Raw genomic sequence first — 57,671 nt, forward strand, 5'->3', positions numbered from 1 at the left:
GCCTGAGCGTCGCTCTCTGTTCAGCGTCGGGCCGGTGACTCTGGACCTGCTCAACACGAAGATCTCTGCGGTTGTACGCCTGGAGGCCTCGAAGGACAGCGCCGAAGTCGAGCAAAGCGGCACTGCGACGCTGTTGACCGACTTCGATGCAGTGGTGGCCGGTACATCCATGGTCACGCTGAGCCAAGTGGCCGTGCGTTTCGACAAGAGCAGCGGCCTCAAGGTCGATTTCGACCCGCGCCAGATCCGTCTCAATCCAAGCTTCCAGTTCATTCAGAACACCTTCCAGTCGATCTTTGGCGACGAGATCGGCGGGCTCAAGATCATCAAGGACAACGGCATTCCCGTCGGAGTGGAACACCTGTTCGCGCTGCCCCCGATGGGCATGATGTTCGGCACAAGCGGGGTGCAGAACATCCAGATCAGCAACGCTTTCCGCCTGCTGGCGTTTCCCGATTTTCTCATCAGCAACAGCTTCGCCCTGGCCCGCGCCGACCTGCCGTTCCTGTTCTCGGTATTCATCATCGGCGGCAGCGGCTGGCTCACCGTCGACCTGAACTACCGGCCGTTCAAGAACGAGCTGGCGGTAGTGGTGGACGCGGCGGCTGGCGGCTCGGGCTCGCTGGGGTTTTCCTTCTGCGGTGTGTCGGGGACGGTTTCGATTTCGCTCAACGTCGCGCTGACCTATCGCAAGTTGATCGGCCAGCCCGGCGGCGGGCTGACCGTATCGATGGTGGTGGTCATCGTCGGCGTGGTCGATGTACTTCGTATCGCCAGCGCCTACCTATCGGTGACCCTGCGCCTGAGTTACCAAGACAACGGCGATATCGATGCTACCGGGTCCTTCAGGGTGAGCATTCGGATTTCGCGATTCTTCACCGTGAGCGCTGGAGGGCAGGTGCGCTATCGCATGACCGGAGGGCGCAGGGAGGTTACGAGCAACAGTGAAAGCCAGGTGCGTTCCGAGAGCCTTGAGAAGGCCCGAAAACTGATTGATGGACAGGGGAGGCTGAAAGGATGAAGCGGACCATCATCTGCATGACCGAGGAAGAGCTCAAGGGATTCCAGGACGAACTACAACGCGGGTTTTCAGTTCGGCTCGCTTTTAAGGCCGAGACAGAGGAAGGAGAAACGGAGGAACAGGCCCGACAGGCGTACCAGGCGTTCTTCGATATGCTGAAGGGCGGAGGCTTGAAGTTTCGTGCCTATACCGTCGTTAACGGCCAGCCTCCCCAGGCGATTGCGGACCTTCAGCCATCCGGCGTGACCACGGCTCTTCTTGATGATTTCAGGCGCTGGTTCGAGAGCCACGCCCAAGCCGCAGCCAACCTCAATGCGCCAGGCTTTTGGGCCCTGCGCAATCTGTATCTCAATGGCATCGATAACACCGCGAGTCTCGATGCCCATGCCGTGCTGGTGGGCGCATCCAGTTGGGTTGCTCCGGTCCCGCAGTGCCTGGGGCTCGCGTACGTCCTGCACATCGACTACGCAGGTAGTGAGGATGTGGTATTCCAGCCCCTTATCGATGACGCTCTTTCACCTGGGGACACCGAAGGTCGGCTCGAGGCGGATGATGTGGAGTTTGCCTATGCATCGGGAATAGCGGATTTCTGTAGTTCTAACCGCGCTATACGCCCGGCGATGGGTGACATGCTGATCGATCCGGAGACGGGTTTCGTTAACTTCGGAAAAGATGACTCTGAACAGGCTGCGTATCGAACGCTGACAAGGATCGAGCAGCGGGCGGGCTCGCTATTCACCGGTTTTTTTGCGGTCAGTGAGGTGCAGTGGAAGGATCAACCCTCGCTGGTGCAAAGGGTGCGTCGCGAGTCCTGGCGTGCCCTGGCCACACTGGCCACCAGTCTGGACACCCTGCTGCTGGCGCTGATGATGCCTCACGTTGGCCAAGTGGCGGACAGTCCACGGGAGGGGGGCTTACTCGGGCCTTTGCTTGATGTGCTGATCGAGCGCCTGAAAAAGGACGGCATGCCCGCCGACACCCCTCGCTCTGTGCTGCGCAAGGCCATCCGAGGAGGAATTCAGCAAAACCTGATATCGGTGGACATGAAAGCCTATATCGATGTGTTGCTGGACATCTGCCGGCCGCAAGGCGGACAGGGGACATCATCGTTTGCCGCTACTGACTCGATGCTGTATCGATTACTGCAGGCCTGCGTCCAACCGGCTGCGCAGAAATGGAAAGAACTGGAGGCACTCCCGCTTGAGAAGCTCAGCGCCGAATTGGCACCCCTGCAGGATGCGGTTCTCAGTGAAAACGGTTTCGAATCGACGGTGCTGCGCCTGTTGCACCAGATTCGCAAGACAGTTTCCGATAGTCTCAAGCAGTACGTCGATGGTGACCCGGAAAAGGCCCTGAAGGTTTACGATCAGGCAGTGCTGGATTTCGAAGGACTGCTGAACACAGGACTCAACGGCGCCGATGCCGCCCGTCAATCGGTAGGCAAGCTGATCTGTGACACGGTGCTGCATCAGTCGAAAGCGACTACCCAGACGCTGGAAAAAGCAGCCGAAGGGCTTGAGTTCTGGAATTGGCGGCTGGGCGGCCGTGGAACCGGGCCGAAGCCGGACGCCACACAATCAATGCTCGATTGTCTGGCGTTCATCCCCGCTCCCGAAGATTTTTTCACAGACCTCCCCAAGGGCCAGCCCACGGAACTTCCGGCAGATAAGGAGGCATTGGCGGCCCTGGCGTTGGTCAGCGAACATATGCAGAGGACCGTGCAGCGAGAACTGTTCGTTCCGGCCAGTACCCGCTTTTCCCCTGACCTCGCTCCCGGTCCCCTGGCGATTCCGCTCACCGTTGACCCGGTGGTCGACGACTTGGAGCAGGACGAATTCTCCGCCGCCTTTTCCGGGATGGCGCTGGCCCTGCGACGAACTATTGATGGCCAGACTTATACGCCGTGGGCTTACGCCAACCTCGCCGATTTCCATCATCCGGCCAGCCCGTCACCCGCCGCACTGGCCGAAGCGATTACCGTACAGCCGGTCCCTACAACCATCAATGATGGCCGTCGATCCTTGTTCCTGCACTATGACGGACTCCCACTGGCCTGCAGCGCTTTTGACGAAAGCCTGCCGGGTGCCGGCTTCGATCCCCTGGGCAAGGCGTTTTTTGGTACGGACTATCCGGCGACACTGCTAAATGGCTTCCAGCCTTTGCCAACGCTCGCCTACGGTGCGCGGTATGAGGTCTGCGCCCATGTCGTCGGGCGTAGTGGAAGCTTGCCGAGGGGCATGCAGGGTAGCGCCCCCTGGTTGCCCGCAGCGAAGATCGAGGTCGACGGTAAACCGAAACTGAGCCTGACGTATTCGCGCCGCACTGCGATTGGTCGCACGACCATCAACGACAGTGAAACTGTCCAACGCCTCGGCGTGATCCCAGCAGGCCTGCAACCCTTGTCGGCGGACTATCCACGACTGGGCCTGCACAGCGATGCAAGTCTGCCGCTGGATCTGTTCCGCCAGGTGGATGGCAGCGGTGCGTTGCATTTCGATGCGGTTCAACCGTCCAGAGAAATTTATCTGGAAGATTTCCGCTACTCGGGGCCGGACGGCGGCAAGTTGACGCTGAGTATTTACCATGGGGCCACCCTCCAAACAGTTCCGGCAGTGCCGGTCTCGGGTACATCAGCGAAGAAGGCACTGTCGATTGTGCTGGCGGGCAACACGTTCCAAATCGATTTCGAAGGTGAAAAAATCAGCATCGCGAAGGAGCCCGGAGTCGACTCGTTGTCGTTGCGCCTGGGTTTGACCTCACCAGGCTTGGCAACCGTCAGTTTCGCCGATCCTGCCGCGTCAGCAGAGCGAGCCACGGGGCAGGGACCCAACGTGGAGAACTTGCTCCTACTGGGGGCGTCATTCACGGGGCTCGCAGGCGGTGGATGGAGGGCTCCTTTTGGCAATCGCGCCGCCCTCAAGGTGAACTTCCCACGGGTGCCCTACAGCGACTTCGTACGCTGGATCGCCAATCCGGATCTTCGCTATAAAGTGTTCAAAGGCCTGAAGGACGATCACCAGATCAAACTCTTCCTGTATCTGCTCGAAGCCGCCAACATCGACCGTTCGCGCGATCTGGAGCTTGGCAAATTACTGGACGCACTGCTCGATCCCGCAGTAAGCAGTCTGCGCCTGGACGTGGTGGTACTGGATGGGCTGATGGATTCCACTGAACGACTGAGTCAGCGGCCGGAGCTCAAACCCCAGGCGGTCTATCAGATGGAAATTCCATCACTGGGCGAGATCCTCGCGAGTCTTGGAACCGGCCTGGGCACGCTACTCGATAAGGGTCGCATCAAAGATATCCTGAAACAGGTGAACGAGAAATGCCAGCACTCCCTGAACGTCACCAGCTTCGCCATGAACGCCGGCCAGGCACTTTCATTTGACGGTAAATCATTGCAGATCCCCGCTGGCACTTGTGTCCAGTTGCTCGCGAGACCACAAGTCGAATCCGGACTGTTCAGCGCGAAGTTGGGAGTGCTCGACAGCCGCCTGGAGACATTGGCCATAGGCAGGAATGGCAACCTCGTGGTATTCGATGGCGCAAGAGTACTGATCGAAAGCATGCAGGCGTTGTCGGCGCCCCTTGAAGAATGGAAAAAACTGGCCCGCTCCGATATCCACTATGAGGCAGCCGGTACCGCACGCAGCTATGTGCTCAAGGCCGATCCCTCCTACGCCAGGGCATGGCAATGGCGGCAACTGGGCGCGATCACCATTCTGACCCAACGCTGGCGCTTCGACGGTCGGCCGATCTACGCCTGGATCAATCCCAAGGAGAACGACTTCAGGGTCGAAAAGCCCGGGCGTGCTTCGCGTTTGCTCACCGGCAACAGTCAGTTGGCCAATTTCGAGATACAAGCCTTCGCCGGGCGCGACAGGGATGGTCAGTCGTCCACGATCAACCTGCTGCCCGCGCCGGCCAGCACCATTTTGCACACTGTTCATTGGGATAAGCCCTCGGCTACCGTGTTCCGCCATCGTATTACCTTGCATTCTCGCTACACCGCCGCGTTGCTGCGCGAGACCGACGGGCAGTGCCAGGCGTGGTCCGACGACTTCGAAGGAGCCTGGCTGCGTGTGGCGATGCTTGCCGAATCGACTCGCATCGAGCTGACCCGGCCGCAGTTGCGCGCCATGATTCCACTGACGCAGTCGCCAGAAGAGGGCGAGGGACGAACGCCGCCGCTGATGGCCATTCTGCAAGAGAGGCCCTTCACCCATGGCGGACTGGCGGATCGCGTGGTCGCGGAGGTTCGCTCAGGTGTCGGGTATGCCATGTCCGCCGGAGCCAACGGGGTTGTCCACGCTGCTGACGTACGAAAGGAAATCGGCCGCGATCCACGCCTTGCTTACGAAGCCTACGACGAAGCCATGGGGAAGAGCGCGATGCTCTCCGTCGAGGGGCCGATCGGCCTTACCTTTGAGTCCGATGCGGTCTCGGCGCCGGCATTCCCGAATACCGCACTGGTGCTCGACCCGGTGAGCCTCGAGGTCAACACCCACGGCGTACCGACCATGCAGTCACTGGAACTGGAGGAACATTTCCTCAGCGTCGGCTTGCGGCGCTACCTGCACCCGCACTGGCTGGTCAATGGCATCGACTGGCTGAACCCGCCGGACCTGACCCGCAACTGCTGGATTCAACTGCCGGGCATGCAAGGCACACTCTTTCTTGACGTAGAGGGAGGCGCCATGGACCTTGTAGAAGTTGGCCTGTCCGCAACACCATGGGAGGTGACCATGGATTGGCGGATATTGGACATAACGGCGAACGGTGACCAGCGCATGTCATTGCTCCGCGTGCCCACGACCAACGGCATCACCGACTGGCAATGCGCTCTGCTGCATGCGCCAATGAACGAACGGCGAGCATTGCTTTCCGTCTTCCTGGTGCCACCGACGGCCGAGAAACGGGGCGCCGGCAATGCCCCGAAGTTGCTGGCAAGTATCGAATGGACATTGCCATCCGGTCATGGCTTTGCCGACGTGAAGGTCGTTGCGCAGGACGAACTCAAGTGGACGTGCGAAATCAGCCTCAGCCAGAGCACGTCGATGCACTGGGCAAGAACCAACCGCAACTTCGCCACCGTTTTCGTTGCAGATGGCAGCCCACTGGAAATGGGCAAGGCCTGGCAGGTCAAGGATTTGCGGGCGCGCCTGGAGAATGGCGAACTGAAGTTCACCGCCAGAGATTCTGTCGGTGAGCGCTTCTGGCTCAGGCCCGCACAAGGGATGCAGCCGTTCCCGACCCACACCCAGCGTCATCTTGCCTTGTTATTCAGTGAGGTGCGTTCAGGCCTAGGTCGGCCGCTGGAGCGGCCGACGGCACTGTACATGCTTGGCTCGAACAGCCTCCAAGGGATTTCTGGCGTCGTGCCTGACGTCAAAAACGGGCGGGTGCGGGTGGTCGAATTCGAGACCCCGGCCATCATTATTGGCCGTGGTGCCGTGAGCATACCGGATCAATACAAGTTCGGTTATCTGGACCTGGTCGCACCGGGTATCGCAGTACCGCCGGCGTCCGGGGCACGAACGCTGCTGTCCCTGAATATGCGGCTGGTCGCAAATCTGGAGGCGCGCTCCAGAGTGGTGGAGCTTCGCCTGGGCCTGCGTCCCGAGAGCACGAAGACCAGCGAGGTCGGTGTTTTGGAGTTGAAGAGCACCTCCGTCAGCGAGTGGGCTACGTTCGGCGTGGATCTCAGTGTCGATGGTACCGGAAAGGTCAAGGTCTTGGCAGCGTGGGCCGTCGACCGCGACGGTATGCGGCAGGCGGTGGACGCTCAGTGGCTCGGAATCCCATGGAACACCGACGCGATGCAGGGGCTGGTCATGACCGTCGAGCCGGCGAAATTCAAGGACGGGCTGGACCGTGAGCTCTGGCTAGAGGTCGCGATGCTCGCCACCTCGCTGACCGAAGGCAACAGCGCTCGCCACGGTTTCAATAGCACCCTGGATCTGGACTGGTTCTTCGGGGCCGACCCGCTGTCGCCCGACACCGCCGCAAGCGAAGACGCGCTGCGTGGATTGCATGAGGTTCAAGCAAGGATCATCTCGGTATCACCACTGATTTCCATGAACGGTTGAGGTGGGGCAAAGGGACATGCAGGTCGCGGGCGCATTGACCTGCGGCTCATCGAAAGAGGAGGGCGATTGCGATGATGAAAAAGCTGTGGGGACTCATGGGCGCACTGCTAGCGCTGAATCTGTTTGCCGCCGGCGCGGCGGCCACGGAAACGCCGCAACTGGCGACAAAATGCATAGTGGTAAGAGATTCAGGGCTTTTTGAAAGCAGATTGGCCGACAAAAAGAACGCGACACTCAAGACAGGCGAGAGCAACCGCGACCCGGCTTGTGCCACCCTGGGTAGCGACGCTCGTCCGTTGGTCGGCACCGGCGACTTGGTCATTGCCGTGGACAAGGCGGCGTTCACTGCCTTGCAGACGTCGCAGGAAGCCTTGAACGGGGCATTCGTGCTGTATCTCAATGGCGTGCCCTTGCCCGACGATGCCGTGCTGATCGCCTCAGAAACGGTGGATCAATATGTCCAGCTCAGGTTCCGGATCCGCCAGGGGCCGGAAACCCAACGCCTGTGGTCCATGCTGTATGCCGACGGGGCCCTGTTTGCCCCGACGGACCTGTATGCGGCACTCGGATGGCAGTCCAGCAACGATGCCGCGCTGGCGATGATTCCATCACGTGGCCAGGCCACATCAGTGAGCATCACCACCGGAGCCAGGCTGGCGCTTGCGCTTTTGCTGGTCGTGCTGGCCATCGCCGCCATCGTATATGTCGGAAGGGCGACGGACACCCTGCGTGACGAGCCGGACTCGACGATCCCACCGTGGTGGAAGGAAGCACGCAAGCTCCGGACCAGGCTGGCGCAGTTTCCGGACGATACGACTCGGAACCAGTACCTCAAGGAATACCCCGGCTACGACGGAACCGATGTCCTGCGCTACGACGACCTGGCCAGCAAGGCACTTGCTGGGGAGCCGGTCGAGGCGGCGGACGTCGATGCCACATGCTTTGGCCTGGCGCTGCGCAAGCCCGACTGGAAACCCGTGCGCGCGTCCTTCAGCCTTAGCCGCACTCAGATGGCACTGTGGTTCACTTTCGCCGTTGCCACCGGGCTGTTCCTGTGGCTGTTGTATGGGGACCTGCGTCGGATAGATGGATCGCTGCTGGTCCTGCTCGGCATCAGTATCGGCACGGCGGGCCTGTCCTGGATCACTGACCGCAATGCCCCGAGCGGCCGCAGCTACGTGCCAAGTCGTGGGTTCTGGTACGACCTTCTAACCGGCTTCGACGAGCGCAAGCAACTGCATCGCTACCAGGCGGTGGTGGTGAATATCCTGCTGCTGGTGGTGGGAATCTTCCATGTACAGCAGCAGTTGAGCTATCCGGTGTTCGATCCGACCTGGTTGATTTTTCTGGGGATCAGCGGGACGGCTTATGGGGTGGGCAAGCAGGTGCTGGAGAGCAGGTGAGGGGTTTAGGTGCTTCCCTGAGATGTATCCGCGAAGCAGTATCATTCCATCACCACCAGCATTTCTGGTAGGGGCATCCTTCTCAAATCATCCAAAGCATGCCTTCAGATATGCCCCGAGTGTGGGAATCCTCTGGAGGTGGGTAGATCTCCATGGTCTATGAAAAGGCATAAATGATCGCCTAAACAGCCTGCCCGACGAAAGCTAAAGACTCTCAGGGTAGCCGAAAAACATTTTGACTGGGCTCTAAGACGGTTATTTCAGGCCGATAAAAAAGAGTTGTGCCCCAAGCTGTGCTCCACTTGCACCGGCTGTGCTAGCGATCGTGAATGGCGATTCCTGACAGCTGTCGTGGTGGTGCACTCTGGACGTCAGAGTAGCTCCATGGCGGGATAGTCAGAAGCAGGGCGAGGCCGTGTCTTAAGGGGGCCGCTTGTCTCAGCGGTAGCTATATCCACCCTGACTGTGTGGTAACTACCCCGAGTACTTCGAATAGGAGGAGAGATGGACTTAGTCCTACGGATCCAGCAGCTGAAGCGCGGATCATTGATAAACATTCGTCGATGGCTGGCTTGAACTTGCCGTTCCAGCGACGACGGCGCCGCCCTTGACAGTGATAGTGGCGAAATGCAATTTTTCGGGTCGGGTTGGATCCAGCCAGCTTCAAGGGCGGATACAAAGGAATTGTCCGTTTTAGAGGTGTCCGGGTGTGTTGCTAAATGCTTTTCTGACCGAGTACGACGAAAGCCTCGGTAATGAACTGAATATCGATCCCTTGGGGTTGCAGGTGATCTGGTCTGGATTCGGCCAGCAGATTTTCCAGAACCGAATCAGCTCCATTTCCAACGATATCCGTAATTTCACCCTGAACCTGTTCAATCACTTCTTGATCAAGAGCCTAGTCGAGGACGACTCAATTGCGCTAGGCAGCGGATTGAAGAGGGTCTACGATGGCAAACACGATCTCAGGTTCAAACATGCCTGTTTGGTGTACCTGGAAAATCTCTACGTCTACAGCGTCATCGCCCATGAAAATACCGCGGGTCTGGAAAGCACCGGCGTGCTGGGGATCAGCAAGGCGCGAAGAGGGTGGTTCGACAGTACAGGGAACCCTTCGCTCACCTTCAGCCATGTCCCGGAAGCGCAGGTACTGGCTCGGCAAACCCTGCTAGGCGTAAGCGGCCGCTACAAGACGCCGTTGGTAGAAATGGGCTTCTTCGACCGTCACTATCGCTACAACCTGCCCACGGCGACGGTACTGTGGAAAGACGCAGACGCGTTGATCAGCATCACCCCGACGCTTTCCCGCCTCTACAACCTCCTGCGTCCTCACCTGCAAGACCTGCTGGCAAACAGTCGCAGCCAGCCGAAGATAAACTTCCAGGACATACCGGCAACGCTTCCCGAGGCTCTGGTCGAGGCCTTTCCGTCATCGGCGGCGGTAGGTGCCAGAACATGCGGTTTCTGGTTGTCCACCACGGACCTGGATCGGGGTGCCCCGGGAGCCTTGTATAACGTGTTGTCTTCGCCCAAGCACGGCGACGGGGCGGTTGCGAATGTCTTTGAGGAGGCGATGAAGCAGCCGCTGCCGAAAGACGCACAGCGAAAACTCGTGCACGTGCGCTTGCTGGAACCGCTCCTCAGCGAGCTGGACCTGTTGTTCCACCTGATGCTGGCCGAGAAATCCCAGCCCGTCAAAACGGTCTGGCAGCGCTGGAAAGCCCTGGGGCGTAATGCCTCGACCCTGGCCGCCTGTGCGGCTGCCATCAAAGCCGACAGCTCCATGACGACGGTGCTTTCCACTACTGGGCAAGCACGCCTCCAGGGTTTGTTGAACGTGGCAGGCCAAGGCGACGCCGATGCACAGATGGACGCATTGTTGAGCTATCACGCGTTTATCATGGAAAACCGCGGCCAGTCGCCGTGGGTGACCCGAGCCGATAGCAAGCAGCTAAAGATCCATGTGCGGCCCCGCAGTGAGCCGACCCTTGCCGAGCGTCCGTTGGGTGGCTGGGTGCACCAGTACTACATTCCCCAGTTTCGGCACTTTCTTGCGGGCTTGCATGGGGTGGCCGCATGAAGCTGATCGGAGCCTTCAAGCAGCAACTGAAGGAAATGGGCGAGCTCAAACGGGTCTGGCTGACCACGTTCAACCTCAACCTCGGTTTTGTCGAATCCCACCTGCTTCCGGCAGTGCTGAACATGGACCCGCCGCGCAACCGCATGGACTTCGAAGGCTTTCAGGCACACCTAGTGGAGAAAGATATCGACTTCCGGGTGTTCTGCGACAAGCGGATGCTGGGCGCCGACCAGTACAAGCGCACGGCCATCAACGTTCATTGTGTGTCTGCTCGCGCTCTGAATTCTTACCATGGTTTTACCGATCAGACGTTGTTTCACCCCAAGCTCATCTTTCTGGAGAGCAAGAATGGGGAGATGGTGTTGGGGGCGGGCAGCGCGAACCTGACTGTCGGCGGCTGGGGACGCAATCAGGAGGTGTTCACCTTCCAGCGCGTCTGCAGTAACGACCAATATAGGCAGATTCAGAAGTTCTTCGATGCCTTGGCCGAGCCTCTGGAACTGGAGCTCCGCTGGCGCACCCGGCCTCGCCTGGCCGAAGGGCCTGATTGGCAATTTGTGCACAGTTTCGACAAACGCACCTTCCTTGAGCATCTCATGGCACAGGACCGCATCACCTCACTGCAGATTTGGTCCCCCTACCTGGCGGCCGACGTGCCCAACTTGCTAGAGCGGCTCCAGGAGCAATCAGGTAATCCTGATTTGAAGGTGGCTCTGGTCGCGGACCGCTTAGAGGGGCGGTACTTCCGGACGCCTTGGAGTGAGGCGTTGGCGGCCTGCATAGAGACGGAAACGCTGGCGTTCCACAAAAACCCGTCTCCGCCTGATCTGCTCACCGAAATCACCCATGCCAAGGCCTGGCTGTGTCGCGCCCCCCAGGGGAGCTGCCTGGCAATCGGCTCATGGAATTTCACCCATGCCGGTACCAGCAGTTTCGAGCAGCGCAATATCGAAGCCGGTATCGTGCTGAACTTCAAGCGTGATGCAGACATGCTGGGAGCGCGCATTGACGTCACCGAAGCCGATTTTGCCAGCGAGCAGTTGTTGTCCGACGATCGTCTGGATGTGCCGGAAGAGCTGCCTTTCGACCTGCAGGTGCTCTATGACTGGAAGCGTGCCTGTTTTTCAGTATCAGGCAACTGGTGGGTAGGCAAACCCCGTGATGGTTATTGGCTGAAGTTACCGGGTGTGAGCGAACCGATTCCGCTGCAGTGGCGCACACGGCGCCATGAGGGTATGTGGTTGCTGATACCGATCAAGCAGGTGACACCCGATAACGAAGCCATGCTCGCCGACCATAGCTACGGCATTCTTCTGCGCAAGAACAGCCCTGCGGTGTTCAGGGGCATCATTGTTGAGAGCGGTCAGTCTTTCCGACGCGCACAAAGTTTCGAGTTACTGAAGGACCTGCTCGACAGTCTGTTGGCCGGAGTCGATCCGAACAGCGACACCAACACGGTGTTGCGCTCTTGCCTGCGCAATGGTGCCGGGCCGGATGAGGACCTGACAGCGCCCTCAACCGTTATCGAACAGGACGCGTTGTCTTACTTCCGGTTGTTCCACGCAGTCGAACAGTATCGCGAGCGTTTGCGTGCAGCTTCCGATACGGTCCAGCTCGAGTTGTGGGTATTCGGTCATCCGGGCTGTCTCCAGGAACTGGCGGCCAAGGCACGACAGCAGATTAACGGCAGCCCGCCCAGCGTGTTCAACTGGTTCCTCGCCCAGGAGGTCAATTCTCTTCACCAACTGGCAGCCGGGCTGTACCGCAAGGCCGGCCACCGTACGGCGGGAGACGAGTTGTGGTCGACACTACAGGTGCCGACGCCACGCTTGCCGAAGGAACTGCAAAGGAAGCTGGCTTATGTTCGCCGTGTTCAGAAGGAATGTGGTTATGCGTGACACTGGTTGGGGTGGGTTGAAGCCGGAACAGGTCGCGAACTGGATCAACTTCGACGCTGGCAATGAGGCGTGGCAATACTCGCCTAACGACATCTCCATGCCCACCCGGCAAATCGAGGGTGTTGCTGGCTTGTGGAACAAGTTGTCCATGCACAATGTGGCATTGCTGGCCGACGAGGTCGGCATGGGCAAGACGTTCCAGGCATTGGGCGTCATCGCGTTGCTGTGGAAGCTGAAGCCCGACGCCAAGGTGCTGGTCATGGCACCCCGGGAAGACATATGCCACCAGTGGGCGCGTGAGTATGCCGCGTTCCTGCGCGACCACTACAAGGGCGGTACGCACCTTACCTGCGACGGGCCTGAAAAAAGCCCGCTGCACGAGGCGCAGATTCACAAGCGGCTCCATGATCTGAGTGATGCAGTGGCGCAGGGTAGCGGGCAGTTTTACTTCACCACTATCCATTCGCTCAGCAACTTGGTTGAGCGGGAGGATAAGCAATCGGGTGATGTGTCCGTCAAAGCCCAAGAAGAGGCTGGCAGGATTCACCGTGCGCTCAAGTCATCGTTGGGGAACAAGGGCTTTGACCTGGTCGTGGTGGATGAAGCTCATTATTTCCGTAACGCCGATGGCAGCTCTCAACGCGCCAAGGCCGCACGGAAGTTCTTCGGGGAAGTAGGCGGCCGGCTCGGGCAGAAAGTCTTGTTGCTTACCGCCACGCCTAGCCATTCTTCGCTCCGGGATATAGCCTCCATTCTCGGGTATTTCATCGACCCGTCTGCTGACGGGCCACAACCTGCTCCGGATGAGTTGCTCGCCAAGTATGCATTGCGCCGTTTGCGCCTTATGCAGGGCGCTGAGGGTTACCGCAACAAATACAACTACCGCCATGAAAAGACGCTGCCGGCCAGTTTTCTGGACAATCCTGAGGCCGAGATGTTTTTTGCGTTGTACCAGAAGAAGCTGGTGCAGCAACTAGGCCAGAGGGGTAGCGGCCGCAGATTCCTGTACGGCTACCTCGAAGGGTTCGAATCCGTTGGCACGCAGCCGGGTACCGCAGCCAGCGCGACCGCATCACTGGAACAGGAACACTCTGCACAGGCATTTTCCGGTGCCCCGGATACCGGGATTCTGACTCAGCTCACTCAATTGCACCGTGAGTATTTCAAGAGCCATCCCGATCATCCCAAGTACGACACGCTGATGATCGAGTGCCAGCCTGAGGATGTCTTCGACACTCGTATGCCGTTGCATGAGCACAAGCACCTGGTATTTGTGAGGCGGATTGCTTCGGTGCGGGAGATAACCCAGCGCATGAACGCAGCCAGTGACCTGATGTTGGCGCGGCGTATCGTCCAGGCCTGGCACCCGGGAGATCCGAAGAAGTTGGTGGAGGGGTGGCGGAAGAAGAATTGGTCGCGAGCCTTCTTCATTCGATATGTCTCCCAGCAGGTGGCTGAAGAATCGGGCTACCATGATTTTCTTCAAGATGAAGATCTGACTGAGGTCCGTGATGGCTTGGGTGGCGATGAAAAGCTGGCCTCGCACATTGCTGACTTGTTCGTGGTCAAGAAACAGAGCAAAGACCGGACCACGGACTGCTCGAATTTCAGCTTGCGCTTGCGAAAGCCGGAGAGCCTGTTTTCGTTGTTGCTGGAGCCTGCAAGTGACTACCGCTGCGGCGGATATACCGGATATGACCGCAAGCGCGTGGGCGAGCGGGATCGGGACGATTACGGGGGCGCAGCGCTGCGGGCTCGTCTTGCGCTTCACGAGGAGCGCACGCGGGGAGCGGGTGAACAGTACGAAAAAACGATGCCGACTTTGTGGGGCTTGATGTATGAAGGATTGCCCGAAACTACACGCCAGCGGCTGGAAACGTGGCTGGGTCTTGGGCCGCAGGGCCGAGCTATCGCCGAGAATTTTGGCAATTATGTGAAGGTCGGTTTCCTGTTTGCCAGCCCGGTCATCATTGAACTCTACAGTTGGTTCACCGAGTTTCGTCGTAAGGATAAGGGGGGCGATGTTCAAAGTCGTTACCTGGAATTCATCAAGTCGCTGAGACCACGCCTGCACGATTCGCTGCTTCGGCAGTACTTCATTGCAGCGCTGGATTCCTTCGAGCAGATCTGTGGAAAGATCACCGCCCACGGGCTATCTGACTGGAAGAAGGACTGGCGCATCCTGACCAGCCTGCAAAGCCCTGCGTGGTACGCCAGTAGTCATTCCGGCGATCGCCGACGGTTGATTCTCGGTTTCAACAGCCCGTTTTACCCCAACGTGCTGGTGGCAACTTCGGTCTTCCAGGAGGGGGTGAACCTGCACCTTCAATGCAGCAAGGTGCACCATTACGGAATTGCCTGGACACCCGGTGATAACGAACAGCGTGTAGGGCGTGTGGACAGGCTGTTCGGTCGGGTGAACCGGCAATTGCAAGAGAAGGGCGAGGCTGAGCTCGCGATCCACTATCCCTATCTCGCCCGGTCGTTCGATCAGGAGCAATTGGCTTCATTTGTACTTCTCAAACATGCGGTTGAGGCGCGCATGGATGCCTGTCGACATACGTCGTTCAATGATGAAATCGACCTGCGCCATGTCGCGGATGACTGGGAGCGATACCTGCGAAAGCCAGTGAAGGGGATGAATTCGACGGACCCGTTTCCTGCGCGTTTCGGAACTGGGTCAGTTCCATTGGAGGCCTATGATCCGAGTGTGTGAGATTCTGCAAAGTAAATGCTGCCCCAGGCCCTGACTGGCGACTTCTGGGGGGGGCTGGCTTGCCCGCGACCACAGGGTCTTGCTGAACATCGGGTCAGGTTTGGTTTTCTGTTGGAATCTACCAGGCCACCTTGATCATTTCGAATTCGTTCGTGGCATAGTGTCGTTTTGAAATCAAGGTCGAGTCAGTGAGTTTCAAACAGAAGCGAGACGCCTATGCATATCCAATGGTCGGCCTCTGTGGCACGTTAGCGTTGCATCGTGAGGTGGCGTTCAATACGTCTTCGAAACTCGAAGCGCATCACGCCGGGTTGATGTGCTCGACTGTGGATGACGAGGTGTTGCTTGGGTATCTGAGTACCCTTTACTGGGGGCATTACGCAGGTGCTGCTGGGCGCACGACCGCCAATCGTGCGTTATCCAGGGTACAGTTGGCGTTGGTAGGGTCCAGCTTCGTGCGCAATGAAAAAGTCTGTCAGAGACCCGGTATCAATCACTTTGGTCGTGGCAAGGCTGTTGCCTTGATCAGAGATGCCAAGCGCCTTCTCGACGACCATCAGTATGGTGAAGCAGTGAAGCTACTTTGTGCTTTGCCACAATTGGGCTTTGCGTTTGCATCCAAAGTCGCCGCTTTCCTTGCCCCCGATACTTGTGGGGTCATTGATTCTGTTATCGCAGAAAAACATCCGAACTTCGGATTCAAATTGCGCGGAGGATATGTGAGCGATGTAAAAGAAAACGTTGCACGCTACCAAGCCTATTGCCAGGCACTTTGCATCGAGGCAGAAAAGCAGAACCAACTGGGCGAAAGCGCTTACTGGAAGGAGCGTAACGGCGAGTTGCGCGCTTGGCGTGCTGTCGATATCGAGCGTGCGTTGTATAGCCTGTGAAAAGTGGTGAGTGACCACAGCCCTTGTGGGAACAGCCAACCCCTGCAAGCCTGCAGTCACAGGCAACCCTGGCTACTTTGCCTGCCCGCGGTGGTTGAATCAATTGCACTAGACCTCTCTGCGCCCGGCATGACCCCTGTGCTTGCGATCGAGCATGCTCTCGAAGCACATCTGCATGAGCGATTCGCAGGAGCTTTCTCGGACATCCTGGTTAAGCCGTTTTGGGTCAAATTCCACAGGATGTACTTCAAGCGACGGTACGCTTCGCTGTCAGTCTTTGAACTGAGGTGATCTGGTAGCATTCAACGGCGGTAGGGAACTGTCGCGGGTGATTTTTCGAGAAGAAGATTGTTGAGCCTCAGGCTGGGGGCATCCTTTTCAAACCATCCCAAGATGTGCCCCCAATTTAGCAAACCACTGGAAGTGAGTGGAGCTCTATGGTTTGTGGAAAGGCAGAAATGATCAGCCGAACAGCCTGCCAGACGAAACCTAAAGACTCTCAGGGTCGCCGAAGAACATTTTGACTAGGCTCTAGGGCGGTAGTTGCAGCCTGAAAAAATCGAAGTGTGCCCCCAGTTTTGCCCCCATTTGTACCGGATGTGGGAGCGATCGCGATTGGCGATTTTTGGTACGGACCAGGGTGGTCGTCGATGGTTCTTAGTGTATGGCAGTCTCGGCGTGTATGGGTGAGAGCTGGATGATTGGTTACTCAAGGCGGGGGATGGCGGCTGGCAGGGCTACACCGCGCCAGAGCTTCGCTGGTAGCATGTGGCCAGTAGCTAGGCAAGGCTAATCCTCATCCACCACTCGGGTATCCGTAATGGCCGTTGAAGCAGGGAAGTACGCAGACGTCTATCGCAGTTGGCAGCAGCATCTGTTCAATTTCAATCTAGCCGTTCGGGATACCCAGACGCCGGGTTTGCGCAAGCCGCAACTGGCCGCGCTGTACGCCGCCCTGGGGCATCTGGTGATGGCACCCGCCACGACCGCCACGATCGTCATGCCGACCGGTACCGGGAAAACCGACACCATGCTCGGGCTGCTGGTCGCCGGGCGGTTGCCCAGGACCCTGGTTCTGGTGCCTTCCGACCCGTTGCGTTCGCAGCTGGTTGAGAAATGCCTTGAGCTGAAGAAGCTACGGGAGATTGGTGCCGTTTCGGTCACCGCACTCAACCCAGTGGTGCAGGCGATCGGTTCAGGCCTTTCGGCTGACGGGGTCCAACAGCTAGCCGAGGCCAACGTCATCGTTGCCACGCCGCAAGCGCTGCAACGCTTCGACCAGCCGGCCTTGGAGGCCTTGGCCGCGTCGTGCAGCCACCTGATCATTGATGAGGCGCACCACGTGGCCGCCCTGACCTGGGACCGGGTGAAAACCGCGTTCAAGGATAAGCCCTGTCTCCAGTTCACGGCCACGCCGTTCCGTGAGGACAACCAGCCGCTGGATGGCAAGATCATCTACAACTACCCGCTGAAGGATGCCCAGATCGATGGCTACTTCAAGGCGATCGAGTTCCATCCGGTGCGCGAGTACAACTTGGAACTGGCTGACCAGGTGGTGGCTGACAAGGCAGTCGAGCTGTTGCGAAACGACCGCGCGCAAGGATTCAACCACCTGCTGATGGTGCGCGCACGGTCACAGAAACGTGCCGCCGCACTGTTTGAATTGTACAAACAGCATGAGGATCTTTCGCCCATTCTCATCCACAGCAAGGTACCGAATCGGGCCAAACTACTGGGTGAAATCGTCGAAAAGAAATACAAGATCATTGTCTGTGTGGACATGCTGGGGGAAGGCTTCGACTTGCCGGAGCTGAAGATTGCGGCGATCCACGACCAGCACCGCAGTCCCGCCGTCACCCTGCAGTTTATCGGTCGCCTGACACGAGTCGATGATACGCTCGGTGACGCCAAGTTCGTCTCGAACATCGCCAACCAGAAAGTCGACTACCAGATGGCGGTGCTGTACAAGGAAAGTGCCGACTGGAGTGCGGTGATCCGCGATGTCAGCCAGGACAAGATCGCCCGCGAGATCGAAAAAGAAACGTTCACCGAACAGTTTCCTGAGGATGCCGATGCCGAGGACATTTTCGGCTTGAACCCTAACCCCAAGATCAGTGCGATCGCCTACCACTTGGAGCGTGACGACTGGCGACCCGAGAAGGCCAAGCACTTCTCGCAAAAGAAAGAGCCGCTGCAGCTCCTGTCCATCAACGACGAGGCCGACACCATCGTCATGGTAACGCGGCGCGAAACGCCTGTCGGCTGGGCGCAAACGTCGACAATTGTGGACACCAACTGGATCCTCTACCTGGCCTACTACCATGCGCCCGACAAGACGCTGTTCGTCCACTCTTCCGGGGATGAATCGCAAACCAACCGGTTCCTGAGCCTGATCGCCAAGGATGCCCGACGCATCAGCGGCGAGCCGACCTTCCGCACCTTGCACGGCATCAAACTTATGAAGCTGCAGAACGTGGGCCTGTCGCGCATGCGCAAGGATCTGCGCTTCACCATGCATGTCGGGCGCGACATCAATACCGTCATCAGTGAAATCGAGAACGGCACGGCGAGGAAGTCCAACATTTTCGCAACCGGCTACGAGGATGGCCAGCGCACCACCGTTGGCTGTTCGCACAAGGGCAAGATCTGGGAGATGAACGCGTCAAGCATCAACGACTGGATCGAGTGGTGCAAGCGTGCCTCGCAGAAGCTCAACGACGCGACGATCAACCACTCTGACGTTTTAAAGGATGTGATTCGCTCGGAAAAGATCGAGCGGGCGTGGCCCGAGGGCCTGTTCTATTCCGATTGGCCTGCGTCGATCCTGATCGAAAATGAGCAGAAGATCTCGCTGGCGTACCTGGCGGAGGTGTTCAACTTGCTGGATGTCGAACTGGGCAAGCCTCGGCGAATCGATGCACTGACGCTGGAGGTGCCCATCAGCGCAACGGCAGTCGATGGCACGGAGCGCCAACTGCCTGATATCACGATCCGGCTGTTGGATGACGGCTACAAATTTTCCTGCCCGGGGGTCAAGATCGTCTTCGCTGAAGAGGGCTCGTTCGAGCAGTATCTGGATACTAACCCGTTGGTGTTGCTGGCCGTCGACGGTTCGATGGTCGAAGGCAATTACCGCTACTTCTCCCCCAACAGTTTGGACCTGAAGCTGCCGGTCGCCCTGATTGAAGCCTGGGATTGGGGCACGACTCAGATCCACAGCGAGTCGATGCGGGCGGACCGCAGCCCGGATACCGTTCAAGGATTCACCTATAGCCGAATCGAGGACGATTACACGTTCATTTTCAACGATGATGGCGCCGGTGAGATCGCCGATCTGGTGGCGATCAAGTAAAGCAAGGACGCCATCTTTGTCGACCTGTATCACTGCAAGTATTGCCCTCAGCAAGATGGCGAGGCGCGGCCGGGCGCGCGCGTTTCCGACGTCTACGAGGTCTGCGGCCAGGCATCACGCTCGGTGAAGTGGTTGCACACGGAAGAAAAGTTCTTCAATCGATTGTTGCACCGCTACCAGCAGTCGTTGCCCAAAGGCTTCGACAGGATCCTCAAGGGGGAACCCATGGATCTGGAGCTACTGCGCAACAAGTGCCATGACCATGAAGTGGTGTTCCGGTTTGTGATTGTTCAACCGGCCATTTCGGCAGCTAAAATATCGTCTGATCAGCTTGCAGTGCTCGGTACTAGTTACTCGTACATAAAAAGTGTGTCTGGCTCGGATGTGAAAGTGATTACGAGTGCTTAAATTGACTGGCTAAATTAGTGCGCTGTCTTTTTTTTGCGGTGGATATTTATTAAGGAAGGGCTTAGATTAATATGGAATCCCAGCCATGGTTGAAAGCAATGCAAAATGGCGAGTTGGGCGAGGCTAGGGCGAGGGCGTTTTTACTAGATCGCTTTTGGGTGCTTGAGCGGTCCGTCGATATTGAAGGGGCAGATTTAATAATCCAGCGCCGTCTTATGGGTCGAAGTTTGTTTGACAGGAGGGCGCCGGCGCTTGGGGTTGTTCAAGTTAAATTTTTTGCGCATTCCAGTACCACCCATTACGTCAGTCAGGCTTACGTAGTAGGGGAGGATAATAAACCGCGATTAGAATTTTTCCTCCTCTGTATGTCAGGTGATGAAGATTCACCGGCCGTTCATCTTGTGACAGGGGTGGAGATCTTTGAGTCATTCGATTTGGTAGATGTCAATGGTGCTCTTAAGTATCGAGTATCATACAGGTATCTAAAGTCCAGAAAGGACTTGTTGGTTGCTAACAAAAGATTGGCTTTGAATCGAATGGAATCTATCTTGCAGCAAGTCGACTTTGACAGGAATCGCCAATTTGTTTCTTGGGCGCTCCCGCCAGTTGTTGAGGTTTCAAATGCAATAGTGCCTGTTTTTTTAGAGCCAATTGACAGTTGGTGGGGTGATATACCTTCAGGGTTCAGAGAGTTAAAAGGCAAGGCTTGTTCTGCGCTGGGTATTATCGAGGAAGTGCATGGGAAGTTTGTCCAAATTATGGTCGAAGGTGATCCTCTAATCGCTGAAAAGATTGTAAGGGACATAGAATTTGAGTGTGGTGGCTATGGACGAGGCTGGGCCATTCCACTTCCGGACGATTTGTGTTCGGATGATTTCTTCCAGGCGTGTAGAATTCATCGGGTCATGGTGGATGCACTTCGCCGTGATGGGCTGCTCGACTCGTTTGTTGGATTTCGGGCAAGGCTGAAAAGGATATTTGTTGAGTTTCTTGAAGGGAAGATTCCTTTGGGGCCTAATGTGGTTTGTGTTATAGATATCAACTATTCGCTGGTTAACTTTGGGGTCAACTCGTGCAGAGAGAGATTGGAAGACGTTTGTGAATATTTTGGTCTTGCTTTAGAGTTGAATAAATATGGACATGTGCCGATATCAGGGAATAGGTACTCTGGCATCGATAAATTAACAGATAGTCGTGTGCAAATGTACATAGTGGCGGGACGATACAGTCTTTCTGATGTCGAGGGCCAGGATCTTTATGAGAAGTATAGCAATGCGGAGTTTAGTATCTATACTGAGTGTATGGATGGCTTGTTTGCTTTAAAGTATGGCGATCCGTACTCTCTTGCGTGTTGATGATTCTAGTTTTTAACGAAAATTCAATAAGTCATTGAGCCCGATTTATCGTGCTGGCGATGTAGTACTAGGTTTTGTACGAAAAGTATGGTCATCGAAAATTGTGGGGGCGTGCTTGCCCCGCGATCTGCCGCAGCGCGGCAGCAAAGCCTGAATTTGCGGCATGTTTGACACTGTTTGATATCGGGTAAAGGAGCGCTTCGCACCCCATCGCGGGGCAAGCTGCTCCCACAAAACTTTTCTAACAGAGCTTAGGTCAATTGCACAGCGTTCGACGGCGAGCAGCGAGTGATTGTTCAAAAAGAGGATTGTTGATCGTTAGGCTGGTGGCATCTTTCTCAGAACATCCAATACATGCCCTTGGATATGACCCCGAATGTGCAATCCTCTGGAATTAAATGGATCTCCATGGTCTATGAGAAGACAGAAATAATCAGATGAACAGCCTGCCCGACGATGCCCAAAGACTCTCAGGGGCGCCGAAGAACATTTTGACATGGCCCTAGGACGGTGGTTTAAGACCATAAAAACTAATAATGCCCTCAGTTTTGCTCCCAGATACACAGGGTACGAGAGCCCTCGCAACCGGCGACTTCTCACGGACTCCAGTATGGCAGTTGATGGCTTTCGGTATAATCCCTCATTGGATCTGGAGGTAGGGTGCAGGGCTCATCAAGGACAAGCTAATCCGCTCTCGTAGCAATCGCCCAATGCAGCTGTTCAGGGTATATGTTGGCCTTGGGCAAACGATGCCGGTACGGGGAGAGACAGGGTGGCTGCTCACCACCGAAACGTCAGTGGCGGCGAAAGTAGGAACATGCCGTTTAGATTTCCAGGCTTGGCTGTTTGATCAATAAGGGCTTAAACCTCTGCTTCCCAGGGGCGACGCACGAATCGGACATAGACGCCCAGGGCGTCAACTGGTGATGAGTATTTCCTTACCCCGACGTCGGAGCTGATTAGAAGGATCGGTGCACTCGGTTTCGCGGGGACCTCAGTGACCAACCAAGGGGCGAGGCTTTGCACAGGCCGGTGTAGGAATGCTGTTTCGCGCCGTAGCCCCAGTGCCTCACGTACGTTCTCCTTCGAGGAACTGCGCACGTCTTTGCAACTGATCCCCGCAAAGACCTGCAAGTGAGACGGACGCTCTCCCGCGCCAGGTTCAAGTACACAGACGTCAAGCTCGTGTCGGGCCTGGCGGGGGGCGTTTCCCGGATATCCGCCGTTATGCGCCCAGCTCAGCGACTCAAACTCGACCGATGTCCAAGCTTCCCCTACTGGTCGGCCAGCGGCATCGAGCAGATCAAAGTGTGAGAATCTCTGGCGATCAGCTAGAGCTGGTTTACTCGCCACAATCACCTCAGACGCTTTACCTCCTTTGGAAGGTGGCCGATGAATGATTGACCCTTTAGGGTGTGCACGCCGAAATACCCTCAGCAAGCGAGCTAGAACCAGCATTTCGTACAGCTTATCGCGGGTCATCGCTTGTAGTTGCAGAGGGGGAGGCGCTTTCGCGGCAATATCGAAGAGCGCGCCCACAGCTTTGACCAAGTCAGGTGCTGCCGGTTGGTTCTTCTTATTTTTCTTGGTGCTTGCCGCCAGGGGTGATGGAGTCGTACTCATAAATCCTCGTTGGTCTCTCGTGGGAGAAATTTGAGCAACGCTTCCCGTAACGCAATTTGCTGCTTCGTCGGGCGCCGTCCAAGGTTATGTCGTAGGTTGGTTTTTCGGTTGCCGACGCGCATATGCATTGACTCGACCTGCTGGTCGCGTGCGAGCAACTCGTTGAGTTCGCGGCGAACTGCCTGTTCGGTTCCGCTGTTCACCGGAAAAGCGAGCACCATCAGTAACGACAGGGCCTCTTCAAATCGCTCTTTGGTCTCGCTGCGCCTTGCGGCTTCCGCGTAGCCGCTGCTTGACCTATTACGCTGTGGCTCCTCTCCAAGGGGCTCATCAGGCTCGACTGGCGCGCTGAGCCTCGCCAGCTCCATGAACTGGTGCACCAATGGTCCCTCATACGTGCAAGCTCGTCGATGTATCTCGCGAAGTGCCTGTTCCAGGTCGTCCTCACCTCGTAATGTGATCTGCATGTTTCCTCCATGATTGTTTCAGTGTCGTGGGTCAGACAGCTATGCCGTATTTTTTCAGAGACGACTGTGCGACCTTGACTCATCCACTGATGTCTCGAACTTCTGTCCTGCTGGCTCGGCAACCAGGTTTAACGCAGTATCGAGTCAGACTTAGTCTCTGAAGCAGCGCTGCTGAGCAGCCAAATCAGCGCAGGGGATTGCTTGACGTGTTCTGCCATGGTTGTCATTGCAACCTTGAGAGGCGGAATAGTCGACACCACGACATCGTAATTCTCGGCAGGCTGTAAACGAACGCCAATGATGACACTTTTGTCTTCTTGTTCGCGGGCGTAAGCAATAAAGCCATTCTCCAACGGATGCACATATTCTCCAGTCCGCACGTCGGGATAGTTTGGGGCCTTGTGGAAATCACTTCGTAGTGCAATGACTTTGGTCACGGCCTTGAAGGCCGGGCTGAAGTTGTCGGTAAGGTAGTCGTAGCTCATGGTAAATAGCACGCTAATGATAAGAGCCCCTGCACCATGGAACATGATCATACTGCGCGATTGCTTGAATTTAGCCTGAAAGCCGAGGAGCGCGGCCAAGCGGGTCATATGTTGCCAGGCTGCTTCGAATGGCAGGCTAATCATCGCGATGACCATGATCAGCATTGCTGTCAGACCAAGGAGTATTGCCACCACAAGCAGCCACGATGGAATGTAAAACAGCAACGCGAGAAAGCCGACTGTCAGATCAAAACTTTGAGGGGGCAGCCCTAACGTCTCGGCAACCGCGAAACGCGCGCATGCTGTGGATATCAGCAGTGCAAGCAGATGCATAATGATGATGGGCGTTTTGGCGAATGGCTTATCCCATGCTGTATGGAGCCAGCGGGCGAAAGGGATGCACCAGGCAATGAATCCGCAGATTATCAATGCAGCCGCGACCGTCGTCCCGATGGTAAGCGCGGATATGCCCGTATATTGGGAAGCTGCAATCGTGATGAGGTACGTAACTACCGAGGCGAGATAGAACCGTTGGGATACGGAATATTGCTGGAATTTGGCGAGCAGTTTTGCTTTCAGAGCTATCATTTTTCATCCTTGAACTTCTTTTCAGTGCTTCTAAATCCATGCGGATAGCAATGCTTGGCCGCCTTGATGTACGTCTTGTTCTGCCAGTTGAGGTGGATGACCTCGTGGCGGCCCATCAAACCCCCACGAGTTCAGCTTATTTATGTGGGCACGAATGACGAATCAATCGGCTGGCAGACAATTCGCCACATCCCGCGCACGCCGTCTTCGACCCAAGTGCCTTCCAGCACATTCGAGCCTTCGAAGCGGTGCAGCGTTGCTCTGCCGTCGAAGCCTTCTGCTTGCAGTTCGTAATGCCCCAGGCCTTTTGCCTGGCCTCGGTATTGCCAGGTCTGCCCCGCGTCGTCATAGGAGACGGTGATAAACTCGATGTCGATCGTAACCTTGCAGGGTTGATCAAACGACGCGGCACTGCTGGGGCGGAAGGTGTCCATTTTGGCGTACATGTTGGCGTCCTTGTAAAGATATCAGGAGCTGTTCAGGGCAGCAGCCAAGTGCTGTTTGGGGTGGTGGACCGGATGCCGACTGCCTGGCACTGCTCCAGAATCGGCAGAATGTAAGTGATATTGGTACGGCCCGGCTTGCCTTCTGCTCTGTAACGAGCCGCCTGGCAAAGTGGGCCGGCTTTTTCGTACGTATGGTTGGAGTTGATTTCCACCGCTTGTGCTTGGCCGAAATGACTGTTATCGGCGAGGTAGTCCAACGTTTGCTGGAAAGCTGCTCGAGTCAGCGCCAACTGCGAGTCTTCCGATCCGGTCTCAATCACAACGCGATTTGCATCAACGGTCGTGATTCGGAAACGGGCGCTACGCGACGGTGTTTGCAGTTCCTTGCCTTGCAGGCGGCTGATCAATGCCCAGAGAGTGTTGTCGACTTGAATGATGTGCTGCATGGGATAATTTCCTTCGTTACTGAACGGACGCTAGCTTTAACCTGAAGCGATTTATGGAATCTTGATACTCAACGCATTCAGCGATGGCGTATCCATCCGGCCATTCACAGTCAGCCCACTGTCCATTTGAAAGGCCATCAACGCACCACGTGTTGCTTTGCCCATCACCCCATCAATGGAGCCTTGGTAATACTGGCGCACCATCAGCGCGGTCTGCACACGGGTGACCAGGTTGCTTTTCTGCTCATTGGTCGCGCGGCTCTTAGAAGTGCTCGAACTTGTCCCGCTGGTAGTGCCAGACGACTGATAAAGGCTGTTGCTGCTTGGAGGGCTGCTCGAAGGACTCGGCGCGCTGTAGCCTCGGGTACTAGTAGCGGGTGGGCTGTAGTAGCGAGGTGCGCTATAGCCACCCGAGCCGCTGTAGTGAGAACTGTGCGAGCTGTGGGACCGGTGAGAACTGTGCGAGCGATGCGCCGCATAGATGTTGACGGTGTTTGGCGCATTGAGCGTATCGGCAAATACCGGGGGCTGTAGCTTGTCGTTGGGTTGCCAGTTCGCATCGGCGAGTGGCAGATGGCCCGCCTGTGCCAGGGTGGTACCTGCTATTGGCAGCAGGCTGATCCCACTGATCAGGACTTTCCAGCGGTCGAGCAATTTCACTACGCACTCCTTGCATAGGCGCTAAAGGCCTCGGTCGATAGTAGTTGTACGCCGCGGCTCTGCCAGCGGTCGGTGTGGGATCTGAAGAAGCCAGAGCAATGTTTGACGGCAGCGCATTGCTGGCAGGTATCGATGAACAGGTTCTTCCAGTCCGAGATGCTCTGGCGGGCGAAACGCGAGAGGTGGGCCGGGATCAGGCACAGGGGCAAGTTGTAGATCGAAACCGGCATTCCGCGGTTGAACAGGAAATACACGGCCTGGCTCAACGACTCCTGATAGTCCAGCGGGTCAATCCACAGTTCTTCGTAGTTCTTCCTGGCCAGGCCCGTACTTTCGATACCCATCAGCGCAACATGCCGCACGAAGGGCAAGTTCCTGAACACGTAGTAGGCGAGCTCGGGCAAGCGTGGCGTGGTCAGGCGATTGAGCACCACGCGTATCTCGATGATCTGGTTGGCCCGCGCCAGGTTGTAAAGACCTTGCAGGGTTTCGCTGAACGCGCCTGGAGCCTGCACCACATGGTCATGGTCTTCGGCATTGTCGGCATACAGCGGGATGCCCCAGCTCAACTGAGGGTGGCCGATGGCAGAGAGTGCTGCGATCCAGCTCGGGTCTTGGAACAGACGCCCGTTGCTGAGCACATGAATGGATTTCTGCGGCAAAACGGCTTTGCACTTGGCCAGGATTTCGAGCAGGCCGCCGCGATAAAGCGTTGGTTCTCCGCCGCTGATTCCCAGATTTTCCTCGCCCGGGTCCATCAGGTCGATCAGCCGTAGGTTCTCCTCGATGTGCCAACGGTCATCGATATCTTTGGGCGGCTGCGAGCACATCAGGCAGAGGCTGTTGCAACGATCGGTCATGAACAGCAGGTTGCTGTCTGAGCCTCGTCGATAGAGCACTCGCACCAACGCGTTGCCTGGTGTGATGGCAATGACATCGCCGGGCTGCACGACATTCGCATCTTTGGGGGTGTGCAGGTGTGGCCGCGCGCTGTCGAAGTCGCCGATCAATGGCTCTGGGATCAGGAATCCACCCACTGGTAATGAGAGCAGATGCGGGCTCCGTAGGCGTTCATCGTTTGGCAGCCAAAGCAGCAGGTCACCGAACTCAGCGCTTCCGGCACAAACAGCCAGGCCTTGTCCGATGAACTCATCCAGAGTGATGACCTTGAGCAGTTTCGGCTCATTCAGGTGATGGATTTCGAAGTGGGTATCTTTGCGCAGCATCGCCATCAGCCCCTGTAACCCGGAAACCGGACATCGTTGTAAGAGCGCCTGTTCAACCAAGACAGCAGTACCCTCTGTACGTTGTCGTCGCCATCGCAAAGCAGGCCGAAAAGATGCTTCAGCAGCCCCATGTTCTTCTTGCAGAAGCTGCTGAACACTCGGTGTCCGATCGGGTCAGCTTGGCGGGCATAGTGTTCGACGGGGTCAGCACCACAGTACGGGACAAGTGCGCAATCGGAGCAGCCCGGCAGCGCCTCTGCTACACCACTGGCGAGCAACGCATTCATAACGGGCGATGTGAGTAATTCAGACAAGGGTTGCCGCACGGTGCCAAGTTTCAAGCCGTCTTCACCCATCTCCAACAACATTCGGGCTTCGTCCGAGGGATAGACGTAACCGTCATAGTTATAAACCAGCGCCGCAGTGCCTGCGCCAGCAGGGGAACGCAGGTCTACATAGCCGGAGGAGAAGGGTGTCAGGATATTCTTCAGCAACAGGCTCGTATAACTCTCTGAGAGGTATACGCCCTGCTGGTTGATATGCAGCAAATAGGCCAGTGCCTTCTTGTAGAAGGCCAGGTATCGCTCAATAGGGTAATCAAGTCGATGGGCACTCTTGGTGGCAAACCCATAAGGGCTCAGAGGCCGAAGCGAGATGCTGGAGAAGCCCTGACTTACATACTCATCGATGATCGCTTCAGGCTGTTCGAGGCTTCTTGAAGTCAGCGTGGTCAACGCGGAAACTGCATCATGGCCAAGGCGCTCACGGACCCATTGGATGCCTTTTACTGTGCGTTCGTAGGAGTCTCGTGACGGTGTAGGGCGGTTGGCATTGTGCAAGGGCGCTGGCCCATCGAGCGAGGTCGAAAACTGGATGCGATTTTGTTCTGCAAAGTCGAGTATTTCCTCCGTCAGGTGGTGCAGCGTGGTGGTGATGACGAACTGGATATCCCGTTGTTCGACCACGTTCCGTTCAGCGACCCATTCGACAATCTGGCGGACGCGCTCGAAAGCCAGAAGCGGCTCGCCACCCTGAAACTCCACAGTGAGGGCGGGAGCGTTCGATTCGAACAGGCGATCGACCGCCGCCAGTGCATCCGCTTCCGAAAGGTCGTGGTCGGATCCTCCCAGAGGGGCCCGCGACACCTGGCAGTACTGGCAGGTGTGGTTGCAACGCAATGTCACTACGAACAAGTGCAGTGCAGGGCCCTGGAAGAGGAAGTCCTTGCGACTGCGATACTGCGCGGCCATTTCCGGGAACGGGTCGTGGCGGCCTGGTTCGTAGATGAAGTGGCGGGCCAGCAGGTCCTTGTAAAAAGGTGTGCTTGCTTGAACGTCGAAGTAACTGAGGGCTCGTAATTGCGCGTCGTTCACGTACATGTACTCACCGGTATCGGAGGTGAGCAGGATGTCACGGTCACGTCCCGTGTTCATGCGCATGAATCGAAAAGGCAGCAAGTGGTAGTGCTTGGCGTCTGTCGCTATCAGTGTCACTGCGAAACCCCACATCCAGCGAGCGCAGCTCGGGCCAGGATTTCACGTAACCCTGCTGTTTCGCGGTTGATATGGTCGCGTAGGGCGAAGTCGTTCAGATGCTGAAGGATCAGCGAGTGAGCCTGTTCCAGGGAAAGCGTAGGCCTCGCTTCAGCGGGGTGGGCCGTGAGGCTTATCTGATTGGTTTCAATACCGACCTGGATCGCGACAGTGTCGGCCAGGGAATAAGCGGCGCGTTGCACCACGCTCAGCGGGTAGGCTGAGCTGTCGAGTTTCAGCGTGACTGGCCATGTCATCGGAACCGCGCCTTCAAATCCGTTGGAAACGTGTGGATTTTGCAGGTTGCCGAGGCATTATGCCATCATAATTTTTTAAATTTGCACGCATTTGTCCAGCGTGGTGGGTGGCGCGCTCACTACGGCTCGGCCATTAATACGGGGTAGGGCCGAGGGTTCATATCTCCCTCAATCCACCCATCCTCATCAGTAGCCTGCTTGGCCTCAGGCTGGGGGCATCCTTTTCAAACCATCCAAAGCATGCCCTCAGATGTGCCCCCAATTTAGCAATCCATTGGAAGTGAATGGAGCTCCATGGTTTGTTGAGAGGCAAAAGGGATCAGATAAACAGGCTGTCCGGCGACGCTTAAAGACTCTCAGGATCGCCAAAGAACATCTGAATACGCGAACGCAACCAGCGCTCGCCGGGGTCGTTGTCCTGGGAGCCGCGCCAGGCCATATGCAGCTCAAACGTGCGCGTTTCAACGGGGACTGTCTCGGCCCTGACGCCGCCAGCAGCCGCGAGCACGTCGGCCGCGTAATCAGGCACGGTGGCGACGATGTCGGTCCCGGCAATCAGCGTTGCCAGGCCGTTGAACTGTGGAACCGCGAGCACGACATGACGCTTGCGGCCGATCTTTTCCAAGTGCTCGTCGATGAAGCCACCCAGGTCGCCGGCAAAGGACACCAGCGCATGAGGCCGTGCACAAAAGTCATCCAGCGTAATTGCACCGGGCATGGTGTCCGCGCGCAGCAATTTAGGCGTGCTGCGACGCAAGACCTTGCGCTTGGCGTTGGCCGGCAGGTCGTCGGTGTAGCTGACGCCGATGGAGATTTCGCCGGACGACAGCAGCGAGGGCATCAGGATGTAATTGGTGCGACGCACCACCAGCACAATGCCGGGTGCTTCCGAACGCAGGCGTTTGAGCAGCGACGGCAGCAGGGCGAACTCGACGTCGTCGGACAGGCCGATGCGGAACACGGCGGTGCTGGTGGCCGGATCGAAATCGGCCGCGCGGCTCACGGCGGTGGAAATGGAATCCAGCGCAGGGGAAAGCAGGCCGAAGATCTCAACGGCACGCGCCGTCGGCTCCATGCTGCGGCCGGTGCGCACGAACAAAGGGTCATCGAACAGGCCGCGAAGACGGGAGAGGGCCGCACTGATCGCCGGCTGGCCGAGGAACAGCTTCTCGGCCGCACGCGTGACGCTGCGTTCATGCATAAGGGTTTCGAACACGATGAGCAGGTTGAGGTCGACGCGACGCAGGTCGTTGCGATTCATGACGGGGGTCTCAGGGACATTGGTCAATACGTTGGCCGCCAAGGCGGCAGGCCAGTGTTCAGCTCAGGTGCGAATATTACGGGGAAAAATTGATTCTCCGCACTGTTAAATTCATCCGCAAGCATACAAACGTGTTACCCATCACGCCCGTCGATGATTTGTGCTGAACCTTTTTGTCGGGCGTCTGCCCCAACCATAGGTCTGGCTGACGGCGCAAACGTCCACGCCTGCGGCAGTTTTCGCGCCAGTCGGGGGCACGTTCATCCGGAAATTGCCCATCGGGTTGCAATGTCAGGAGGAGAAAAGAACAATGGCCGCGCTTGAATACGTGAGCATTCGATGGTTATCTAATGACCGCCTTTCAGCAACAGAATCGATGACAGGCATGTCGACTATTAATAGCCACTGATAGTGTTACCGGCAGAGCCCGGATAGAGTTCATGGCATCAAGGTTCATAAGGCGAGGTTCGAAATGTCCCGCACGATCCGTTTTCATCAGTTTGGCCCGGCCGAGGTGCTCAAGGTAGAAGAGCAGCAAGCCGCGTTGCCAGCACCCGGAGAGGTGCAGATACGCGTCCAGGCGATCGGTGTGACCTGGTACGACGTGCTGTGGCGACAAAATCTGGCTTCATCCCAAGCTCGGCTGCCTGCCGGTCTGGGTTCTGAAATGGCCGGCGTGGTGACTGCCGTCGGTGACGGTGTGGCCGATCTGAAAGTGGGCGACAAGGTGGCCAGCTTTCCGTCCGCTGACCCTAACGTACACCCGGTGTATGGCGAGCTGATCACGTTGCCGCACACCTCTGTTACCCGTTATCCGGATGTACTGACGCCTAATGAAGCGGCCGTTCACTACACCCCGATGCTGGTGGCGTACTTCGCATTCGTGGAACTGGCCCGTGCCAAGCCTGGCCAGACCGCGTTGGTCACTGACGCCAGCCATTGCGCAGGTCCTGCGTTTCTGCAACTGGGCAAGGCGCTGGGCATCAAGGTCATTGCGGCGACCAAGACCGAGTCGTGCCGTGAATACCTGTTGAAAATGGGCGCGGACAAAGTGGTGGTCACCGAGGAGCAGGACCTGCTCATGGCGATCAACAAATACACTGACAACCGTGGCGTGGACATCGTCCTTGACGGCCTGGGTGGCCCGCAGATGTCGATGTTGGGCGACGTATTGGCGCCTCGTGGCAGTCTGATCCTTTATGGTCTGCAAGGCGGGAATCAGACTCCGTTCCCGGCGTGCGCGGCGTTCCAGAAAAACATTCAGTTCTTCGTTCACTGTGTCGGCAATTTCACCGGCAAGCCTGAACTGGGCATCAAGCAGGACGAAGAAGCGGTTAAACGTGCACTGCGTGACATCAACCAGATGACCGCTGATCGGGTTCTGGTGCCGCAGATTACCAAGGTGTTTTCGTTCGATCAGATCGTTGACGCGCATCGCATGATGGATGGCTGCCCGGTGGGTGGTCGTGTGGTGGTGGAAGTCGAGCCTGCCTGAGCGCTATTCACCGCGCTCAGCTGACTGTTCGACGCCTTTTGCCGGGCGTCGAGTGGGAGATCCGGTCACCGTTCAGAGGTGTCTGCCTTCGCTGTCATTTACCGGCCACGCAATACCCGACAAAGCCTTCCTGAAACTTCAGGAAGGCTTTTTTGTTTATGCAATGGTTATTAATAAACGCGGTCGGCGGTGAGCAGTCTGTTGTGATGTCTGGCGTTTGAACGCGTCAGCGCCGATACGTTAAACCGTTCTGTTTAAAAGACAGCAAAGTTTATTCTTTGACTGACAGGCAATACGTCATTGATCTGTACCTTGTAATTGTTTTTCAGATACCGATAATGAGGCGATCATTGATACTCAAGGAACGAGTCATGCCTCATGCATTACCGTGGCCGGTTGTTTTGCCGTGCCGAACACCCGTCCTCGCGGACGCATACTCCCTGTCCGGCCCCATTCCAATCCCCATCTGCAGGTGCGAAAGGGCTGCAGCATCAATCTTTCGTGGACAAGGTCCCAGTATGACTTTGCTCCCAAGCCGTTGTTGACGGTCACTGCACGGGAGGCTGTTGTTACATAACAACAATGACAAAGTATCGACTCTGATAGTACGACGCGTGTCGTAGCCGAATCGATGTGTTCGCTGTACTGGGTTATTCAGGTGTTGAAGTATGGGTTCTATTCACGAGCAGGCCATGAACTATGTCTATCAACAAGTGCTGCAACGCTTGTTGAGTTATTTCAATCGCGCAGAGCGCACCGCGCTGCAATTACTGATTCAACGCTTGATCGTCGCCGCCGGCGGTATCGAGAACATCGGCACCTATAAAGTATTGGTGGCGTTCAGTGGCGGTAAAGACAGCGCCTACACCGTGGCGCTGATGCGTGCCGCGCAGTTGAGCATCGCCGGCCGGGCACCCGCGACGTTCAATCTGCGGGTCGCCAATATGCGCCACGCGGGGATGACGTCGGCGGTCATGGCCAACATTCATCGCTGCTACTCCGCGCTGTTTCTGCACGACGATCCACGGGTCGAGTTGCTGGTCGTCGATCATCAGTATGTACAGGCGTTTGAGCCTGACCTGCCATTTTCCAGTGCGGGGCGGGAGCAGAACCGCTCTGACATGCTGCTCGGTGGACACCTGACCGCAGGCGATGCGAGAACGACGTTCTGCAACAGTTGTTATCTGGGAATGGCCGAGTTCCTTGGCCGTGCCGCCTGCTGGGGCGACGGCGTGGATGCTGTGCTCAGTGGTGACTCGCTCAAGGAGCAGAAGCAGTACGCGACCTGGATCATGCGCCTGGCACGCCATGAAGGGCAGGCGGTCGAGAATTGGCACACGCTGGGGTTCATGACCGCGTTGAACACCATCGACAGTGTGGGGCGCGCGTACTACCGGGAACTTTACGGCGAAGAAACGCAACCCGCCGGGTTCATGCTGCGACCGCTCGGGTATCCGAACAAGCCCGTTGCGCCTGCGTTTCTGACGGTGGCCGACCTGATCGGGTTCCGGCTTGAGGAACACTGGGCGTTGCTCACGGATTTCCTGGGGTTTCGTTTCGACGATCTGGCCTTCAGTTTCAGTGAGTCGGACTGCGCCAACCCGTTGCTGATGGCCCACATGCGAGGCCTCAAGGCGCAATTTGTGCAGGGTCGCGCGTACGCCGATGGCATTGCCGAGTACCTGGAACTGGCGGCCGAGATGATGCGCCGTAAGCGCATGCCCAGGCGCCTGATCGACCAGGCGCTGGCAGCTTACGATCATCCCGACAAGCTCGAGGAGCGCCGTGCGCTGGCGGCGGGCTACGCGCAGGAGGCCTTTGGCCTGAGCGAGGCGCAACTGGTGTGCCTGATGTTCGCACCCTTCGTCGACGCGGGAGCACAACTGGAAGCGTTCTTACGGGTGTGTCACCCCGGGATGCTGGTGGCACTCGCGGACCTGCACAGGGCGCTGTCGGGGCATTCGGCGCCGGATCAGGTCATTCAATGGCTGGTGGATGTCAGCGGGTTGAGTCTCAAAGGGCTGCAAAACCTGTACGAAAAACGTCGTGTGGACTTCAGCGACGACAGCTCGATCATCGCGCGGGTACGAGCCAGTGACCCGGACAAGGGCCACGTGATGACGGTCGATCTGCACACCGGCGAAGCGGTCTCGGAGCTGATCTCGGGGCGTTGAGCATGTCCTTTCACACGCCGGGCGCGCGAGCCTGCATTCAACCGCTGCCCGGTGCTTTTCTGTCATTGACCCTGCGCCTTGCGCATGGATGGGGTGTGTCCAATGAATAACAACAAGACCGATTTTGCCTACCAGATGGTGTACCGCTACCTGTCGAGGCTGACCAATGAGCTGCCCGAAGGCCCGGCAGTCAAGTTGCCGTCGCTGCGGTTGCTGGCCCGCCGACTGCGGGTGTCCATTTCCACCGTACAGAACGCTTACTCATTACTGGAAAAAGAGGGCCGCATCTGCTCGGTGCCCAAGTCCGGCTATTACGCCTTGCCCCAGCCGTGCAACGACATCCATTGCGAAGGAGACGATGTGCTCGAACGCTATCAGGCGAGCGCCCGCCGCTCGGACATGTTTGTTTTCGGCGCCGATGAGCCGACGCTGCTTCAGTCTCTGGACGGCGCCTTGTTGAACCTTGAGCGCGACCTTATGCGCCATTACCCTTGTCAGCCCGATCCGCGCTTTCAACCGTTCGGCGACATCGAACTGCGTACCGCACTGGCGGCGTCCTACACCTCATCCACCGAACGCTGCTGGCACCCGGACAACGTGTTTATCGGCCCGGACAAGACCGGTGTGTTGAAGACCGTTCTGAAAGCCCTTCAACTCCGTGACAGCGCGGTGCTGGTCGAATCACCGTGCGGCTGGAGCGTCCTGCGTACGCTGCAATCCTTTGGCATTCGGGTGATCGAGTGGTGCGCGAATCCCGAGGGTGTGGTCGACACCGATGAGCTGAGCGGATTGTTGCGCCACGGCGAGATCAAAATGGCGATTCTGTCGTCGCGCATGGACCCTGTTCGCGGGCGCGTCATGGCACTGGATCAGCGTCAGCGGCTGGCGCAGGTGCTGAACCGGCATGGGCTCTGGGTGCTGGAAAACGACAGCCAGGGCGGGCTGTGTTTTGACGGGCAGGTCGAGCCGCTGCACAACTTCATCGACCCTGAGCGGCTGATGATTCTCGGGGCGTTCGACAAGACGATCGGTCTTGAAGCGCCTTTCGGTTACCTGTTGAGCCGCCATTCGCGGCCCCTCTGGCATCAGCAGATGCTGCTGCGCTCGTTTCGTCTGCCGCCGATCAGACAGAAAGCCATCGCACGTTTATACAGCTCCGGCCAGTTGGACCGTCATCTGCAGGGCTTGCGCATCAGCCTTCAGGATCGGACCACCCAATTAGGCATGATGATCGAACATTACCTGGGTGACGACGTACGTTTCGAGCGCCCCGGTGGCGGCGCGACGCTCTGGCTGGACAGCGCGCACCGCGTCGACATGACGCGGGTGTTCGAGCGCTTGCTGGATCAACGTATCGTCATCGCGCCCGGGGAGCTGTTCAGCGTGCGCGGTCTGCATCAGCAAAGCCTGTGCCTGAGTGGCGCGGCGGACTGGAGCCAGAACATCGAATCGATGCTGGTGATCATCAGGAATGCGCTGATGCAGGAACGTTTGGTGTAGCGCTCCGCCGATCCGTTTTGTTTGCCAGAGACGGCATACAGCTGTTATCTGTATGCCTGTCCAGTATTCAACCTTCGGCCAGCTTTAGTTCGTGACCTCTATTCTCCCGTTCGACCCCGGTTCCGGCCCTCAGGCGAGTGCACTGCCCACCGCTGCGCCGAGCCCTGTTGTCGACCCGCAAGCCGGGTATACCGTCGCCGTGCGGGCGCTGTGCGAGTTCACTGCCAAGGCCGGGGATCTTGATCTGCGCTTCACACCATCACCCACCGCGCTGGAAGGCATCGCCGGGCATCGCACGGTCGCCGCGCGCCGGGGCCCGCAGTATCAGCCCGAAGTGGCCGTCAGCGGTGTCTACCATGAATTGACCGTGCGGGGCAGGGCAGACGGCTATGACGCCGCGCTCAATCAGCTGGAAGAAATCAAGACCTACCGTGGCGACCTTGAGGCAATGCCCGACAACCATCGGCAGCTGCACTGGGCGCAGGCCAAGGTCTACGGCTGGCTGATCTGTCAGCAATTACAGTTGCCTGAGGTGAACGTTGCGCTGGTCTATTTCAATATCGTCAGCGAGCAGGAGACGGTGATTCGCGAGCGGTATTCAGCGGCGCAACTCCAGACGTTTTACGAGGCGCAATGCGAGATTTTCCTGCGGTGGGCGCGGCAGGAAATGGCTCACCTTCAGGAGCGCAATCAGGCGCTGACGGAACTCAGGTTTCCGCATTCCGAGTTTCGCAGCGGGCAACGGGTATTGGCCGAGTCGGTCTATAAGGCTGTCAGCACCGGGCGCTGTCTCATGGCGCAGGCACCGACCGGCATCGGCAAGACCATCGGTACCGTGTTTCCGATGCTCAAGGCCGCGCCAAGTCAGAAGCTGGACAAGGTGTTTTTTCTGACCGCCAAAACCCCGGGCCGCAAGCTGGCGCTCGACGCGTTGAGCGTGATCGGTCGAAGCGCGCCGCAGCTCACGCTGCGCGTGCTGGAAATGGTCGCGCGGGAAAAGGCCTGCGAGTACCCGAACAATGCCTGCAACGGTGACGCCTGCCCGCTGGCCAAAGGGTTTTATGATCGGCTCCCGGCCGCGCGCAGCGAAGCGTTGATCTCGCCCTGGCTGGATCAGGCAGGTCTTCGTGATGTCGCCTTGCGGCATCAGGTCTGTCCGTATTACCTGAGCCAGGAGCTGGCGCGATGGGCGGACGTGGTCATCGCCGATTACAACTATTACTTCGACCTCAACGCCTTGTTGTTCGGGCTTTGCCAGTTCAACCAGTGGCGCGTTGCGGTGCTGGTGGACGAGGCCCACAACATGGTCGAGCGCGCCCGTCAGATGTACAGCGCCGGTCTCGATCAGCACGCGATGAACCTGGTGCGACAGGTGGCGCCGGAGCCATTGAAGAAATCCCTGCAACGGGTCAATCGCGAATGGAACGCGCTGCACAAGGATCAGGTCGCGCCGTACCAGGCGTACTCCGGTATGCCCGAGAAGTTTCTCGCCAGCCTCGCGCTGTGCGTCGCGGCGTTCGGCGATTACTTCAATGACTATCCGCAGGCGGCGAATGGCGAGCTGCAGCGTTTCTATTTTGACGCCATTCAGTTCGGGCGCATTGCCGAGCTGTTCGACACGCATTACCTGTTCGATATCAGTAAACGTGAATCCGGCAAAAAAGCCCTGTCGCGGTTGACCCTGCGCAACGTAGTGCCAGCGGGATTCCTGCGCCCGCGCCTGACCGCAGCACGCAGCACGGTGATGTTTTCTGCCACGCTTAACCCTCGTCACTACTACCGTGACTTGCTGGGTTTGCCGGATAACACGGTGTGGGTTGACGTCGAGTCGCCGTTCCAGCGCTCGCAGCTGGACGTGCACATCGTCAGTCGCATTTCCACGCGTTATACCCATCGCCAGGCCTCGCTTGGGCCGATCGTCGCGTTGATGGCCGAGCAGTTTCAGGCGCGGCCGGGCAACTACCTGGCGTTTTTCAGCAGTTTCGATTATTTGCAGCAAGTGGCCGACTTGATGGCGGCAACCCATCCGCACGTTCCGATGTGGGAGCAGTCACGCGGGATGGCCGAGGCCGATCGGCAGGCCTTCCTCGACCGATTCACGCCGGACAGCCAAGGCATCGGTTTTGCGGTCCTGGGCGGTGCCTTCGGTGAAGGGATCGACCTTCCAGGCGCCCGCTTGATCGGCGCGTTCATCGCGACGCTGGGGCTGGCGCAGATCAACCCCGTCAACGAGCAACTTAAACACCGCATGAGCCTGTTGTTCGGCGCCGGTTACGACTACACCTATCTTTACCCCGGCATGCAGAAAGTGGTGCAGGCAGCAGGGAGGGTGATTCGTGGGCAGGACGATCGCGGTGTGGTGATGCTGATCGACGACCGTTTTGCCGAGCGCAAGATTCAGCAATTGTTGCCCGCCTGGTGGCAACTTTGAGTGCGCTCTGCTAATTGTCTCAAGCGTTTACGGATCGATAGCCGAGCAGGGCGGTCCAACTGCCAGTAAACTGCCGCGCTACAGCTGTTTTCAGGCTTTTTTCGCTTGGCCGAGCATCTTTTATTTTTCGTCAGTCATGACTAATCACGGTTTTCCATCCACGGAGGTTTCGCATGAGTATCAGTCCATTCGCAGGCAAACTGGCGCCTGCAGAATTGCTGGTCGATCTTCCTCGTCTGGTGACGGCGTATTACACCGGTCAGCCGGACGCGTCGGTTGCCACCCAGAAGGTTTCGTTTGGTACGTCAGGCCACCGTGGCAGCTCGTTTGACCTGAGTTTCAACGAGTGGCATGTGCTGGCAATCAGTCAGGCCATCTGCCTGTATCGCCAGGCGAACGGTATCGACGGCCCACTGTTTCTCGGTGCCGACACCCACGCGTTGTCAACGCCTGCCGCTGCATCGGCACTGGAGGTGCTGGCCGCCAACGGTGTCAACGTGATGATTTCCGAGGGTGACGAGTACACGCCGACGCCCGCCGTGTCCCACGCCATCATTTGTTATAACCGTGGTCGCACAACGGGCCTTGCGGACGGCATCGTCATCACGCCGTCGCACAACCCGCCGGAAAGTGGCGGCTTTAAATACAACCCTACCAATGGCGGTCCGGCCGATTCCCACATCACCAAGTGGATCGAAAACAAGGCCAACGAGCTGCTCGCTGAGAACATCGCCGGCGTGAATCGCGTGACCCTGGAAAAGGCGCTGCGCGCCAACACCACCCACCGCCATGACTACCTCAATACGTACGTCGCCGACCTGAAAAACGTCATTGACATGGACGCGATCCGTGGCGCCAACCTGCGTCTGGGCGTCGATCCGCTGGGCGGCGCGGGTGTGCGCTACTGGTCGGCAATCGGTGAGCACTACGGCCTGAACCTGGAGGTGGTGAACAAGTTCGTCGACCCGACTTTCCGCTTCATGAGCGTCGACTGGGACGGCAAGATCCGCATGGACCCGTCGTCGAATTTCGCCATGCAGGGCCTGATCGGTCTCAAGGACCGTTTTCAGGTGGCGTTCGCCTGCGACCCGGACCACGACCGCCATGGCATCGTGACCCCCACCGGTGGCTTGCTAGCGCCGAACAACTACCTGGCGGTGTCCATCGACTACCTGTTCCAGAACCGCCCCGACTGGCGCGCCGACGCGGCAGTGGGCAAGACCGTGGTCAGCAGCGGCATGATCGACCGCGTGACCCAGCGTCTGGGTCGTCGCTTGTACGAAGTGCCGGTGGGCTTCAAGTTCTTCGCTGAAGGCTTGTACGACGGCTCGCTGGGCTTTGGCGGCGAGGAAAGCGCGGGTGCATCGTTCCTGCGCCGTGACGGTACGGTCTGGACCACGGACAAGGATGGCTTGATCCCGGCATTGCTGGCGGCGGAAATCCGCGCTCGCAAGGGGCGTGATCCGAGCGAAATGTACAAGGCGCTGACCGATGAGTTGGGCGAGCCGGTGTCGACCCGCGTCGAGGCCAAGGCCAACTTTGAGCAGAAGGCGTTGCTGAGCAAGCTGTCGCCGGAGCAGGTGACCTCGACGGAACTGGCGGGCGAGAAGATCACCGCCATCCTGAGCAAGGCGCCGGGCAACGATCAGGCGATTGGTGGTTTGAAGGTCATGACCGAGAACGGCTGGTTCGCGGCGCGTCCTTCGGGCACTGAAGACATCTACAAGATCTATGCCGAGAGCTTCAAGGGCGAGGAACACCTCAAGCGCCTTGTGGCCGAGGCGCAGGTCCTTGTCGACGGTGCGATAGCGCCAAAATAAGTCCGTCTCCGGCACCGGTTTCCCGGTGTCTGGCGCAGGTCGGGGGTGGCGTTTATCGTGCGCCATCGTCGACTTGCGTAACCTTGCGTCACTGCTCGCAGCGGCATTTACCACCGCTCGTCCATCTCCCGGCACTCCTGATTTCCTCACGCATCCCAACTCTACGTGTGATTACCGCGCGCATTGACGAGGAGAGTCGAGATGGAGATGAATCACAACGCACCCGGCAATATTTCCCAGAAGGGCGTCAACAGCGAAGCCGACAACGAAACCGGCTTTGACTCGAGGGCCCAGGGCGTGGCCGGTCGACCCGACGACGGGGATGAAGAACTGGGTTTCGATCCTGAGTCGCCCGATGTCTCGGATCCCGCTGTTGACCCTTTGCATCCTGCCCGAACCAGCAATGACCCCGATCCGTCTGCGGACGATCACGAGAAAACCACCTCCGGTCCTGGCGCTCGTTAATCCGGACTGTCGTCTGCGAGCCCGGCATGGTGTCGGGTTTGCGGACAGAGTGTCTGACGGCGCTCGCGGCGGCCGGTTTTGCCGCGATCAATTCGTTTGTCTGTTTCGTTCGGAACGAATTGAATCGAGCTTCGGTCAACCCATTTCGATACCCTGAATTCGGAAAGCCTATATGAACCAGACGATCAACAAACTGACCGACACCTTGAGCGAAGATTTGTATGAGAAGACCCGCGCTCAGTTGAATACGTTTCTCGACGAAACCAACGCGTTGCTGGCTGCAGGCGATGCGTTGCAAGAAGATCGCACGGCACTGGCACACGAGCGTCTGGCCGAGTTTCTCAAAGGCTCTGCGGCGGCTGTGATCGATACGGAAGGGCTGCCGCCGGTCACTCGGGTGTTGAACGATGCCAAGCAATATGTAAAAGCCAATCCGTGGATGGCGATTGGCGCAGCGGCGGGGGTTGGTCTGCTCGTCAGCGTCTTGCTGAAACGTAACCATCGTTGAGGAGGACTCTTCGTGAAGCGCCATCGCGGAATCTCAACGATGCGCAGAGAACCTGGGGGTAGGTTCTCGCTTGCCAGTGCTTATAAACGCTCTGAGAGCCTGTCCGTGCTCTCCGCTCATTACCGACTGGTCTGCGGTTCATCATCGGGACATCGGGTCGATACGGATCTTGAGGTGTATCCGGGGCTGGGGAGTGGTCGGCAGCGATACGAAAGGGGGACCTGCATGAATGTCGACGAAGAGACTGTTCGTCAACTGGCTCAATTGATATGGGAAACCGAAGGCCAGCCAGAGGGGCAGGACGCGCGACACTGGGAGATGGCGACCAAACTTGCCGAATCGGCTGCCATGGCCCCAGTGCGTACGTCTCATCGGGCCACGGTCAATACGCTGTTTCCGGCGCCGGATGAGGAGCCGGAGGGTTAGTCGGTAGGTATCGCCACCAAGCGGGGCATCTGACCTGATGACCTGACGACCGGCTTGCACCAGGCCGGTCAGGTTTCGCTCGACTGCAGTTCGTCAAGCAGCGACCGGGCGAACTCTTCAGAGGCGATGAAGTCCAGCGCTTCACGCAGCTTGACGGTTTCCTCCACGCCAAACGTCTTGTCGAATACCTGAGACACGCGTTCGGAAATCTTGCGGGCTTCGGCGTATTTCTGCTGACCCGCTTCTGTCAGCAAGACGCGACGGCTGCGACGATCGGATTCGTCGACTTGCAGCGCTATCAGGCCATCGCGGACCAGCGGTTTAAGGGTGTGGCCCAAGGCAGAAAGGTCCATGACCAATACTTGAGCCAGATCACGCATCTTCGGCTGTTCGCTGCGCGCGATTTGCGACAGCAACGAATACTGGGTGGCCTTCAAACCACAGGCCAGGAAGGCCTCATCGTAGATTTGACCCAAGCGGCGAGAGGCCCGGCGCACTGAGCCATTGGCGCAGCTGCTGGCCATGGCGGGATCTGAACAGGTCGTCGCGTGTTTCAAAGCCTTGTTACTCACTGCGGACAAAGACAGGCGGAATTATGCCTGCCCAGCCAATCGGGACAAGGTTTTTTCGGCCAGCCGGTTGATGACAGGGTGTCGCAGCCGTGTCAGGCGGCACCTTTAATCAAGCCTGGTTTGCCGCGTCGGACGTAAAGCGCAACGCTGCTCGCCGGGCATCGGTAACCGCCCAATACCACATTCCCAGTCCGCCCAGTGTCAGCGCTGCAGCGGCGTAGCCGGTGGCCGGCAAGCCAAAACCGGCGGCGATGACGATTCCGCCGACCCAAGGCCCGATGGCATTGGCGAGGTTGAATGCACTCTGCACCAACGCACCGGCCAGTGATTGAGCGTGGGGGGCGACGTCCATCAGGCGGGTCTGCAGGATCGCCGCCAGCCCCACGCCGCAACCGATGAAGAATACCAGTGGGATCAGGAGCCACAGGTTGTCCGTGGACGAGGGGTAAAGGGCGAGCACCAGTGCCGTGAAGCCCAGCGAAATACCGGCGGCGCGCATAGTGGCGCGATCCGCCGCCCAGCCGCACACCAGGTTACCGACCGTCGTGCCCAGGCCGAACACGGCCATGACCACGGGAATCATCAAGTCTGACGCGTGGGTGACTTCGATCAGCGTCGCGGCCAGGTAGGTGTAAACGCAAAAAATGCCACCGAAACCGATACCCGCGATGCCCAGCGTCAGCCACACCTGCCGGGAGCGCAGCGCATTGAGTTCGCGCAACGGGCTGGCATCGGCTTGCGCAGGTGAGGCCGGCGCCAGGCTGCGAATCAGCAACGCGGTGATTGCCGCCAGCACTGCGACGATGGCCATGCCCCAGCGCCAACCGACTGTCTGGCCGATCCACGTGGCGAATGGCACGCCGATGATGGTCGCGATGGTCAGCCCCATGAATACGCGCGACACCGCCTGTGCTCGCTGGTTTTTAGGGACCAGCGAGGCGGCGAGAAGCATGGCGACACCGAAGTAAGCCCCATGTGGGAAGCCACTGAGAAACCGGAAGAACACCAGCCATGGCAGGCTCGGTGCGACCGCGCTCAGGGCATTGGCGACGCCGATGAACGCCGCGAGCCCCACCAGCAATGCCCGGCGTGGCAGCCTCACGCCCAGCACCATGATCACCGGAGAGCCAACGACCACCCCCAGTGCGTAGGCGCTGATGGCATGTCCGGTCAGCGGTTGAGTGGTCTGGAAGTCGTTCGCAATGAACGGCAGCAGCGTCATGGACGCGAATTCGGTGGTGCCAATCGCGAACGCGCCCATGGCCAGCGCGAACAGCAGCCAGCCCATATGAAATTCATCGGAGGTGTTGGAAGGGGTATTCATCTGAAAACTGACGTAAGAATGAAGGAAGGCGAGCGTCCTGTTATACCTGAAACCGGTTTCAGATCAACCCGGAACCTGGATTGCAAACGGAACGCTGCCCGGAACCGATCATTGCTTGGGTTTCGCGTTAGGCAACGCTACGCCCTTGGGCCACAACATCCAGATCTGTCCCTGTTGCTTCATGTTGCCCGCCAGTTCGCCTGCGGCATCGCCGGTGCCCCAGAACATGTCGGCGCGGACTTCGCCGGCGATGGCGCCGCCGGTGTCTTGCGCGGCAACGGGCCGAACCAGCGGCGTGCCATCAGGGCGGGTGGAAGACAACCACAACAGGCTGCCCAGTGGAATCACCTTGCGGTCGATGGCCACGCTGTAACCGGCGGTCAGAGGAACGTTGAGCGACCCGCGAGGGCCTTCGTTGCTGTCAGGGCGCAGGGTGAAGAACACGTAGCTCGGGTTGCTGCCCAACAGTTCATGGACGCGCTCGGGGTGGGCAATGGCCCAGTCACGAATCCTGCCCATCGACACTTCGTCCTTGGTCAGCTGGCCTTGTTCCACCAGCCAGCGACCGACGGGTTTGTACGGATGGCCGTTCTGGTCGGCGTAGGCGATGCGCAGTTGCCGACCGCTGTCGAGTTGCACCCGGCCCGACCCCTGAATCTGAAGGAATTGCAGGTCAATGGGGTTTTCCAGCCAAGCGAGTACAGGGGCGTTGACGCCTTTCTCGCCAATGGTCGCGGCGTCGTCGTAAGGGCGCAGGACCCGGCCGTCCAGACGACCTCGCAGGCGCTTGCCTTTGAGTTCCGGGTAGATGCTGTCGAGATTGACGATAATCAGGTCATCAGGCACGCCATAGATCGCGACGGGATGCTGATCGTTTTGTTGCTCGCTGCCTTTATAAATGGGCTCGTAATACCCGGTGATCAGGCCGTTGGCGCCATGCTCCGACGACCGCAGGCTATAGACTTGCAGCTGGTTCTTGAGAAACTCGCGGACGGCGGCAGGATTGGGTTGCACCTGCGCGGCCGTGGCACAGGTGGGGCCCCAGACCGGGTCTTTGGCCAGACGCTTGCACGCTGAAAACCAGCTGTTGTAGCCCGCCATCAAGTCCTGGTCGCTGACAACAGGCAGCTTGTCCCATTCCACGCTGACGTACGTCGTGGCCTCGGACGGTTTGGTTTTGGGCGCGCCACCGTCGCAGGCAGCGAGCAGGGCGATCAGCGGAGCGAGGCAGAACAAAAAGCGGCGCCAGTGCAGGCTTGTGGTCATCACGCGGGGTGTTTCCTGAAAACAGAGTGAAGGCGGCTAGCTTGGTGAAAGGCGAGGGCGGCGTCAAATCTTCAAGCCGTCACGTGGCTGAATGTAATGAGTATTTATGGGTCTTTGAGCGGCATATCGTCCCCTTGTCGCACTTTTTGCCGATTTACGGCTCTATCCATGGCCAGGACGTGGCGATCCGCGCAACGTCCAGATGCTGAAGCTCGTGATAGATGGTCTGTGTTTCTTACGTTTCTTGTGTACTCCGCAACGCGCTCGCAGCGCTGGCGGTGGCCATGCTGATGCTCGGCGTCGCCGGTTGCACCCGTCAGGACGGGCGCGACGTGGCGACGCAGTTCAGCGAAACCCGCCCTCAAGAGTTTTTCCAGACCAGCGTGGATCGCATGGCAACGCTGGCCATGCATGACAACCTGGAAAGTTTGTATCTTTTGATGAACAAGCTGTACCTGCGCAACCCGGCAGAGTGGCGCAAGTCAGGGTTCGTCGACGCCCGGTCCGCCGAGCGCAATGTGCGCAACGCCATCGAGCAGAGAACACCCTTGGCGCAGTTAGGCAATCGCCGTGACCTCGCGGCCTTGAGCTACGCCCTGAGCCCCGAATTCCTCGGAGACCGCGTCGGTGCCTTCATCTACGCCATCGGCAGTATGTTGGTCACTGCGCACGGCGGACGGCTAGAGTTTTTCATGACCGATCAAATCGACCCTAAATTCGTCAGTAACGCCGCCCGCAATATCGAGAAGGCCACCTGGTTGCTGAGCCAGCGGCAGAATGCCAACGGCGAGTTGATGCTGTTTTCCAACGAGATTTCCGAGGAGGGCAGCAACCTGAGTTTCGCCACCGAGTTCGGCAAGATCGTCGCACGCCTGGATTTACTGACTCAGATGCTCGACGAGCGCTACCGACGGATCGGTCTGAATTATGCCCAGAGCCTGCTGTTCCTGAATTTTCTGCCGGTGCAGTGATTGGCTGAATGACCTTTCCAGCGGCAGTGAAACCTTTCATCGCCGAGGCTCATCCTTCCTTTTTTTCAGTCGATAACCCCTTTGGCGTTGTGCAAAAACAACAACAAATTTTCAAGCCAAGGGGTCGACGATGTTTAAAACAGTGCAGGCGCGCTATACGGTCATATTTGTGGCGCTGATCGTCGTGATCGCGGTCATTACCGAACAGGGCATCGAATACCTCGTTACGCCCAAGGTTCGTGCCTCGCAAGAGCAATTGGTGCTCAATCAGGTCGATCAGATCGGCACGCGGATCCTTTCTGACCTGGCCAGGGTCGAAGCCCAGTCCCGGGCCATTACTCAGGCTGTGCCGCTGCTGGACAGTGATGCCATCGACAAGGTGCTCCCCGGTCTAGTCGACCAATACGGTGACGCCAAGGTCTTCGGCGGCGGCGTCTGGCCGATGCCAGACAAGCGCACGCCGGGCCTTAATAAACACAGCACGTTCTATCATCGCGATGGCAGCGGTCAGTTGGTGGTGAGCACCTACTGGAACTCCGATCCGGCGCCCAACTACTGGGAACAGCCGTGGCACCGCGCCGGACAGAACGCGCCCAAAGGCAGGTGCGCCTGGGCAGCGGCCTATCAGGACGAAGCCAGTCCGCAGCCGCGCACCAACTGCGCCATGGGCATCTACAAGGACGGCGCGTTGTATGGCGTATCGACCATCGACGTCACGCTGGGCTTCTTCAACGGCCTGATTCAGGAGAAGGAAAAGGACATTCAGGGGCAGGTGATGATCGTCGAGCGTGACGGCAAGGTGCTGACCAACCAGAGCCGCATCCCCGGCGAAATCATCCTCAAGAACATTTCGGCGTTCAGCGGTCAGTCGATGTTCGCCAAATCCATTCAGGACGGCCTGACCCAGGTTTCCGGCGACGCCGTGTATTCCCGCGAATACCAGGATCCGCAACTGGGCGACCTGACGTTCTTCCTGCGCCCGGTCGTCGGCACGCCCTGGTTGATTGCCACGTCGCTGCCGACGTCGATGCTCACCGCCAGCAGCACCGATGTGATGAAAACCCTCGGCTGGCTGCAGATCCCGCTGGTGATTGTGCTGCTGGCGGTGCTGGGTTTCGCCTTCAGTCGCCTGCTGGGCCGGCTGACCGTGCTGCGCAACAACATTGATGCGCTGTCCTCGGGTGAGGCCGATCTGACCCGGCGTATCCCGATCAAGGGCCAGGACGAGCTGGATGCCGTGGGGCAGTCGGTGAACAAGTTCATCGCTTTCCAGCAGGCCATGATCGTCGAGGTGCGCAGCGGCACCGAACAGATCTCTGCAGGCCTGGCGCAGTTGCAGGATCAGTCACGCAACATTAACCAGATCCTCAATCGCCACGCGTCGGAAACCGATCAGGCTGTTACCGCGATCAACGAAATGAGCGCCACTGCCGACAGCGTTGCCGAAAACGCCACGCAGACGGCCAGCTTTACCCAATCGGCCAACGATGCCGCGAAACGCTCGCGGGATGTGGTGGATGAAGCGTCGGTCAGTGTTCTGGCGCTGGTGGCCGAGGTTGAAGACGCGACCCAATACGTGCAGGAGATGCAGGTCGATGCCAAGCGCATTACCGATGTGCTCGGGGTGATCGGCGGGATCGCCCAGCAAACCAACCTGCTGGCGCTCAACGCGGCCATCGAGGCGGCGCGGGCGGGCGAGCAGGGCCGGGGCTTTGCCGTGGTGGCCGATGAAGTGCGGGCACTGGCGGGGCGTACCCAACAGAGCACGTCGGAGATCAACGAGATGCTGGCGCGACTGGAACAGGGCGTGAGCACTGCGGTGGGCGCCATGGAAAAAACCAAGGTCAGTTGCCAGTCCACTGCCGACCGTACCTCGCGGGTCAACGAAGGGCTCGATGGCATGGCAGGTTCGGTGCTGCGCATCCACGACCTCAGCGCTCAGATCGCCACGGCCGCTGAACAGCAGAGTGCGGTGACCGAGGAGATCAACCAGAACATGGTCGCGATCCGGCACATGGTGGGGGAGCTGGTCGGTTGCGGTCAGCAGACCGATACCAGCGTCGACGCGCTGGTGGCATCCAACGAAAGGCTGGTGGCGATGATTGACCGTTTCAAGGTGCGTTGAAACGATTCAGGCGTTAACCCTGCAGGCGTGAGCTTGCTCGCGATTGCGTTTATTCAGCCACCTCAACGTGTCTGATGTACCGATCGCGAGCACGCTCGCGCCTGCAGGGCTGGGTGCTGGCGTTAACTCTAATTCTCGCCGCGAATGTACCCCTCCAAACTCTTGATCAGTTTGGTCTGTTCGGCAATCGCTGCCTTGACAAGGTCACCGATGGACAGCAATCCGATCAATTGACCGTTATCCACCACTGGTAAATGCCGCAGGCGGCGGTCGGTCATGATGTTCATGCATTGATCGACCGTGTGGTGCGAGTCCACCGTCTTCACGTCATGGGTCATGATGTCGCTGATCGGCGTGCCCACCGAGGCTCTTCCGGCCAGTTCCATCTTGCGGGCGTAATCACGCTCGCTGACGATGCCGACCACCTTGCCGTCAATCACCACCGGAACGGCACCGATATTCTTATCGGCCATCAGCTTGATCGCTTCGATGACCATCTGCTCAGGGCTAACGGTATGAACTTCACCGTGGTGCTTGTCTTTCAGCTTCAGTAGTTCGGCTACGGTCGTCATGCTGGCCTCTCCGGCGCGTATTTGTGAGCTTGGCCACCTTGTGTCGGGCGGTGCATACAGAATCGTAGAGAGATGGCATTCCGGCAAGTTTCGAAAGCGCCGCGCAGAGGTTGAAAAGCGTCATGCCCGGCCTGGATGAACGAAGCAGCCCCGGAATCCCGGATCAACTGATCATTGGGCGTGCCGAACCTACGGGAAGAGGTCGTGGGGCGGCCGGTTTCGCCGGCGCTGTGTGGGGCATCCTCAACATGGTCGGGATTTCCCGGGTTTGTTGCACAAAACCCTGCACCCAATGAACGAACGTCAGTTCGCTCAACGCCTCTATGGGCAACTCTGCACACAAGCGGACGTGGGACTGCTGGTCCAGCGCCAGCCAGCAGCCACTCATGGCAGCGGTATCGAAGTTCAGCCGCAGCAGGCGTTCATGGAGCCGGGGATCGGCGGGCAGCGGCAGCTTGCAATGCAGGATCGCCACGTCGCCAGCGCCTGGAATTTCGACGATGACCACCTCGCGGCTGCCGTCGAAGAGGGCGCACACCCCGTTCTGCAGCTGCAAAGGGGTGCCTAGTTGCTTGCCCAGCGCGTTGATCAGTGCGGTTGCGGTGGCCATGTTTCACGTCCTGTCAGTCAATGTCGGTGGGGTTGAGGGTCTGAGCCGTGGCATCAGCGTGGGCGGAATGTGCCATGGGCGGCGTCAGCCATGTCCAGCGCCGGCTGGCTGTCGCCCTTGTCGGCCAGTTCGCCGTCCAGGGTGAATGTCTTCGGTTTTTCCTGATCCAGTCCGTATTCGAACGTCACTTCCCCGCGCAAACGCTCGATGCTCAGGTTGCTGCCGCTCTTGAAACTGACATACGGCAACGGCACACCCAGCGAGTCGTCCTTGGCGGCGGTGCGGAACACGGCGATGCTTTTGATCCGCAGATTGCCGCGATCCGACAGCGTGTTCTTGAGCGCCTCGTTGGTCAGCGTGCCTTTGATCGCCGCGTCCTCAATGTGCTTCTTGACCGCGTCCTTGACCTCAAGCTTGATTTCGGCCCGCGTCGTGCCGGTGGCGCTCTTGAGGTCATCGAGCAGCGTCTTGAGCTGGGGATCTTCGCCCAGCAGCTCATGAATGCATTCGGCATTGCCCGGATGGACATCCCTGCCCAGCATCTGCTTGACGGCGTCGATGCCACGCTTGCTCAGCGCGGCCTGATCAATGCGGTTGACGTTGTTGTGCTTGACCAGCATGTCCATCAGGGACATCAGCGGCAAACCCTGTTTGCTGGCTGTTTCCTGGCGCTGGGTCTGCGCCAGGCTGGTCAGGGCCGAATGTTGTGCATCGTTTTCGACCGTCTGGCCTGCGTACTGCCGCTGCATGGCGGCCAGGCGCTCATCGACGCTCTTGCCGTCGGGTTTTTCCTGCCTGATCGCCGGAAAGGCTTTTTCCAGGCTGCTTTCCAGACTCTTCAGATCACTGCTGTGTACCGGCAGGGCATCCTTGAAACGCACGTCGTAGGTCTTGCCGGTCTTGTTATCAAACGACAGGCTGGCCGTCACCCCGGTGGGCGCGCCGCCTGCGATGAACAGATCGTTGGGGCGGGAGGTGAACAGGGTGCTGAACAGGCGGCCGTAGCCGGCCACCGAGCCTTTTTCCAGAAAGCGCGCGCGGTTGCTGCTGTAGATATCGGTCTTCAGGCCGTCGTTGCCTCGGCCCCGGGTGCGTTCGCGCTCGGCGTTCAACAGCGCCAGGTTGGCCAGCAGGCCGACGCCGAAGCGCATGAAACCGGCCACAGGCTCAGCGTCGGTCTGGCCATAGTTGGTGCGCGATTCGACATTGGCGTTGAGCTCCAGATCGAAGTTGTGTTTGCCGGTGGTGCGCACTTCGTGCTCGACGCCACGGTTCATCAGCTCCATGGGCTTGAGGCCGTTGGCGACCGTGCGCTGGCTGCTGTGCAGGGGCTTGTTCAGCAAGTCCTCCATGAAGGCGTCCATTTCATCCTCACGAATGAAGAAGCTCAGCGCCGTGTTCTCGGTGTATTTGTGCTTGGCGTCCAGACTACCGCCGAACCAGCCGCCGTTGGACTGAACGTTCTGATGGCTGTCGCCGGGTGTGGTTTTGGTGTCCGACAGGCCGCCACCAAAGCCGAAGCTGGCGGTGCCACTGAGGGCGCCTTCGCGGTTCATGGAGACTTTCAGGCCGCGATCGAAGCGGGTGAAGGTCATGCCATAGGTGCGTTCCGGATCGATGGCCCCTCGAAAGCCGAGGAACGCGTCGCCAGCGGGCCCGGTGATGCCGCCCGTCACACCGCCGCCGTAGTTGCGGTTGATCTTCAGGCTCTCCCGGGGCTCCAGGTCGCGCAATGCCTTGGTCAGGTTCTCGGTCAGTTGTCCCGGAGTGGTTTGCAGCCCCTCCAGGACATTGCGCTTGACCGGATGGTTCTCCTTGCGCATGTATTTGAGCAGGCTCTTGGTCGCGTCGTAACTGGCTTCCAGCGACGAGTAACTGCGAAAGCCTGCGTCGGTGTAGCGCTTGAGCGGGTTGTTGTCGTAGGTGTCGTTGTGCAAGGTCGCAAGTCGGCCGGCGAGAAGGTCGATATCGGCCTTGGGCCGGTGTGGGTTGGCAACCAGTTCGTCGAGCATGTCGCTGATGCTCCGCATCACCTGTGCGTTGGCAGCCAGCCGGGCGCAGAGCAATGTCTGGTTGTCGCCACGTTTGCGCGAGTCGCCGATCATCGAGGTCGGATTGCGGTGCTCAAGGGTGAAATGGTTGTCCTGCAAGTCCTTGACCATTTTGCCCAGAGGGTCATCGGCGCGGATGCCGCTGCCTTTGAGCAGTTGGGACACTTCATCGAGCAGGTCGGTCTTCGGCGGCTTCCTGGCCCGATACGCCATATTGACGTCGCCATTCTTGAGCATCGCACCCTGATCCTGAGCCACTTCGCGCAGCGTTTTCTGCATGTCGTCGCTGACCGTCTTCTGGAACCATTCGAACAGCTCGGAGAGTTCGGCCACCGGTTCGGTCAGCGGCCGCTGACCCAGGGTCTGCAGGCGTTCAGCCATGGGCGCAGGATTCACGGCCGGAAGGTTTCTCACCGCTTCGCTGAGCTGACGCAACGTCTCGATTTCGCGGTCATACACCGGCCTGAGACCTTCGCGGCCACTCCAGGCATGCTGAATGCTGTCGGCGGGGACCTTGAATGCGCCGGTCGACGCCAGATGCGCAGTGACGTAGTTCTGGGTCAGAGAATGAGGCGCGTAGTGTGTGGGCGTTGCGGTCTCCACATTGTTGCGGCCCAGCACGTTGAAACTGGTCTTGATATTGCCCCGACGGGTGAATGCCGGCTCGCCGGCGGCAAGGTTGTCGAAGTGCTGGTGGGCAGGCGTGTTGGCCCTCGCCGGGGAAGGGGTGGCGGGGGACCAGTCGCCGGCATCGCCGCGCACATAGTCGTTGCTGACTGCAGCATCACCCGGATTCGCACCGGGCGTGCTCGCGGTGAGGCACAGACGGCCCTCGTTATCCGTGGTCAGATTTTCCAGCGTCGCGCCAGCCGGCAGGCCATTCACCGCAGGCTGCGTCCATTGGCGAGCGCTGGGGCTGGACAGGCGCTTGGGATCGGCGGCGGCTCCACTCATCTGGTGCAGGGTGCCGTCCTTCAGGGCGAACCAGTCCTTGCCGTCGCTGCCGATCCCGGCGATGTCGCCCTCACCGGGGATCTGGGGCAATTTTGCCCGCTCGCCATTCTGATCGTGCAGGCGCAGCACGCCTTCGCTCAGGGTCATGTAGCGCTGGTCGTTCTGGATGGCCGCTTTTTCCACGGCCACGTGTTCGGCGCCACGCATGATCGTGCCTTTGGCTTCGGTCGTTCTGCCCGGCAGCGTCAGATCGACGCCGTTACTCATGCTGTGCGCAGTGGCCTGGGGTACGACTTTGAGCTGTTTGAGCGTGTTGTCCTTGTCGATCACGTAAGCGAAGCCGTCGCGTCCTGCAATCAGGCCCTTGATGCCTTTCTCGCTGGTTTTCTTCCATTCCCCGGTCCGCGGATCTTGCGCCAGCAGGTCGTCTTCGTGCCGGGCGATACGCCCCCGAGGCAGCTGAATCTGCTCGCTCGCGGCAGGGGCCAACTGCGGCAAACCCTGTTGTCGGTCGAGCATGAGCACCTGACTCAGGTTCCAGCCCGGCACGAAGGCGTTGGCCTGGGCGTTCCAACTGGCGCTGTGTTCGTCGCCGTGCCTGTCTTTGATCTTGGCGAACAGCTGGTCGTCGTCAGTGAAGAATTCGCCATAGCGGTGTTGCCCCAATACCTTTTGCAGCGCGTTCGAGGCCGGTGCATCGGTCAGTTGCAGCGGCTCCAATGCGTGGGTTTCGCCGGTGCCGATGCTGTCGAGTCGTTCGTTGAGCAGGTCGTCGGGCAGCTCGGCGCGACGTAACGCACCGGTTGCCGTGCTGACCAGCAGTTGATTGCCCTGCAGGACGATGGCTGTCGGTTTAGCGGTTTCATCGTCGTCCAGCGGGCCGTGGTCGTCAGTCAGCGCGTGTATGGCGTGATGGCCGTTGCCCAGGCCGTCCCTGCGCTCCAGATGCAGGCGTTTGTCGCCATCGGCGGTCAATGCGATCAGGGCGCCATCGACGTGGGTCAGCGCCTTTACGTCATGCTCGAACGGCACCGCCACGCCTGGATGGCTCAGCGCCCGGACGCCGCCGCTGCTGTCGATGGCGTACACCTCACTGCCGAGTTTTTGCAGGCTTTTCAGGTCGTCGGTGAAGGCGTGTGGCTGCCATTCGTCGCCATTGAGGGTGTACAGCTTCTTTTCATGGATGCGGAAGGCATTGCCGTCGGCGTCCAGGTGCACGCCCGTGATGTGCGCTCGGTGGGCGTCGCCCGGCATCTTCATGGTCGAAGCGTTGGCCTGGTGGTCGCTGCTTTTGAACACCGAGACGGCCAGGTCGCTGGCGTGGGCATGGACCAGTCGGCTGCGCCTATCGCTCAGCAGATACTCGGTCTTGTCAGGGGCGTTTTTGAGCTCCGCCAGGCCTTGGTAGCGCTCGCCAGGTCTGTTCAGCACGCTATCGAGGAGGTTTTCCGTGCGATTGGTGACGCCGAGTTCGCCGAACACCAGGCGCTGATTGTTCAGCGCCATGGTCAATCTGGGTGTCAGCGGTATGGCGACTTCGGGCGCTGCGGCCCCATGCTCTGGCCCGACAGGCGTGGGGGCTTGCGGTGGCGCATGCTCGGAGGCCAGGGAGGGTGCCCGCGATGGCAGCGACGGCCCGCCGATGGCTTGTCCCTGAGGCGCGGCGACGGTAGAGGTGGTGGCATTTGTCGGCGACGGCGCACGTGAACTGCGCGTGACCGAAGAGGCCTCTGCTGAGCGAGCCCTGAACAGCCCGCCGGTGAAGTTACGGCCCTTGCTGATCGCCGACTGGCTGGCGCTGGCCATTTTGGCGAACACGCCGTTGCGCTGTTTCGGTCCCGAGGTTTCAGACGCACCGCTGTTCAGTGAAACGTTGCTGACGTGTGAAGTCTGGCCGAGGGAAACGGGTGGTAAAGCCATGCTGACGCCTTCCCTGCAAATAGATGCTTTGGGCAGTGAGTGGCGTCAGGGCAACGGTGGTTCCAATGTGTCGGGAAAATAATCAGGCGGGTTTGTCCGGGGCCTTGCGCCTTGGCCGCGAGATCACTGATTCGATGTTTTTGCGCCCGATCAGCAACGGGCTCTTGGCCTTGCGCGAGGCGGGCATCTCGGCCAGCCATTTGTACATCACCAGGCAGTCGACCATTCCCAGTCTTGCGTGGCGATAGGCGCGGGGCAGACGCCCGACCGTTTCGAAACCCAGCTTGTGCCACAGGGCTACGGCGACCTCGTTGGTCGACACCACTGAATTGAACTGCATCGCAGAAAAGCCGCTGTCCACCGCCAGTTGTTGGGAGTGTTCGCACATCAGTCGGGCGACGCCGCGCCCTCTGGCTGCCGGAGTGACCATGTAGCCACAGTTGGACACGTGACTGCCCGGCCCGGCGGCGTTGGCCTTGAGGTAATAGCTGCCGAGCAATTCGCCGTCTTCCTCTGCGATCAGCGTGTGCAGTGGGTATTCCAGCCACAGGTACAAGGCCTGTTCATAGGTCAGGTCGGGGTCGTAGGCGTACGTTTCCTGTGCTCGAATCACGGCCTGGAAGGTGGGCCAGAAACGCTCGAAGTCTTCGGCGGTCATGGTGCGGAGTTGAATCATGGGGGTTCCGTCGGTGTGTGAAGATCCAACTGTAGGAGCCGGCTTGCTGGCGAATGCAGTGTTTCAGCCACCCTATAGGTGACTGGGCGGACGCTTCGCCAGCAAGCCGGCTCCTACAGAGGCTGCGTTTTACATCGGACAGCGTGCAAAGCCGCCGGGGGAGAGGCCGCCGTTACGATACGACTCTATAACACGGCACATAGGCTGCGCCGCCCGGCAGTTTCATGCGGTGTTGCTCTACGAAGGACTGGAGTAGCTTGTCCAGCGGCTTCATGACTTCAGCATCGCCATGAATCTCATACGGGCCGTTTTCTTCGATCAGGCGGATACCCTTGTCCTTCACGTTACCGGCGACGATGCCGGAGAACGCCCGACGCAGGTTCGCCGCCAGCTCGTGGGGTGGCAGATCGCGACGCAGTTGCAGGCTGGACATGTTGGCGTGGGTCGGGTCGAACGGGCGCTGGAAGCTTTCTTCAATCTTCAGCAGCCAGTTGAAGTGGAAGGCGTCGGCACGTTCACGGCGGAACAGGCGCACCTCTTTCAGACCCTCGGTCATCTGGCGAGCCACTTCGGCCGGATCGTCGATGATGATCTGGTAGTGCTTGTGCGCTTCTTCACCCAGTGTGGCGCTGACGAATGCGTGCAATTGCTCCAGGTACGGCGCGGTGCTTCTCGGTCCGGTCAGGATCACCGGGAACGGCAGCCCCTGGTTGTCCGGGTGCATCAGGATGCCCAGCAGGTACAAAAATTCTTCAGCGGTGCCGGCGCCGCCCGGGAAGATGATGATGCCGTGACCCACGCGGACAAAGGCTTCCAGACGTTTTTCGATGTCCGGCAGGATCACCAGTTCGTTGACGATCGGGTTCGGCGCCTCGGCGGCGATGATGCCCGGCTCTGTCAGCCCCAGATAACGTCCACCACTGATACGCTGCTTGGCGTGGGCAATGGTTGCGCCCTTCATCGGGCCTTTCATCACGCCGGGGCCGCAACCGGTGCAGATGTCCAGTTTACGCAAGCCCAGTTCGTGGCCGACTTTCTTGGTGTATTTGTATTCTTCGGTATTGATCGAGTGCCCACCCCAGCACACCACCATCTTCGGTTCGACGCCGGGACGCAGGGTGCGGGCGTTGCGCAGCAGGTGGAAGACGTAATCGGTGATGCCTTGCGAGGTGCTGAGGTCGATGCGCTGGCTGTCCAGTTCGCTTTCGGTGTAGACGATGTCGCGCAGGGCGCTGAACAGCATTTCACGCGTGCTGGCGATCATTTCGCCGTCGACGAAGGCATCGGCCGGAGCGTTCAGCAGCTCCAGGCGTACCCCACGGTCCTGTTGATGAATGCGGACTTCGAAATCCTTATAGGCCTCGAGAATGGTTTTGGCGTTGTCGACATGGGCGCCGGTGTTGAGGATGGCCAGGGCGCACTGGCGGAAGAGGTTATAGATACTGCCTGAGCCGGCGGCGCTGAGTTGCTGGACTTCGCGTTGCGACAGCGTCTCCAGGCTACCTTTTGGACTGACCGAAGCGTTGATTACATGTCTTGGAGCCATTCTGAATTCCTTGAAAGCGATGCCGGCGAGCCGTTGTCGGTCGCGGGCATTAGTACAGTGAACGAACCAACCGTTCACCCATGGGACCATTTTTTACATCGGTCGGTCAGGAAAGCAAACGTTGTGAGTGAAATCTTCGTGTTGAGCCTGCCGAGGCAGTCCGACGCAGATCCCTGTGGGAGCGAATTCATTCGCGAGAGTCCGGTACAGGCGACACTCGCTGTCGTCTGACACATTGCATCGCGAATGAATTCGCTCCCACAGGGTATCCATCTTCCTTTTGGTCAGCGGTTTTTTGATTTTCAGCGCCGCCCCGGTATGCTGCACGTCGACGTTCAGACACCCGCGGCATCCTCGACACCATGTGCTCAACTTCATGATCCTCAACGCTGCGATTTTCCTCATCACCCTGTTCCTCATGGAGGGTGTCGGCTTTCTTGCGCACAAGTACGTCATGCATGGCTGGGGCTGGTTCCTGCACCGCTCGCACCATGAAGAGCACCTGGGCGCGTTCGAGACCAACGACGTCTATTTGCTGGCACTGGGCATGGTCGCGGTCGGTCTGATCGTGCTGGGCAACAGCGGCTTCGACCCGCTGCAATGGGTGGGCGCGGGTGTTGCCGCCTTTGGCTTGATCTACGTGCTGGTTCACGATGGCATCGTCCACCGTCACTGGCCGGTGCGCCCCCAACCCCGCAATCGCTACCTCAAGCGCCTCTATCACGCCCACTTGATGCACCATGCGGTGAAGGGGCGCCGTAACAGTGTGTCATTCGGCTTTCTCTACGCGCCGTCGGTGCCGGCGCTGAAAAAGCAGCTGCGCGCCATGCGTGAAGCGGAGCGCGCGGCCTCTCGTGCCGATCTGTGCACGCCCTCTATCACCTCCGATCTGCAAAACGGCTGACCGCGCTCACCCCTTCACTTGATGCTAAGTTTGACGCCTGAGTTTTCATCATCGAATGAACAGGAGTCGTGTCATGGATCTGGGAGTGTCGGGACGCTGGGCGATTGTCTGTGCCGCCAGCAAGGGCCTGGGATTGGGCTGCGCAAGAGCGCTGGCCAAAGAAGGCGTCAATCTGGTGATCAATGCCCGGGGCGATGAAGCCTTGCAGGCCGCCGCCGCGGCGTTGCGTACGCTGGCGCCCGGCATCGAAGTGCGCACGGTCGCCGGTGACATCAGCCAGGCGCCGGTGCGAGACGCGGTGCTGGCTGCCTGTCCGCAGGTCGATATTCTGGTCAACAACGCCGGAGGCCCGCCGCCCGGCGATTTTCGCGACTGGCAGCGCGAGGACTGGATCAAGGCGCTGGACGCCAACATGCTCACGCCCATCGAACTGATCAAGGCCTGCGTCGACGGCATGGCCTTACGCGGGTTTGGCCGCGTGATCAACATCACCTCGGGCGCGGTGAAGGCGCCGATCGACACCTTGGGCCTGTCCAACGGTGCTCGCAGCGGCCTGACCGGCTTTATTGCAGGTCTTGCGCGTCAGCCGCAGCTGGCGGGCAAGAACGTCACGATCAATAACCTGTTGCCAGGGCCGTTCGACACCGAACGTTTGCAGAAAAACATCAGCCTGGCCGCCGACAAGCAGGGCGTCAGCGTTGACGCGTTGGCCGACCAGCGCCGCAAGGCTGTGCCGGCACAGCGCTTTGGCACCGCCGATGAATTCGGGGCGTTCTGCGCATTCCTGTGCAGCGCGCAGGCCGGGTTCATGACGGGCCAGAACCTGTTGCTGGACGGGGGTGGCTATCCCGGTACGTTCTGATCAAAGGTTTCATTGAGCAAACGCATTTCGTTCTTTCAAGCGACAGGCAAGTGACGTAGAACAGAGAACCCGGGCGGCATAGTGACCCGCAAACAGCCGTCCAGACGCTTTCTTTCACCTTTGGGAGATCAACGTGAATCAATCCGCGAAACAGCCAGCAGGTACAACCATCAGCTACAAACGTCCGGACGGTAAGGATGTGAACGGATACCTCGCCAGCCCGGCGAAGACCGAGGGCGCTCCCGCCATTGTGGTGATTCAGGAATGGTGGGGCCTTAACGATCAGATTCGCGGCG

The 57,671-nt window shown here is 58.8% G+C and carries 38 protein-coding genes and 2 pseudogenes (2 of these 40 cut by a window edge); 23 read left to right on the top strand and 17 right to left on the bottom strand.

Annotated features, from left to right (window positions below):
* The 9 genes and pseudogenes from BLS87_RS03595 to BLS87_RS03635 all read left to right on the top strand — a co-directional run.
* A protein-coding gene (locus tag BLS87_RS03595) for a phage tail tape measure family protein (protein ID WP_074750345.1) crosses the window boundary here: on the top strand, positions 1 to 1,021 show its final stretch. Its footprint begins 6,257 nt before the window's first position; 1,021 of the gene's 7,278 nt are visible here — the last part of the coding sequence; its start codon lies off the left edge, out of view; it ends in the stop codon at positions 1,019 to 1,021.
* Positions 1,018 to 7,110: a hypothetical protein gene (locus BLS87_RS03600; RefSeq protein ID WP_074750347.1), complete on the top strand. Its 6,093-nt coding sequence runs from the start codon at positions 1,018 to 1,020 to the stop codon at positions 7,108 to 7,110. Before BLS87_RS03595 ends, BLS87_RS03600 begins: the two co-directional genes overlap by 4 nt.
* A 71-nt stretch (positions 7,111 to 7,181) precedes the next feature.
* A complete protein-coding gene (locus tag BLS87_RS03605) occupies positions 7,182 to 8,513 on the top strand; it encodes a hypothetical protein (RefSeq protein ID WP_074750349.1) in 1,332 nt (443 codons plus the stop codon).
* A gap of 709 nt (positions 8,514 to 9,222) precedes the next feature.
* The gene (locus tag BLS87_RS03610) at positions 9,223 to 10,593 is read left to right on the top strand and encodes a hypothetical protein (RefSeq protein WP_074750351.1); all 1,371 of its coding nucleotides are present in this window, start codon (positions 9,223 to 9,225) and stop codon (positions 10,591 to 10,593) included.
* Positions 10,590 to 12,491 carry a phospholipase D-like domain-containing protein gene (locus BLS87_RS03615; RefSeq protein ID WP_074750353.1) on the top strand — a complete coding sequence of 634 codons (1,902 nt, stop codon included), beginning with the start codon at positions 10,590 to 10,592 and terminating at the stop codon, positions 12,489 to 12,491. Before BLS87_RS03610 ends, BLS87_RS03615 begins: the two co-directional genes overlap by 4 nt.
* Positions 12,454 to 15,207: a DEAD/DEAH box helicase gene (locus tag BLS87_RS03620; RefSeq protein WP_208605132.1), complete on the top strand. Its 2,754-nt coding sequence runs from the start codon at positions 12,454 to 12,456 to the stop codon at positions 15,205 to 15,207. The genes BLS87_RS03615 and BLS87_RS03620 overlap by 38 nt, the downstream gene beginning before the upstream one ends.
* Positions 15,208 to 15,395: 188 nt before the next feature.
* Complete coding sequence (locus tag BLS87_RS03625) at positions 15,396 to 16,097, top strand: hypothetical protein (RefSeq protein WP_143024295.1); 702 nt, start codon at positions 15,396 to 15,398, stop codon at positions 16,095 to 16,097.
* An 820-nt stretch (positions 16,098 to 16,917) separates the two neighbouring features.
* Positions 16,918 to 19,857, top strand: a pseudogene (locus BLS87_RS03630) (DEAD/DEAH box helicase).
* A 71-nt stretch (positions 19,858 to 19,928) separates the two neighbouring features.
* Positions 19,929 to 21,212, top strand: coding sequence for a hypothetical protein (locus tag BLS87_RS03635; RefSeq protein ID WP_074750359.1), 1,284 nt, complete (start codon positions 19,929 to 19,931; stop codon positions 21,210 to 21,212).
* A gap of 1,619 nt (positions 21,213 to 22,831) precedes the next feature.
* On the opposite strand, the gene BLS87_RS03645 is transcribed toward BLS87_RS03635, so the two are convergent.
* The 9 genes from BLS87_RS03645 to BLS87_RS03685 all read right to left on the bottom strand — a co-directional run bounded on the left by BLS87_RS03645 (position 22,832) and on the right by BLS87_RS03685 (position 30,203).
* Positions 22,832 to 23,302: a hypothetical protein gene (locus tag BLS87_RS03645; RefSeq protein WP_074750362.1), complete on the bottom strand. Its 471-nt coding sequence runs from the start codon at positions 23,300 to 23,302 to the stop codon at positions 22,832 to 22,834.
* A 128-nt stretch (positions 23,303 to 23,430) separates the two neighbouring features.
* Positions 23,431 to 24,375 (bottom strand): hypothetical protein, encoded by a 945-nt coding sequence (locus BLS87_RS03650; RefSeq protein WP_074750364.1) that lies wholly within the window; start codon positions 24,373 to 24,375, stop codon positions 23,431 to 23,433.
* A gap of 140 nt (positions 24,376 to 24,515) precedes the next feature.
* On the bottom strand, positions 24,516 to 24,821 hold the full coding sequence (locus tag BLS87_RS03655) for a hypothetical protein (protein WP_003256906.1): 306 nt from the start codon (positions 24,819 to 24,821) through the stop codon (positions 24,516 to 24,518).
* Positions 24,822 to 24,853: 32 nt separating this feature from the next.
* Entirely contained in the window at positions 24,854 to 25,267 is a 414-nt protein-coding gene (locus BLS87_RS03660) for a hypothetical protein (protein WP_074750366.1), read from the bottom strand.
* 51 nt (positions 25,268 to 25,318) lie between these two features.
* A complete protein-coding gene (gene hxsA / locus BLS87_RS03665) occupies positions 25,319 to 25,927 on the bottom strand; it encodes a His-Xaa-Ser repeat protein HxsA (RefSeq protein WP_074750367.1) in 609 nt (202 codons plus the stop codon).
* Entirely contained in the window at positions 25,927 to 27,159 is a 1,233-nt protein-coding gene (hxsC, locus tag BLS87_RS03670; protein ID WP_074750369.1) for a His-Xaa-Ser system radical SAM maturase HxsC, read from the bottom strand. The genes hxsA and hxsC overlap by 1 nt, the downstream gene beginning before the upstream one ends.
* Complete coding sequence (gene hxsB / locus BLS87_RS03675; RefSeq protein ID WP_074751338.1) at positions 27,159 to 28,646, bottom strand: His-Xaa-Ser system radical SAM maturase HxsB; 1,488 nt, start codon at positions 28,644 to 28,646, stop codon at positions 27,159 to 27,161. The genes hxsC and hxsB overlap by 1 nt, the downstream gene beginning before the upstream one ends.
* A complete protein-coding gene (gene hxsD / locus BLS87_RS03680; protein ID WP_074750371.1) occupies positions 28,643 to 28,942 on the bottom strand; it encodes a His-Xaa-Ser system protein HxsD in 300 nt (99 codons plus the stop codon). Before hxsD ends, hxsB begins: the two co-directional genes overlap by 4 nt.
* Before the next feature lie 346 nt (positions 28,943 to 29,288).
* Positions 29,289 to 30,203 (bottom strand): LysR family transcriptional regulator, encoded by a 915-nt coding sequence (locus BLS87_RS03685; RefSeq protein ID WP_074750373.1) that lies wholly within the window; start codon positions 30,201 to 30,203, stop codon positions 29,289 to 29,291.
* A 472-nt stretch (positions 30,204 to 30,675) separates the two neighbouring features.
* Here BLS87_RS03685 and BLS87_RS03690 point away from each other — a divergent pair, with 472 nt between their 5' ends.
* The 8 genes from BLS87_RS03690 (at position 30,676) to BLS87_RS03725 (ending at position 41,022) form a co-directional block, all read left to right on the top strand.
* Positions 30,676 to 31,698 (top strand): zinc-dependent alcohol dehydrogenase family protein, encoded by a 1,023-nt coding sequence (locus BLS87_RS03690; protein ID WP_074750375.1) that lies wholly within the window; start codon positions 30,676 to 30,678, stop codon positions 31,696 to 31,698.
* Positions 31,699 to 32,366: 668 nt separating this feature from the next.
* Positions 32,367 to 33,872: a hypothetical protein gene (locus BLS87_RS03695; protein WP_074750377.1), complete on the top strand. Its 1,506-nt coding sequence runs from the start codon at positions 32,367 to 32,369 to the stop codon at positions 33,870 to 33,872.
* A 102-nt stretch (positions 33,873 to 33,974) separates the two neighbouring features.
* Positions 33,975 to 35,372: an aminotransferase class I/II-fold pyridoxal phosphate-dependent enzyme gene (locus tag BLS87_RS03700; protein ID WP_074750379.1), complete on the top strand. Its 1,398-nt coding sequence runs from the start codon at positions 33,975 to 33,977 to the stop codon at positions 35,370 to 35,372.
* 142 nt (positions 35,373 to 35,514) lie between these two features.
* Positions 35,515 to 37,803, top strand: coding sequence for an ATP-dependent DNA helicase (locus BLS87_RS03705; protein WP_074751340.1), 2,289 nt, complete (start codon positions 35,515 to 35,517; stop codon positions 37,801 to 37,803).
* A gap of 173 nt (positions 37,804 to 37,976) precedes the next feature.
* Positions 37,977 to 39,623 carry a phosphoglucomutase (alpha-D-glucose-1,6-bisphosphate-dependent) gene (gene pgm / locus BLS87_RS03710; RefSeq protein ID WP_074750381.1) on the top strand — a complete coding sequence of 549 codons (1,647 nt, stop codon included), beginning with the start codon at positions 37,977 to 37,979 and terminating at the stop codon, positions 39,621 to 39,623.
* A gap of 201 nt (positions 39,624 to 39,824) precedes the next feature.
* Entirely contained in the window at positions 39,825 to 40,088 is a 264-nt protein-coding gene (locus BLS87_RS03715) for a DUF6021 family protein (RefSeq protein WP_074750382.1), read from the top strand.
* A gap of 172 nt (positions 40,089 to 40,260) precedes the next feature.
* Entirely contained in the window at positions 40,261 to 40,596 is a 336-nt protein-coding gene (locus BLS87_RS03720; protein WP_074750383.1) for a glycine zipper domain-containing protein, read from the top strand.
* 225 nt (positions 40,597 to 40,821) lie between these two features.
* Positions 40,822 to 41,022 (top strand): DUF2934 domain-containing protein, encoded by a 201-nt coding sequence (locus BLS87_RS03725; protein ID WP_074750385.1) that lies wholly within the window; start codon positions 40,822 to 40,824, stop codon positions 41,020 to 41,022.
* Positions 41,023 to 41,090: 68 nt separating this feature from the next.
* Here BLS87_RS03725 and BLS87_RS03730 read toward each other — a convergent pair whose 3' ends face one another.
* From BLS87_RS03730 to mltA, 3 genes are all read right to left on the bottom strand, one after another.
* Positions 41,091 to 41,546 carry a MarR family winged helix-turn-helix transcriptional regulator gene (locus BLS87_RS03730; RefSeq protein WP_208605133.1) on the bottom strand — a complete coding sequence of 152 codons (456 nt, stop codon included), beginning with the start codon at positions 41,544 to 41,546 and terminating at the stop codon, positions 41,091 to 41,093.
* 157 nt (positions 41,547 to 41,703) lie between these two features.
* On the bottom strand, positions 41,704 to 42,918 hold the full coding sequence (locus tag BLS87_RS03735; protein WP_074750387.1) for an MFS transporter: 1,215 nt from the start codon (positions 42,916 to 42,918) through the stop codon (positions 41,704 to 41,706).
* Between the two features lie 108 nt (positions 42,919 to 43,026).
* Positions 43,027 to 44,184: a murein transglycosylase A gene (gene mltA / locus BLS87_RS03740; protein WP_074750389.1), complete on the bottom strand. Its 1,158-nt coding sequence runs from the start codon at positions 44,182 to 44,184 to the stop codon at positions 43,027 to 43,029.
* Positions 44,185 to 44,468: 284 nt separating this feature from the next.
* Here mltA and BLS87_RS03745 point away from each other — a divergent pair, with 284 nt between their 5' ends.
* From BLS87_RS03745 to BLS87_RS35085, 3 genes and pseudogenes are all read left to right on the top strand, one after another.
* Entirely contained in the window at positions 44,469 to 45,155 is a 687-nt protein-coding gene (locus BLS87_RS03745) for a hypothetical protein (RefSeq protein WP_425262196.1), read from the top strand.
* Positions 45,156 to 45,285: 130 nt separating this feature from the next.
* Positions 45,286 to 46,407: pseudogene (locus tag BLS87_RS35080) on the top strand (cache domain-containing protein); the annotation flags it as partial.
* A gap of 27 nt (positions 46,408 to 46,434) precedes the next feature.
* The gene (locus BLS87_RS35085; protein WP_425262198.1) at positions 46,435 to 47,280 is read left to right on the top strand and encodes a methyl-accepting chemotaxis protein; all 846 of its coding nucleotides are present in this window, start codon (positions 46,435 to 46,437) and stop codon (positions 47,278 to 47,280) included.
* A gap of 128 nt (positions 47,281 to 47,408) precedes the next feature.
* Here BLS87_RS35085 and BLS87_RS03755 read toward each other — a convergent pair whose 3' ends face one another.
* The 5 genes from BLS87_RS03755 to ppnN form a co-directional block, all read right to left on the bottom strand.
* Positions 47,409 to 47,852 (bottom strand): CBS domain-containing protein, encoded by a 444-nt coding sequence (locus tag BLS87_RS03755; protein WP_074750395.1) that lies wholly within the window; start codon positions 47,850 to 47,852, stop codon positions 47,409 to 47,411.
* 163 nt (positions 47,853 to 48,015) lie between these two features.
* A complete protein-coding gene (locus BLS87_RS03760) occupies positions 48,016 to 48,462 on the bottom strand; it encodes a type III secretion system chaperone (protein ID WP_074750396.1) in 447 nt (148 codons plus the stop codon).
* Between the two features lie 53 nt (positions 48,463 to 48,515).
* Entirely contained in the window at positions 48,516 to 53,387 is a 4,872-nt protein-coding gene (locus tag BLS87_RS03765) for an AvrE-family type 3 secretion system effector (RefSeq protein WP_083370595.1), read from the bottom strand.
* An 82-nt stretch (positions 53,388 to 53,469) separates the two neighbouring features.
* A complete protein-coding gene (locus tag BLS87_RS03775) occupies positions 53,470 to 54,063 on the bottom strand; it encodes a GNAT family N-acetyltransferase (RefSeq protein ID WP_074750403.1) in 594 nt (197 codons plus the stop codon).
* Positions 54,064 to 54,235: 172 nt separating this feature from the next.
* Entirely contained in the window at positions 54,236 to 55,609 is a 1,374-nt protein-coding gene (gene ppnN, locus BLS87_RS03780; RefSeq protein ID WP_074750405.1) for a nucleotide 5'-monophosphate nucleosidase PpnN, read from the bottom strand.
* Between the two features lie 376 nt (positions 55,610 to 55,985).
* Between ppnN and BLS87_RS03785 the strand changes: the two genes are divergently transcribed.
* The 3 genes from BLS87_RS03785 to BLS87_RS03795 all read left to right on the top strand — a co-directional run.
* Positions 55,986 to 56,513 (top strand): sterol desaturase family protein, encoded by a 528-nt coding sequence (locus BLS87_RS03785; protein ID WP_074750407.1) that lies wholly within the window; start codon positions 55,986 to 55,988, stop codon positions 56,511 to 56,513.
* A gap of 73 nt (positions 56,514 to 56,586) precedes the next feature.
* On the top strand, positions 56,587 to 57,375 hold the full coding sequence (locus BLS87_RS03790; RefSeq protein WP_074750408.1) for an SDR family oxidoreductase: 789 nt from the start codon (positions 56,587 to 56,589) through the stop codon (positions 57,373 to 57,375).
* Positions 57,376 to 57,508: 133 nt separating this feature from the next.
* A protein-coding gene (locus tag BLS87_RS03795; protein ID WP_074750409.1) for a dienelactone hydrolase family protein crosses the window boundary here: on the top strand, positions 57,509 to 57,671 show its start. 557 nt of this gene lie beyond the right edge of the window; only the first 163 of its 720 coding nucleotides appear in the window; its start codon is at positions 57,509 to 57,511; its stop codon lies off the right edge, out of view.

The sequence above is a fragment of the Pseudomonas abietaniphila genome (assembly GCF_900100795.1).
Lineage (GTDB): Bacteria > Pseudomonadota > Gammaproteobacteria > Pseudomonadales > Pseudomonadaceae > Aquipseudomonas > Aquipseudomonas abietaniphila.

Coding starts and splice junctions, on each gene's coding strand:
- BLS87_RS03645 (WP_074750362.1), bottom strand. CDS start 23,302: ATGCAGATCACATTACGAGGTGAGGACGACCTGGAACAGGCACTTCGC.
- BLS87_RS03660 (WP_074750366.1), bottom strand. CDS start 25,267: ATGCAGCACATCATTCAAGTCGACAACACTCTCTGGGCATTGATCAGC.
- BLS87_RS03760 (WP_074750396.1), bottom strand. CDS start 48,462: ATGGCCACCGCAACCGCACTGATCAACGCGCTGGGCAAGCAACTAGGC.
- BLS87_RS03620 (WP_208605132.1), top strand. CDS start 12,454: ATGTTCGCCGTGTTCAGAAGGAATGTGGTTATGCGTGACACTGGTTGG.
- BLS87_RS03745 (WP_425262196.1), top strand. CDS start 44,469: ATGCTGATGCTCGGCGTCGCCGGTTGCACCCGTCAGGACGGGCGCGAC.
- BLS87_RS03735 (WP_074750387.1), bottom strand. CDS start 42,918: ATGAATACCCCTTCCAACACCTCCGATGAATTTCATATGGGCTGGCTG.
- hxsD (WP_074750371.1), bottom strand. CDS start 28,942: ATGACATGGCCAGTCACGCTGAAACTCGACAGCTCAGCCTACCCGCTG.
- BLS87_RS03605 (WP_074750349.1), top strand. CDS start 7,182: ATGATGAAAAAGCTGTGGGGACTCATGGGCGCACTGCTAGCGCTGAAT.
- BLS87_RS03655 (WP_003256906.1), bottom strand. CDS start 24,821: ATGTACGCCAAAATGGACACCTTCCGCCCCAGCAGTGCCGCGTCGTTT.
- ppnN (WP_074750405.1), bottom strand. CDS start 55,609: ATGGCTCCAAGACATGTAATCAACGCTTCGGTCAGTCCAAAAGGTAGC.
- BLS87_RS03600 (WP_074750347.1), top strand. CDS start 1,018: ATGAAGCGGACCATCATCTGCATGACCGAGGAAGAGCTCAAGGGATTC.
- BLS87_RS03755 (WP_074750395.1), bottom strand. CDS start 47,852: ATGACGACCGTAGCCGAACTACTGAAGCTGAAAGACAAGCACCACGGT.
- BLS87_RS03690 (WP_074750375.1), top strand. CDS start 30,676: ATGTCCCGCACGATCCGTTTTCATCAGTTTGGCCCGGCCGAGGTGCTC.
- BLS87_RS03685 (WP_074750373.1), bottom strand. CDS start 30,203: ATGAATCGCAACGACCTGCGTCGCGTCGACCTCAACCTGCTCATCGTG.
- BLS87_RS03615 (WP_074750353.1), top strand. CDS start 10,590: ATGAAGCTGATCGGAGCCTTCAAGCAGCAACTGAAGGAAATGGGCGAG.
- BLS87_RS03700 (WP_074750379.1), top strand. CDS start 33,975: ATGAATAACAACAAGACCGATTTTGCCTACCAGATGGTGTACCGCTAC.
- BLS87_RS03720 (WP_074750383.1), top strand. CDS start 40,261: ATGAACCAGACGATCAACAAACTGACCGACACCTTGAGCGAAGATTTG.
- BLS87_RS03695 (WP_074750377.1), top strand. CDS start 32,367: ATGGGTTCTATTCACGAGCAGGCCATGAACTATGTCTATCAACAAGTG.
- mltA (WP_074750389.1), bottom strand. CDS start 44,184: ATGACCACAAGCCTGCACTGGCGCCGCTTTTTGTTCTGCCTCGCTCCG.
- BLS87_RS03635 (WP_074750359.1), top strand. CDS start 19,929: ATGGAATCCCAGCCATGGTTGAAAGCAATGCAAAATGGCGAGTTGGGC.
- hxsC (WP_074750369.1), bottom strand. CDS start 27,159: ATGGCGATGCTGCGCAAAGATACCCACTTCGAAATCCATCACCTGAAT.
- BLS87_RS03715 (WP_074750382.1), top strand. CDS start 39,825: ATGGAGATGAATCACAACGCACCCGGCAATATTTCCCAGAAGGGCGTC.
- BLS87_RS03785 (WP_074750407.1), top strand. CDS start 55,986: ATGATCCTCAACGCTGCGATTTTCCTCATCACCCTGTTCCTCATGGAG.
- BLS87_RS03765 (WP_083370595.1), bottom strand. CDS start 53,387: ATGGCTTTACCACCCGTTTCCCTCGGCCAGACTTCACACGTCAGCAAC.
- BLS87_RS03775 (WP_074750403.1), bottom strand. CDS start 54,063: ATGATTCAACTCCGCACCATGACCGCCGAAGACTTCGAGCGTTTCTGG.
- pgm (WP_074750381.1), top strand. CDS start 37,977: ATGAGTATCAGTCCATTCGCAGGCAAACTGGCGCCTGCAGAATTGCTG.
- BLS87_RS35085 (WP_425262198.1), top strand. CDS start 46,435: ATGATCGTCGAGGTGCGCAGCGGCACCGAACAGATCTCTGCAGGCCTG.
- BLS87_RS03730 (WP_208605133.1), bottom strand. CDS start 41,546: ATGGCCAGCAGCTGCGCCAATGGCTCAGTGCGCCGGGCCTCTCGCCGC.
- BLS87_RS03650 (WP_074750364.1), bottom strand. CDS start 24,375: ATGATAGCTCTGAAAGCAAAACTGCTCGCCAAATTCCAGCAATATTCC.
- BLS87_RS03725 (WP_074750385.1), top strand. CDS start 40,822: ATGAATGTCGACGAAGAGACTGTTCGTCAACTGGCTCAATTGATATGG.
- BLS87_RS03790 (WP_074750408.1), top strand. CDS start 56,587: ATGGATCTGGGAGTGTCGGGACGCTGGGCGATTGTCTGTGCCGCCAGC.